This window comes from Streptomyces sp. NPDC091272 (genome assembly GCF_044757485.1).
Classification (GTDB): domain Bacteria; phylum Actinomycetota; class Actinomycetes; order Streptomycetales; family Streptomycetaceae; genus Streptomyces.
In genome coordinates, this window is sequence record NZ_JBIVVC010000003.1 from 704802 (window position 1) to 762344 (window position 57543).

Genomic DNA, 57543 nt, shown 5'->3' on the forward strand with positions numbered 1-57543 from the left:
GGGGGCCCCCCGCGCGGGCCGCCCCCCGCGCCGTGGTGTTGCTCAAAACAAAAAAAAACCCCCCCCCCCCCCACCCCCACCGGGGGGGGGGGGGGGGGGCCCCAAAAAACCCCCCCCCCCCCGCCCCGGCCCATGCCCCCCCTGCGCACGCCCCTCACCCGCCCAGCAGCCCCCGCACCGCCGCGCGGTCCACGTTCGTCAGGGCCCGCACCAGCTTCGGCGTGAGGAAGACGATCACCAGGCCGAGCAGCGAGACCGCGGCCAGCTGGAGGGGCGAGGTGATGTCGTACGTGTGGTGGACGCCGCCCGAGGTGAAGTCGTACACGCGGTACCCGGCCCAGCCGTCCACGTACCGCGGGAAGACCCAGTTGTAGGCGGGCAGCAGCGCCACCACCCAGCCCACGGCGAGGAACGTCACCGAGACGACGAAGCTGAACAACCGCCACGGCAACATCACCACCTGGAACAACAGTGCCTGCCAGGCGGCCGTGTCGGAGAGGCGGTGGGCCATCGAACCCCAGAACCCGCCGCGCTTCGGCGCGCCCAGCGGCCCGGGGCCCGTCACCCGCAGCCCGAGTCCGTGCCGTGCCCGCACCCGCTCGGCCGCGCCGAGGCCCCGCGCGCCCGCCAGCATCGCGGCGAACACCGGAAGGCCGAGCAAGGTGACGGCGAGGCCCGCGCCGGCTGCGAACATCGCCACGGCGAAGGCGAACCCGCCGACGGCCACCGGCAACGAGGTGATCGTGTACCCGATCTCCCGGTAGGTCGCTCCGGCGAAGGGCCCTCGTAGGAACCCGGTCCCGGGCGCGCCGGACGCACTCTCGCGGGCGGCCTCGACCTCGTCCTCGTAGCGGTACGGGCGTGGGGCGGTGGTGACGGCGGTCATGGCGGGCCTCGAATCATCGCGGTGGGGACGTCTCACGACGTTCCGTTGTCGACGTGTGGTGCTGGCACCACCCGACGGGGTTCTGACACCGGCAACGATTCCGGAAACGGCGGTCCGGGGGCATGGGGCGGCCCGCCCGATCGATGGTGGTGCCAGCCCCCCGGGCCGGACGCGGGACAACCCTCCACGAGGTGCGCGCAGGTACGGAATCCACCACGAAGTCCCGCGCGGCGGTGCAGGATCGGGGGTGTGGCGTGGTTGCGCCGCACCGGCTCAAGGGGAGGAGCGCAGGGTGCCGTTGGAGTTCGGACTGTGGCGGGTGGACGACAGACCGGTACGGGTCACCACGAGGCCGATGCAGGCGGAGTCGAGACTCGAAGACCTCATCGAGGCCGATCCGGAGATCCTGGGCAGGCCCCTGCTCCTGATCGGCCGGCAGGTGCAGACGGATCACGGCAAGTTCATCGACCTGCTCGGGATGGACGTCGAAGGGGGGTTGCACGTCCTGGAGCTGAAACGGGACCGCACGCCCCGGGAGGTCGTGGCGCAGCTCCTCGACTACGGCTCGTGGGTGCAGGACCTCAGCAACGAGCAGGTACGGGAGATCTACGGGGCGTATGCCCGAAGGCGCGGCCTGGCGGAGGAACTCGACGAGGCGTTCGCGCTGCGCTTCGGCGGCAGCCCGCCGGAGGCGTTGAACAGCGCGCACACCCTGACCGTCGTCGCGAGCGAGATCGACGCGGCCACGGAGCGGATCGTCACCTACCTGGCAGCCGGCTACCAGGTCCCCCTCAACGTGCTGTTCTTCCGCCACTTCGAGGACGAGGGGCGCTCCTACCTGGCCCGCACCTGGCTCATCGACGAGGCCGAGGTGGCGGCGACCCCCGCGGCCGCCAAGGCGCGCGGCAAACAGGAGCCCTGGAACGGCACGGACTGGTACGTCTCGTTCGGCGAGGAGCCCGCGGGCCGCAGCTGGGAGGACGCCCGTCGCCACGGCTTCGTGTCGGCCGGGGGCGGGGACTGGTTCTCCCGGACGCTGCGTGCTCTGCCAATAGGTGCGCGGGTGTTCACCCACATCCCCAAGGTGGGGTACGTAGGGGTGGGCACGGTGTCCGGTGAGCCGCAGCCCTTCGAGGACGCCACGCTCACCGTCGACGGCGAACGCCGCCGACTGGCCGACCTGCCTCTTGAGGGCAGCTACCGCCCCCACGCGGACACGGCCGACGCAGCGGCGGACACGGCCGGCGTCGAGGCGGACACGGCCGGCGCCGAAGCGGGCGAGGACCGCCGCGAATGGGTCGTGCCGGTCCACTGGGAACAAGCGGTCCCACGCCCGAGGGCCCTGTGGCGCACCGGCTTCTTCGCCAACCAGAACTCCGCCTGCAAACTCCGCGCCCGCTTCACGGTCGAAGAGGTCTCCCAGCACTTCGGCATCGACTGAGGCGGCGCGGAAGCCGGAGAACCCGCAGGGCCTCAGCCACGGACACCCCGGGAAACGGGCCGGAGCGCCCGAAGGACTCCGAGGAATCCCGCTGGGGCTGTTGGCCGGACAAAGCAGAAGGCCCGGACCGCCTGAGCGGTCCGAGCCTTCTAGCTGCGGAGGATACGAGATTCGAACTCGTGAGAGGTTGCCCCCAACACGCTTTCCAAATGTTCGTCCGGGGTGCGGGGGCGTACGGGAGCGTCCTGACCTGCGGTGGAGACGGTGACGGTGGGGGTTCCGAACGGTGCTGCACACAGGTGAACGCAACCAGAACTGCAATCACGGATCTGGGCAGCCGGTGCGGTCGACGGCGGCTTCCGTGCGGCGCCACGCGACGGCGTCAGACGTCCCGGATGATGACGCGGTCGCCGCAGAGCTGGGCCCAGTCGTCGCGGTCCGAGGTGATAACCAGGGCAGGGGATGGCGAGCGGAGGGCCATGGCGGCGACCAGAGCATCGATCGCGTACTTGTGGCCGTGCAGTCCGCCGGCGTCGCGCAGCAGGCTGACAGCAACGAGTGCGTCCTCCGGCGCCACAGGCTCCAGCCGCAGGCGGGAGAGGTACCACTGGAGGCGTGGCATGTCGGTCTTGCCGTGCACCGCCTCGACGACAGTCAGCGCCGAGACGCGGACCGGGATACCTGCTCGGCGGGTCGCTTCGATGCGTGCCGTCAGGGCGCGGTCGTGACGGAGGAGGAGGGAGAGCGCCTGGGAGTCCAACACGACCGAGCGGGCGGTCACTTCCCTCATGCTGCGTGCTGTCCCGCGTCGTCGGCGTGGCCGAAGAGTTCTCGGGCTGCGGCTTCGATCTCGGCCTCGGTCAGTGGGCCGTGTTCCGCCTCCTGGGCGGAGACGATTTCCGTCAGGCCGTCCATCTCCATCTGGTGCCGTACCGCGTCGGTGACGTAGGACGACAGGCCGCGCTTGCCCGTCCGCTCGCGGAGAGCCGAGAGCAGATCGGCCGGCAGGGAGACGGATACGTTCTCGGTGTGTCCCGCACGCTGGGTCGACATGCCGCCAATGTAGTACAGGAACTATTACAGCGCCCTGGTGTTCGGAGGAAGTTTGAGTGAGGCCGTACAACGATGAGGCGTACTCCCGATCTGAAGTGCCAGAAGGGTACTTTCCGGGTCATGTTCCGAGCCGCAGGAAAGGTGGACGGGAAGATGGCCTACGGGACATGGGGTGCCGGTGGGAAGCGGACGAATCCCTGTGGCTGACGGGAGCGGTGCCGAGGCGGCGAACCCGGCCGCTGACATTTGCCGTGCCGCCGCCGCTGCGTACAACGCCCCGCTGCTGGAATCCGGGAGCTTCTGCGTGATCCTGGCGACCGGGGACGGGTGTGACTTGATCGTTGCTTGCTCGCCCCATGAAGCGACCCTCTGGCTCGGCCAGCACAAATGGTCCGACTACGAGTGGCGATCCGGCGACGCGGGCGAGCTTGAAGACCTGGCCGAGACTCTGGCCGCGGTCCAGCGGGGCGAGGGCGAACTCCACTTCCGTGCGCATCAACGCCACCTTGTCTACCAGGGTGGCAGGGTAGGACACCAGATCATCGCCCTCGCGCCGTTCACCGACAAGACACTCACCCTCGCGCTCCCCGCCTGGTCGCGTGCCTCGGAGGACGGCTGCGAGGCGACAGCCGGCTACCCAGGCCCGTAGGTGTGGTCCTTCAGCGACTGTGAGTCGATCACGGCCGTCGTCGACTCGGTGTTCCAGCCCCGAAGCCCTTCCTGAACGTCGTGGTCTGCGCGGCCGGGGTCGCCCCCAAAGCCCACCGGCTGATTACCGCCGCGCAGCTGAAGGGCGGGGAAATCAGCGTGGTCGCCACGCCCCAGGGCGGCTTCCTGGACACCGACGCGATCGAGGCCCGTACCGGCTAACCGATGCGTGGACATTGCCCCGCGGTGGAACTGCGACCACGCAACGACGAAGGCCCCGGCCGGCGAACCGGTCGGGGCCTTCGTCTGCCCTGATGGGCGGGTGCGGAGGATACGAGATTCGAACTCGTGAGGGGTTGCCCCCAACACGCTTTCCAAGCGTGCGCCCTAGGCCACTAGGCGAATCCTCCGCCGCAAACAATACAAGACGTTGGGGAGTGCTTGCGACCGTCTTCCCGGGGCGGAGGTGATGCGGGGGGTTCGACGGATCCGCAGGTGGGGCCGGGTCGTTTTTCGGGGAGGGGATCGGCTAGGGTGGGCATCAGCCCCTCACGTGGCGCTATCTGACTGAACTCCCCCAGGGCCGGAAGGCAGCAAGGGTAGGTTGGCTCTGGCGGGTGCGTGGGGGGTCTTTGCGTTCCCGGGGGCAGGTGGGGGACGCGGGGGAGCGGGCCCAGGGGCGGGAGCCGGGGTGCGGGGCCCTCCGCGGATCGGGCGGGGCGGCGGTGGGTGGCTGTGCGAGATTCGCGACCGGTGCGGAGCCCGCCGCGGGATTGGTGCGGAGCCCGCCGCGGGATTGGGGCGGGGCCGGTTGTCGGTGGGTCCCGATAACCTCGTATGTGTGTCGTCCCTTGCGCTCTACCGCCGTTATCGCCCCGAGTCGTTCGCCGAGGTCATCGGGCAGGAGCATGTCACTGCCCCGCTGATGCAGGCCCTGCGGAACAACCGGGTCAACCACGCGTACCTGTTCAGCGGGCCGCGGGGTTGTGGAAAGACGACCAGCGCGCGGATTCTCGCGCGCTGTCTGAACTGTGAGCAGGGGCCGACGCCGACACCGTGCGGCGAGTGCCAGTCCTGCCAGGACCTGGCGAGGAACGGCCGCGGGTCGATCGACGTCATCGAGATCGACGCGGCTTCGCACGGTGGCGTCGACGACGCGCGTGACCTGCGGGAGAAGGCGTTCTTCGGGCCCGCCGGCAGCCGGTACAAGATCTACATCATCGACGAGGCGCACATGGTCACCTCGGCGGGCTTCAACGCCCTGCTGAAGGTGGTCGAGGAGCCGCCGGAGCACCTGAAGTTCATCTTCGCCACCACCGAGCCCGAGAAGGTCATCGGGACGATCCGCTCGCGTACGCACCACTACCCCTTCCGGCTGGTGCCGCCGGGGACGCTTCGCGACTACCTCGGTGAGGTGTGCGGCAAGGAGGAGGCCTCGGTCGAGGAAGGCGTACTGCCCCTGGTGGTGCGGGCGGGAGCCGGGTCCGTGCGTGACTCGATGTCCGTGATGGACCAGCTGCTCGCCGGAGCGGTCGACGACGGTGTGACGTATGCCATGGCGACTGCCCTCCTCGGGTACACGGACGGCTCGCTGCTCGACTCCGTGGTCGACGCCTTCGCCGCCGGTGACGGGGCGGCGGCCTTCGAGGTCGTCGACCGGGTCATCGAGGGCGGCAACGACCCGCGGCGATTCGTCGCGGACCTGCTGGAGCGGTTGCGGGACCTGGTGATCCTCGCGGCCGTGCCCGACGCCGGGGAGAAGGGCCTGATCGACGCCCCCGCCGACGTCGTGGAGCGGATGCAGGCGCAGGCCTCCGTCTTCGGCGCCGCCGAGTTGAGCCGGGCCGCCGACCTGGTCAATTCGGGGCTCACGGAAATGCGTGGGGCCACCTCGCCCCGGCTCCAGCTGGAGCTGATCTGTGCGCGGGTGCTGCTGCCCGCCGCGTTCGACGACGAGCGGTCCGTGCAGGCGAGGCTGGACCGGCTGGAACGCACCGGGGGTAGTGGAGGAGGCGGAGTCGGCGGGTTTGTCCCTGGCGGGGGCATGCAGGGGATGCCGCCCATGGGTTACGTTCCCGGGCCCGACGCGCACGGGGGTGGGATGCCGCAGGCTCCGGTCGCACCCGTTCCGGCCGCACCGGCCGCACCGGTCTCGCCGGCGGGTCCCGGCCATGCCGCTCCGGCCCCGGGGGCCCATGTTCCGGCCGGTACCGGTCCGGATACGCACGCGCCGGCCCCGGCGCATCACGCGCCCGCCGCGCAGGCTCCGGCAGCTCCCGCCCAGGGGGCTCCGGTGTCTCCCGAGTCCCAAGCGCCTCCCGCAGCCCCGCCCGGCGGAGCCCAGCCGCCCGCGGCCCCCGCGCGGCGGCCCGGTGGGTGGCCGACCGCCTCCGCCCCCGGCCAGGGGCGGCCCGAGCCCGCCCCCGTACAGGCGCAGTCACAGGCCCCGGCGGCCGCACCGGCAGGGCCCCCCGCCCAGGGGGCGCCCAGTGCCGCCGCCGCTCAGGGCGCCGCCCAGGTGCAGAACATGTGGCCCGGGATTCTGGAGGCCGTGAAGAACAAGCGCCGCTTCACCTGGATCCTGCTCAGTCAGAACGCCCAGGTCGTCGGCTTCGACGGGACCACCCTCCAGGTCGGCTTCATCAACGCCGGGGCCCGCGACAACTTCGCGAGCAGCGGCAGCGAGGACGTACTGAAGCAGGTTCTCGCCGAGTCCTTCCAGGTGCAGTGGCGGATCGAGTCCGTGCTCGACGCGGGCGGAGGAAACGGCGGCGGTGCGGGTGCGGGGATGCCGCCCGCCGGCCCTCCCGCGGGGTATGGCGGCTTCGGTGGTGGCGGTGGTGGCGGTGGTGGCTTCGGCGGTGGCGCGGGTGCTCCGGCCGCCCCGCGCCCGCCGCAGCCGGCGGCTTCGCAGAGTGGTGGGTTCGGCGGCGGATCAGGTGGCGGGGCCGGGGCCGCCGGTGGTTCCGTACCGCAGGCCGCGCCTCAGCACACTCCCCAGCACTCCCCCCAGCAACAACAGCCTTCCGCGCCGCGTCCGCAGGGGCAGTACCAGGCAGCCGCCGGCCCGTCCGCGTCGGCGCAGCAGCACGGCGCCGCCCCCGACCGCCCGCCGGTCTCCGTCGAGGACGACGTACCGGCGGACGACGATCCGGATCTGGTCGACTCGGCGCTCTCCGGCCACGACCTGATCGTGCGCGAGCTGGGTGCGACCGTGGTCGAGGAGTTCGTCAACGAGTGACGGGTACGAGGGGCGGGTGCCGGGGGGCGGGTACGAGAGGCAGGTGCGGGGCCGCCTGCTGTTCTCCACGCTTGGCCGGGTGGTCGTTCCCGTAGCGCCTTCTTGTAGTAAGGCACAAGGTCGATCCCGGCACCCCGTGGGCGGGAACTCCAACCCGGTGCGGCTCCGCCCCCCGGGCAGGCTCTAGGCTGCACCCGTGAAGGTCCTCGTCATCGGCGGCGGCGCCCGCGAACACGCCCTGTGCCGCTCTCTGTCCCTCGACCCCGGCGTCACCGCCCTCTACTGCGCCCCCGGCAACGCCGGAATCGCGGAAGTGGCGGAGCTGCACCCGGTCGATGCCCTCGACGGGGCCGCCGTGGCGCGCCTCGCCACCGACCTCGACGCCGGTCTCGTCGTCGTGGGGCCGGAGGCCCCGCTCGTCGCGGGTGTCGCCGACGCCGTGCGGAAGGCCGGGATCCCGGTCTTCGGCCCCTCGAAGGAAGCGGCCGAACTGGAAGGGTCCAAGGCGTTCGCCAAGGACGTCATGGCCGCGGCCGGGGTGCCCACCGCCCGCAGCTACGTGTGTACGACACCCGAGGAGATCGACTCGGCGCTGGCCGCCTTCGGCGCTCCGTACGTCGTGAAGGACGACGGCCTCGCGGCCGGCAAGGGCGTCGTGGTGACGGGGGACGTCGAGGAGGCTCGGGCGCACGCGCTGGCCTGCGACCGCGTCGTCATCGAGGAGTTCCTGGACGGCCCCGAGGTCTCGCTCTTCGCGATCACCGACGGGGTGACGGTCCTGCCGTTGCAGCCCGCGCAGGACTTCAAGCGCGCGCTGGACGGCGACGAGGGGCCCAACACCGGTGGCATGGGCGCCTATTCGCCGCTGCCGTGGGCCGACCCCAAGCTCGTCGACGAGGTCATGGAGTCCGTTCTCCAGCCGACCGTCGACGAACTCAGGCGCCGCGGCACCCCGTTCTCCGGGCTGCTGTACGCGGGCCTTGCGATCACGTCGCGCGGCGTGCGCGTCATCGAGTTCAACGCCCGCTTCGGCGACCCGGAGACCCAGGTCGTCCTGGCCCGTCTGCGCACCCCTCTCGCGGGCGTACTGCTCGGCGCCGCCAACGGCACCCTGGACGCCCAGCCGCCGCTGGCCTGGCGGGACGACGCGGCCGTCACCGTCGTCATCGCCTCGCACAACTACCCCGGAACGCCCCGCATGGGCGACCCCGTCGAAGGGCTCGCGGACGTGGTGGCGCAGGACGCCCCCGAGGCGTTCGTCCTCCACGCGGGCACCAGGCAGGACGGCGACGCCGTGCTGAGCGCGGGCGGGCGGGTGCTGTCGGTGACCGCGACGGGCGCCGACCTGACGCAGGCGCGCGAGCGTGCGTACCGCGCGGTGGGGCGGATCCGGCTCGCCGGCTCCCAGCACCGCACCGACATCGCGGCGAAGGCCGCGGCGGACGCGGCGGCGGGCGGGGCAGTGGACGGCGCGGCGGGCGGGGCAGCAGCCGGCGCGGCAGGCGGCTGATCGGACGGGGCCCAGGGCGCACCGACCGTCAGGCAGTCCTCCGGGAGAGCCGGAGCCCGACCCGGGCTCCGGCTCTCCCGTTTGCGGACGTCCCCGGGCTCCCAGCTCCCGGCCCTGGTTCTCGGCTCCCGGCTCCCGGTCCCGGTCCTCGGCTCCCGGCCCCCGAGCCCTCGTGCCCCGGCCCCCCCGTACCCCGGCCGGTGCCTCACCCACGCCCCTCACCCCCGTACAGGGCACCCACCCCCCCGCACCCTGGGGCGCGCGCTCCGGTGTCGTACGCCGATCCCGGCTTTGCGCGGGAAGCCAGCACCTTTACCCAAAGCCATTCCATCGAGTGACGGCTCCGCCATCCGCATGACTGGTGCCGATGCCCCAACTAGGGTGCCGCGAAGGCGTTCCGGCACTTGGCCCACCGACATTGCGATGTCAGTGGCGGGTGCCACAGTGGGGGAGTGAGCAACCCATTCGTCGGCGAGCAGGGCAGAGGGGGTGAATCCGGTCGTGTCCGGTGTGTCTGATTCCGGTGCCAGTTCCCATGGCCCCGATTCTCGGTCCGGTTCTTCAGGTTCCGGTGGCTCGGGTGCGTCGCGTGCCTCGGGTGTTCTGGGTACGGAGCAGGGTGCGCAGGCCGCGCGGGAGCGTGCGCTCGCCGTGCTGAGGGTGCGCGGCCGGGCGGTGTCCGTGGCCCTGCTGCCGGCGGCCGTCGCCGTCGTGCTCCTGGTCGGGGGCGCGACCGGACGGCTCGCGGGCGCCGGCTGGGACGCGGCCCGCTGGGCGGTGTGCGGACTCGCGCTCGTCGTGCTGGCGGCCGGTCTGCTGGTGGCGGCCGTCGTCACCCGGGCCAGGCCCGCGGTGACGCCCACGGTGGAGCTCTCCGAGGCCACCGCGCCCGACCTCTACCGTCTGGTCCGGGACCTGGCCGTGCGGCTCGACGTGCCCGCGCCGTCCGCGATAGCGCTGACCCCGGACTGCGACAGCTGGCTGGAGGACCGCTCGCACGCGGCCGTCCGCGCGGCAGCCGGCCCCAAGCACGAAAGCGCCACGCGCCAGGGAGCCAAGCGCGAAGGCCCCAAGCGCGAAGGCCCCCAGGGCCGGAGCCCGGACGCGGCCGTCCGCACGGCGGCCCGCCCCGGGCCGGAGCCCGACGGGTCCATACGCACCGGCCCCACCGTCCCGGCGACCGGCCCCGCCGTCCCGGCGACCGGCCCCGCCGTCCCGGCGACCGGCCCCACCGTCCCGGCGACCGGCCCCACCGCCCCGGCGACTCCCACCACTCCGGCAGTCGGGCCCACCGCCGCGCAGCCCGGACCCACCGCCCCCGTCCTGGTCATCGGCTCGCCCTTCCTGTGGTGGATGCGCGTGGCCGAGTTGCGTGCCGTCCTCGCCCCCGTCGTCGCCGGTACGGGCCCCTCCGCGCATCCCGACATAGCCGCCGCCCGCCGTTTCGTACGGGGCCTGGACGCGGCCGTCGCGGTCGCCGCCAAGCCGGGGCAGGGGCCCGCGGCGAGGATTCGCCGGATCGCGCTGGCGCCCCTCGGCCGGATCTCCCGGATCCTCCTGGCGGCCTGCCGCGAGCACATCACCCAGTTGGAGCGGGGCGTTGCCGCCGCCGCGTCCGAGCGCGCGCAGGCCGTGGACTACGGACTGCGGATCGTCGCCCAGGAGCAGGTCGGCCTCGCCTACGCGGGCTGGGACCGGCTGCTGACCCGGGTCGCGCTGCCGGCCTGGCGGATGGGGCGCTGGCCCTCCCGGCTGGACGCCGGCGTGGTGTCCGCCCTCACCGAGCTCTCCCGTCGCGATCGCCTCGCCGACGGGTTCGCCACCCGGCTCGGCGAGCGTCCCGCCTGTGACCTCCTGGAGGAGCCGGGCACGATCGACGAGGCCACCTCCCTGCTGGCCGCCCGGCTCTTCCACGGCGGCCCCGCGACCCCCGGCCCCGACTGGTCACCGGTCGACTGGCAGACCTATCCCGAAGAGGTCGTCGACCGGAAGTGGCGCACCGAGGCGGCCCGGCTGCACCGCGTCCTCGACACGCTCGGTGTCCGCCGCTCCGGCGGCGACCGTACGGGCCCCACCCTGGCCCGCGTCATGGACCACCTCGCCGCCGAGGCCGTGGCCCACACCGGTGCGCCGGGGCCGGACGACGGACGCAGCGACGAGGAGCGCACCGACGCCCTCGCCGCCGGTATCACCGCCGAGGCCGCCCGCGAGGAGGCCGCAACCCCGCCGCCCGCGCCGGTCCTGCTCGGCGACGGCCAGGAGTTCCTCGACGGCGGTTCCTGGGGCGGCGACCCGCTGCCGGTCTTTCCCATACAGCCGCCGCGCACCGGCCGTGACCTGCTCGCCGACCACGTCACCGCGATGGTCTGCTGCGCCGCGGTCGACACGGCGGGCGCGGCTCCCGGCCTGGACTGGCTGGACGGACCCGCCCTGCTCGTCGAGGGTGAGCGCCGCAGCGACCTCACGGGGCCGGTTCTCAGCCTCGTCGAGGACGGCGACCCCGCCCCGCTGCGCGGATGGCTGGCGGCGGTCGGCGTGCGGCCGGAAAAGCCCGTACGGCTGGTATGAGCCCCCGCGCCCGGAAGTACGCCGCCGCGCGGGTCCGTTCGCCGCGTTCGCCGCTCCGCGGGCCCGTACGCCCCCCGGTCCGGCGGCTGGCGCAGAACCGCCGCGAGGTCCCACGAACGGAGTACGAGGTTCCGTTTCACGCCAATTCGCGACGAACGGTGACGGAGTGCGTGCGTTATGTGATGTGCTGGGGTCCTGAAGCTGACAGCCGGTGCACCACTGTTGGTCCGGACGACCGCTGAGTCTCGGGCCGAGGGAGGGGAGTGACGTGGGGGTGGAGCAGATTCGCTGGGATTCGGGGGCGCTCGCGCACGCCGTCTCGGACCCCTTCGGCCAGGGCCCGCTGCCCTGGCTGCGCGGCGGCGACCAGTATCTCGACGCGGACGGCACGGTCGTCCCCTGGTACGCGGAGCTGGATCCGGCCACCGGCGCCAAGGTCCCGCCGCCCCGCCGCACCTCCGGGCCCCGCGTGGCCGACGACGTGAACTGCCAGATCAAGGGCTTCACCTCGTCCGGCTCCGTCTCACCCGGCGGCTCCGTCGACTTCCACGTCACGGTCAACCCGCCGCAGGAGTTCTCCGCGTACGTCTACCGGATCGGCCACTACAGCGGCGCCGGCGCCCTCAAGGTCGACACCAGTCCCCGGCTCTCCGGCATCGTCCAGCCCGCCCCGCTGACCGCCGACCGCACGGTCTCCTGCCACCACTGGTGGCAGTCCTGGCGTCTGCAGATCCCCGAGTACTGGAGCCTAGGCGCCTATGTCGCCGTGCTGACCAGCGCCGACGGGCACCGCACCCACGTCCCGTTCACGGTGCGCGACGACCGCCCTGCCGACTACCTGCTGCTCCTGCCCGACATCACCTGGCAGGCCTACAACCTCTACCCGGAGGACGGCCGCACCGGGGCCAGCCTCTACCACGCCTGGGACGAGGAGGGCCGGCTGCTCGGCGAGGAGGACGCCGCCACCACCGTCTCCTTCGACCGGCCGTTCGCGGGCCAGGGCCTGCCCCTGCACGTCGGGCACGCCTACGACTTCATCCGCTGGGCCGAGCGCTACGGCTACGACCTGGCCTACGCGGACGCCCGCGACCTGCACGCCGGCCGCATCGACACCTCCCGCTACCGCGGGCTGATCTTCCCCGGCCACGACGAGTACTGGTCGGTCCCCATGCGCAAGGCCGCCGAGCGCGCCCGGGACCAGGGCACCTCCCTGGTCTTCCTGTCGGCGAACACCATGTACTGGCAGGTCGACCTGGGCCCCGCCCCCTCCGGCGCCCCCGACCGCCTGCTGACCTGCCTCAAGCGCCGCGGCCACGGCAGGACCGCACTGTGGCGCGAGGCGGGCCGCCCCGAGCAGCAGCTGCTGGGGATCCAGTACGCGGGAAGGGTCCCCGAGCCGAGCCCTCTCGTCGTGCGCAACGCCGAGCACTGGCTGTGGGAGGGCACCGGGGCCGGCGAGGGCGACGAGATCGAGGGCCTGGTGGCGGGCGAGGCAGACCGGTACTTCCCGCGCACCGCGCTGCCCGAGCACCGGGGCCGCATCCTGCTCGCCCACTCCCCCTACCGGGACGGCGAGGGCGCCCTGCGCCACCAGGAGACCTCCCTCTACCGCGCCCCCGGCGGAGCCCTCGTCTTCGCCTCCGGCACCTTCGCCTGGTCACCGGCGCTGGATCGCCCGGGCCATGTCGACCCCCGCATCCAGAAGGCGACGGCGAACCTCCTGGACCGCATCGTCAAGGGCACCTGAGACCCCACCGGGGACGCTGCCGGGGCCCTCCCGCGCGCCCCCGCCCAGCACGCCCGCACCACCCCGTCCGCGCGCCCCGGCCACCCTGACCGGGGACTTCCCCCGTGCGTGCGGGAGAATTGACCGCGATAGGCCATAACCACGGGGAGGAACCGTGTCCGGATTCGTAGTAAAGCCCGAGCCCCAGCAGGTGCCGGGCCTGGTGCATCTGCACACCGGCAAGGTGCGCGACCTGTACCAGAACGAGGCGGGCGACCTCGTGATGGTCGCCAGCGACCGCACCAGCGCCTTCGACTGGGTGCTGCCCACCGACATTCCCGACAAGGGGCGGATCCTCACCCAGCTCTCACTGTGGTGGTTCGACCAGCTCGCCGACCTGATCCCCAACCACGTCCTGTCGACGGAACTGCCGGCCGGCGCCCCCGCCGACTGGGCGGGCCGCACCCTGGTGTGCAAGTCGCTGCGGATGGTCCCGGTCGAGTGCGTCGCCCGCGGTTATCTGACCGGCTCGGGCCTGGTCGAGTACCAGGACACCCGCACGGTCTGCGGGCTCGCCCTGCCCGAGGGCCTGGTGAACGGCTCCGAGCTGCCCGCGCCGATCTTCACGCCCGCCACCAAGGCCGCCGTCGGCGACCACGACGAGAACGTGAGCTACGAGGAAGTGGCCCGCGACGTCGGCGCGGAGACCGCGGCCCAGCTCCGCCAGTCCACCCTCGCGGTCTACGGCAGGGCCCGGGACATCGCGCGCGACCGGGGCATCATCCTCGCGGACACCAAGTTCGAGTTCGGGTACGAGTCGGTGGAGGGCGGTGAGGACCGCCTGGTCATCGCCGACGAGGTGCTCACCCCGGACTCCTCGCGCTTCTGGCCGGCCGACGACTGGGAGCCAGGCCGGGCGCAGCAGTCCTTCGACAAGCAGTTCATCCGGAACTGGCTGACGTCCGCGGCCTCCGGCTGGGACCCGAAGTCGGAGAACCCGCCGCCGGCGCTCCCGCAGGAGATCGTCGACGCCTCCCGGGCGAAGTACGTCGAGGCGTACGAGCGGCTGACCGGCCAGAGCTGGTCCTGACGGCCACGCAGAAGGCCCCGGTCGCGATGACCGGGGCCTTCTGTTTCCACTGGAGCGGACGACCAGGTTCGAACTGGCGACCTCAACCTTGGCAAGGTTGCGCTCTACCAACTGAGCTACGTCCGCAAGCGCCGTGGCGCGAGGCCAACTATACCCAACCTCGCTCCCGGGCGAGACGCACTGCCGCATGACGGTTCTCGGCCCCCAGCTTGGAGACCGCCGACGACAGGTAGTTCCGTACGGTTCCCTGGCTCAGTGCGGCCCGCTCGGCGATCTCCGCGACGGGTGCCCCGTGCGCCGCGAGCTCCAGCACCTCGGCCTCGCGCACGGTCAGCGGCGAGTCCCCGGCGGCGATCGCGTCGGCCGCCAACTCCGGGTCCACATAACGGTTTCCGGCCCGTACGGTACGGATGATCTCCGCGAGGCGCTGGGCGCTGACGGTCTTCGGCACGAAGCCGCGCACGCCCGCCGCGAGCGCCCGCTTCAGGTGCCCCGGCAGCCCGTGACTGGTCACGATCAAGGTCCGGCAGTCCGGCAGCGCGGTCCGCAGCGATGTGGCCACCGCCACACCGTCGAGCCCCGGCATCTGCAGATCGAGCACCGCCACGTCCGGCCGGTGCTGGAGCGCCATCGCGAGCGCCTCGGGCCCGGTGGCCGCCTCCGCGACCACTTCGAGGTCGTCCTCCAGCGCGAGCAGCGCGGCCAGCGCCCCCCTGATCAGGTGCTCGTCGTCGGCGAGCAGGACGCGCACGGCGGCGGAGGTGAGGGGCGGGTCGACAGTCATGCGGCGTCCGCCCCCGTCCGGGTGGATCCGGCCGGTTCGTTGGTCATGTTCTCAATTCCCTCGTGTGCGGGGCCTGTCGGCCCGCCCGGAGTGCTCAGTGGAACCTGTGCCGTCACGCGGAACGTGCCCCCGCCGCTCTCTCCCGCGCTCAGCGTGCCGCCCACCGCGGCCAGCCGCTCCCGCAGACCGGCCAGGCCCGACCCGGGCGGACCGGACGCACCGACGGCGCCCGCCGTGGGCGTGCCGTCGTTCTCGACGACGAGGACCGCGCGGTCCCCGTCCGAGGTCAGCCGCAGGGAGCAGCTCTTCGGATTGCCGTGCCGCAGGACGTTGGTGGTCGTCTCGCGGACCACCCAGCCGAGCGCGGACTGCACCCCGGGGGACAGATCCGTACCGAGCGCGTCGTCCACCCGGCAGCTGATCCCGGCGGCTGCCAGCACCCCGCGTGCGCCCTCGATCTCGCTGCGCAGGTCGGCCTGCCGGTAACCGCGTACGACCTCGCGCACCTCGCGCTGCGACTCCTGGGCGATCCGCTGCACCTCGGCCATCTGCTCGGCCGCCTCGGGCCTGCCGCGTCGGGCGAGCTGGACCGCGAGCTCGCTCTTGAGCGCGATGACGGCGAGGTTGCGGCCCATCACGTCGTGCAGGTCCCGGCCGAACCGCAGCCGCTCCTCGGCGACGGCGAGGCGGGCCTCGGTGTCCCGGGCCCGGTCGAGCTCCCAGATCGTCGCCATGTACCAGAGCGAGGAGCGGAAGGCGCCCAGTCCGTAGACGCCCGCCAGTCCGATCGAGAAGCCGGTGGCCACGGCGAGGGAGGTGTGGTGCGTGGTGGCCTCCACGACGACGCCCGTCACGATCGCCGCCGCCGCGGTCGCCGCGGTCAGCCGTCGGGGCGTCGACAGGGCGCACACGGAGATCGAGGACGGGCTGAGACCGAACATGAGGAGCAGGACCAGGCTCGAACCGTCGTCCCCGGCAGCCGCCAGACCGCCGGTCGCCTGGAGCGTCACGGTCAGGGCGGCGAAGGCGGCGCCGAGCACCACGGAGACGGTGGCGGTCCGCCAGGGGGCGGGCGCCCCGTCCAGGCGGTGGGCGATGCCGCGCCGGACGGCGTGCATCGAGAGCACGGTCTGCACCACGGCAAGAGCCGTCAGGCCCTGCGCCATCGCCACCGGCCCCGGCTCCCTGACCAGGTGGGTGGGGAAGGGGCTCAGCACGCCGAGACACATGAACCAGGGCAGTGCGTACACCGTGATCCGCATGTACAGGTCCATCTTGGCGGCCCGCCCGCGAACCTGCCAGAAAGCCTTCATGCCCGTATCTCCTCCTGGGAACCGGCTGCTGCCCGGAGCGCGTCGGCGCTCCGGGCAGTGCTGCCGGACACCGGCCCTAGCGCCGCGGCTCCCAGCGGAACCGCTTCTTGACCGTGAACACCGACAGTACGATCCAGGCGGCCGCGACGGCCACGGCTCCCAGCGCGCCGGGCCAGGTCAGGCTGCCGGTCCAGCCGCCCCGCAGCAGCTCCACCACCGGGGAGAGCGGCAGCAGTTCCAGGACCGAGGCGACGGGGTCCGGGAAGACCTCCAGCGGTACGACGACCCCGGAGCCCGCCATCGAGATCAGCATCACCGGTGTGATCGTGAGCTGCGAGCTCTCCACCGACTTGGTGAAGGCGGCAGTGGCGGCCGCGAGGACCGTGGCCACCGCGACCCCGAGCACCATGCCCACCGCGACGAACAGCACGTTGGCGGGCATCTCCACGTCCAGTACCAGCGCCCCCGCCACCATCAGCACCACGCACTGCACCAGCCCGGCCGCCAGCGCGGCGATCGAGGTGCCGGCCAGGATCTCCAGGTCACCCGGCTCGCCGGTGCGCAGCCGCTTGAGCACCAGCTCCTCGCGGCGGGTGACGAAGGTGCCGACCAGGGTGGTGTAGATCCCGAAGATCAGGACGAAGGCGACCGCCGCCGGAATCAGCATCGCGCCGATCGACAGGCCCATCTTCCCCAGGTCCATGCTCCTGGTGGCCGTGCTGGTGGAGAAGGTCAGGGCGATCGGCATCACCAGCAGCATGATCAGTCCGGCCTTCTGCCGGGCCAGCAGGGTGAGTTCGGCCCGTGCCAGCGCCCTCAGCCGGCCGGTGACCGTGCTGCGCGGCCCGGCGGCCGTGCCGGGCCCTGCGTGCGTCAGTGTGCCGCTCATCGCGCCGCCACCTCGTCCCTCGTCGTGTTCGTGGCGGCCGGCACCGCGGCCGCCGACTCCTTGGCCTCCCGTGCGATGTGCAGGAAGGCCTCCTCCAGCGAGGCGGACCGCACGTCGAGCCCGCGCAGCTCGACGCCCACGCCCTGGGCCCAGACCAGCAGCCCGGTGGCGGCCCGCTGCAGGGCGGGGGTCGTCAACTGGACGGTGCGGCCGGTCAGCCGGTGTTCGGTGACACCCAACTGGCCCAGCGGGGGCAGGTCCCCCAGGTGGTAACCGGCGGGCAGCTCGAAGCTGATCCGGGACGGATGCGCGGCCACCACCTCGTCCACCCGCCCCTCGGCGGCGATCCGGCCCTCGTGCATGATCGCCAGCCGGTCGGCCAGCTCCTCGGCCTCTTCGAGGTAGTGCGTGGTCAGCAGTACGGTCGTGCCCTGCTCGCGCAGCTCCCGCACCAACTCCCAGGTCTCCCGCCGCCCTTCGGCGTCGAGACCGGTGGTCGGCTCGTCCAGGAAGAGGACCTCCGGCCGGCCGAGCACCGCCATCGCGAGGTCGAGCCGCCGCCGTTCACCTCCGGACAGCTGGACGACCCGTACCGCGTGGCGCTTGCCGAGCCCCACCAGCTCCAGCGCCTCGCCGACCGGGCGCGCACCGCTCGTGCACCCCGACCACATCCGGGCCGTCTCCAGCACCGTCAACTGCGAGGGGAAACCGCCCTCCTGGAGCATGACGCCCACCCGGGGGCGCACCTTCGCCCGCTCGACGTGCGGGTCGTGGCCCAGCACCCGTACGGATCCGCCGGTCGGCGCGGCCAGTCCCTCCAGCAGTTCCAGCGTGGAGGTCTTGCCCGCCCCGTTGGTGCCCAGGAGCGCGAAGAGTTCGCCGCGCGCCACCGAGAAGGAGACGGAACGGACGGCTTCGAAGCCCCCGGTGTACGTCCGCCGGAGCCCCTCGACGTCGATCACAAGCTCTGCGTTGGTGGTCATGTCTTCAAGACTCCCGTCGGCCGGGGGCCGGCGGCAGTGCGCGCTGTCATCGCCCCCGATGACAAATGTCATCGGCCCACGGCACAGACGGAAGGCCCCGGCGCGACGACCGGGCACACGCGGAAGGCCCGGTGAGCGCGACCGGGCACACGCAGAAGGCCCCGGTCGCGATGACCGGGGCCTTCTGTTTCCACTGGAGCGGACGACCAGGTTCGAACTGGCGACCTCAACCTTGGCAAGGTTGCGCTCTACCAACTGAGCTACGTCCGCAAGGTACTGCTGGGGGGTACTTCTCGGTGGTGCGGCATCACCCTACCCGATCCGCCGGGGTGGCCGGTAATCGGTGGAGCGATGCAGAGCGGGTGACAGGAATTGCACACTGCGCCTTCCTCCTGGAAGGAGGATGTTCTACTACTGAACTACACCCGCACGCTGCTTGGGGCGGGCCTTGCGGCCTTGCCCTTCGGCGTGCTCCAGACTTTAGCCCAGGTACCTGGGTCTGATGCAAATCGGTTCCCGGCCGGTCGCGCGGAGACCCGCGGCGGAGCGGCCGGGAACCTGCCGCTCCGTCAGGAGGCCTCGGCGAACGCCTCGTAGACCTTCTTCGGGATCCGCCCCCTGGCCGGCACCTCCATCCGGTGCGACCGCGCCCAGGCGCGCACCGCGGCGGGGTCCGGGGCCACGGAGGTGTGCCGGTACGCCTTGCCCGACTTCGCGTGCTTTCGGCCCGCTGTCACGTACGGCTTCAGGGCCGTGCGCAGTTTCTTTGCATTGGCGGGATTGAGGTCGATCTCGTACGACTTCCCGTCGAGGCCGAAGGTCACCGTTTCCGCCGCTTCTCCTCCGTCGATGTCGTCGGAGAGCGTGACCACTACGCGTTGAGCCACGGATATCGGTCCTTCCTGGTGGGCGTGTACCGGCTTGAGTATCGATGTCACCGCGCTGACGTGCGGCGATGCCGCGATTCCGGCTGTTTTGAAGTCGCTCTGGAGCAATACTGCTTTCCCTTGTATTCCTTTGTACAGGGGGAGGCATTGCATTGTGAAGCCCAGTCAATTCCGTCAGCGTGTCCGAGGGCAATGCGGGGCCCCTCTTTTTTCCCTGATTTTTCCTCGCGTTGTCGGCGCCGATACCGGAACGTGATGGCCGGCCAGCATATCTACCCGCGTAGAATTTCTGGGCGGGTACGCTGGTGAAACCGCCTTAAGCACCACACCACACCGGGAGTGCCAGTGGCACGCGTCGTAGTCGACGTCATGCTCAAGCCCGAGATTCTCGACCCGCAGGGACAGGCGGTGCAGCGTGCACTGCCCCGTCTCGGCTTCAAGGGAATCGCGGACGTCCGCCAGGGGAAGCGTTTCGAGCTGGAGGTGGAGGGACCGGTCGACGCCGCCGCCCTCGCCCGCATCCACGAGATGGCCGAAACGTTCCTCGCCAACACCGTCATCGAGGACTTCACCGTGAAGGTGGAGGACGAGAAGTGACGGCTCGCATCGGAGTCGTCACCTTCCCCGGCACGCTCGACGACCAGGACGCGCTGCGCGCCGTCCGCCTCGCGGGCGCCGAGCCGGTGTCCCTGTGGCACCGCGACAAGGACCTCCACCAGGTCGACGCGGTCGTCCTCGCCGGAGGGTTCTCCTACGGCGACTACCTGCGGGCCGGCGCCATCTCGCGCTTCTCGCCGGTGATGGACACGCTCATCGAGCAGGCCAAGGACGGCCTGCCGGTCCTCGGCATCTGCAACGGCTTCCAGATCCTCACCGAGGCCCATCTGCTGCCCGGCGCGATGCTCCGCAACAACCACCTGCACTTCATCTGCCGCGAGCAGAAGCTGCGGGTGGAGAACGCGCGGACCGCCTGGTCGCTCGATTACGAGCAGGGCCAGGAGATCTCCGTACCGCTGAAGAACATGGACGGGCGGTACGTCGCCGACGAGCGCACGCTCGACGAGCTGGAGGCGGAGGGCCGGGTGGCGTTCCGCTACCTCGACGGCAACCCCAACGGCTCGCTCCGGGACATCGCCGGCATCACCAACGCGGCGGGCAACGTCGTCGGCCTGATGCCGCACCCCGAGCACGCCGTCGAGCCGCTGGTCGGCACGGGCCGTACCGACGGGCTCGGATTCTTCACCTCGATCCTGAAGAAGCTGGTCAACGCATGAGCCTTGACACGGTCAAGCACGCTGCCTCGACGCCCGACGTCGAGCAGCCCTGGAAGGAACTCGGCCTCAAGGAGGACGAGTACGCCCGGATCCGCGAGATCCTCGGCCGCCGTCCCACCGGCGCCGAGCTCGCCATGTACTCCGTGATGTGGTCCGAGCACTGCTCGTACAAGAGCAGCAAGGTCCACCTCAAGCAGTTCGGCGAGAAGGTCCCGGAGAACGACGCCATGCTCGTCGGCATCGGCGAGAACGCCGGTGTCGTCGACGTGGGCCAGGGTTACGCGGTCACCTTCAAGGTCGAGTCGCACAACCACCCCTCGTACATCGAGCCCTACCAGGGCGCGGCCACCGGCGTCGGCGGGATCGTCCGCGACATCCTCGCCATGGGCGCCCGCCCGGTCGCGGTCGTCGACCCGCTCAGGTTCGGTGCGGCCGACCACCCGGACACCAAGCGGGTGCTGCCGGGCGTGGTCGCCGGAATCGGCGGTTACGGAAACTGTCTCGGCCTGCCGAACATCGGCGGCGAGGTCGTCTTCGACGCCTGTTACCAGGGCAACCCGCTGGTCAACGCCGGTTGCATCGGCGTGATGAAGCACGAGGACATCCACCTCGCGAAGGCGTCGGGCACCGGCAACAAGGTCATCCTGTACGGCGCCCGCACCGGTGGCGACGGCATCGGCGGCGTCTCGGTCCTCGCGTCCGAGACCTTCGACGACACGAAGCCGACCAAGCGTCCCGCGGTCCAGGTCGGCGACCCCTTCCAGGAGAAGCTCCTCATCGAGTGCACCCTGGAGATCTTCGCGGAGAAGCTGGTCGACGGCATCCAGGACCTCGGCGGGGCCGGACTCTCCTGCGCCACGTCCGAGCTGGCCTCGGCCGGTTCCGGCGGTATGCGGGTCGAGCTGGACACCGTGCCGCTGCGTGACTCCTCCCTCTCGCCCGAGGAAATCCTCATGAGCGAGTCGCAGGAGAGGATGTGCGCGATCGTCGAGCCGCAGCACGTCGGCCGCTTCCTGGAGATCTGCGAGAAGTGGGACGTCATCGCCACCGTCATCGGTGAGGTGACCGAGGGCTCCCAGCTGGAGATCTTCTGGCACGGCGAGCAGATCGTGGACGTGCCGCCGCGCACCGTCGCCCACGAGGGCCCGGTGTACGAGCGCCCCTACGCCAGGCCCTCCTGGCAGGACGCCCTCCAGGCGGACGACGCCAACCGGCTGGCTCGTCCGGCCGACGGTGACGCGCTGCGCGAGCAGGTCCTCCAGCTGGTCGCCTCGCCCAACCAGGCCTCCAAGGCGTGGATCACGGAGCAGTACGACCGCTTCGTGCAGGGCAACACCGTGCTCGCCATGCCGGAGGACGCGGGCATGGTGCGCATCGACGCCGAGACCGGTCTCGGCGTGACCATGGCCACCGACGGCAACGGTCGCTACGCCAAGCTCGACCCGTACGCGGGCGCCCAGCTCGCGCTCGCCGAGTCGTACCGCAACGTGGCGACCACGGGCGCCAAGCCGCTCGCGATCTCCAACTGCCTCAACTTCGGCTCCCCCGAGGACCCGGACGTGATGTGGCAGTTCGCGGAGGCCACCCGCGGTCTCGCGGACGGCTGCCTGGCACTGGGAACCCCGGTCACCGGCGGCAACGTCTCGCTCTACAACCAGACCGGCGGGACCGCCATCCACCCGACGCCCGTCGTCGCGGTTCTCGGTGTCATCGACGACGTCTCGCGGCGTACGCCGATGGCGTTCGCCGAGGAGGGCCAGCTGCTCTACCTCCTCGGTGACACGCACGAGGAGTTCGGCGGCTCGGCGTGGTCGGAGGTGGTGCACGGCCACCTCGGCGGCCTGCCGCCCAAGGTCGACCTGGCGCGCGAGAAGCTGCTGGGCGAGATCCTGATCTCGGCCTCGCGCGACGGCATGGTCGACGCCGCCCACGACCTCTCCGACGGCGGTCTGATCCAGGCCGTGACCGAGTCCTGCCTGCGCGGCGGGAAGGGCGCACGGCTGGTGGTGCCGGACGGCACCGACCCGTTCGTCTTCCTCTTCTCGGAGTCGGCGGGCCGTGCGGCCGTGTCCGTCCCGCGCAGCGAGGAACTCCGCTTCAACGACATGTGCGGGGCGCGCGGTCTGCCCGTCGTCCGCATCGGTGTCGTGGACGGTGACGAGATCGAGGTCCAGGGCCAGTTCAGCATTCCGCTGAGCGAGCTGCGGACGGCTCACGAGGCGACGATTCCGGGCCTGCTGGCCTGAGCGGACCCTGGCGTCCCGCCCGTACGCGGTGGCCGCGGCCCCGTCCGGACATTTCCGGACGGGGCCGCGCGCGTGCGGGTCCGGGGCCGCGGCCCGCGACAAAGCGCGGGTGAACGGGATAATGCGCGGGTGAACGAGCAACTCCCCCTCCCCGTGCGGCTTCCCGCCTCACGCATACCCGAGGGCACGGCCCCCTGGCGGTCCGCCGACGCGCGGACCTGGCTGGCGGCCGTGCCCTCGGGCCGCTGGACCCGACCGGTGTGGCCCGCGCTGGTGCTGGTGGCAACGGTGCTGTGGGCCCTGCTGGCGGTGGCAACGCCACCCCGGCCGCACGGGATCCCCGAGCCCCCGCTCCTGCACGGGACCACCGCGGGGCCGGGTGGCTACGGGGCCGGCCACGGGGCTGGGGTGCGGGACACGGTCCGGCCGCACGGCTCCGGCGCGGAGGCGGGGGACACGGCCGAGGTGGGTGGTTCCGGCGCTGAGGTGCGGGGCACCGGCGGGACCGCGCGACTCACCGTCTCCACGACGTACTCGACGACTTCAGGTCCCGCGGACGGCTTCGGCCGCTTCGATCCGTGGTGGCTGCCCACCGCGCTCCTGGGGCTCCTCCTGCTGGAGCTGTACTGGATACGGCGCCGTCCCGCGCTCGCCCTCGCCGTACTCACTCCGCTGACGGTCGCGGGCCTGGGCCACGACGACGTGCTTGGCGTCGCGGTACTGCCCGCGCGGATCGCCGTGCTGGTGGCGGCCGTGCTGGTCGCGTTCCACCTGGCCCACCGGCTGGCCCTGGGCGTACGGCAGCGGGCGCGGGCGGTGGACGCGGCCGGGCCGGCGCGGCACCCGCTGCCTCCGGCGCGGAGCGGCCGACCCCGCGGGCCGCTCCTCTCCCTGCTCGCCGGCGTGCTCCTGCTCGGCATGGCCGCCGCGGTCTGCGGACAGGCGGAGCACGAGGAGAGCCAGTGGATCCTCCTGACCGCCGGGACGCTCGGCACGGCGCTCCTGGTCAGCGCCGCCGGCACCGGCCTCCAGGTGTGGCGCCGGCGCCGCCCGCAGCCGGCCCTGCGGGTCCTGGTCAGGGAGGGCGAGGACGGCAGGACCTGGGTGTACGCGGCCGACGACGGGACCGGCTCCGAGCCGCTGCTCGGTTTCAGGTCCTGGGGGGCCTACGAGGGGGAGCCCACCACGGCCCCCACGAGCACGGGCCCCGCGGGCACGGGCCCCACGACGGCCGGTCCCACGAGCACGGACCCCGCGGGCACGGGCCCCACGACGGCCGGTCCCGCGAGCACGGACCCCGCGACCGCGGGGTCCCGGCCGCTGCGGGAGGCCGTTCTGTACGGGGTTCCCGCTCCTGGCGCGGTGGTCGCGTACATCGGCGCGGTCGACGGTGCCGACGGCCGGGTCACCGTGGAACACAGCACCACCCCGGCCGTCCTCGCCCCCCGCCACCTCCCCGCGCTCCCGCACACCTCCTCCGCCACCCGCCCCGACCGCCACCGCGGCACCGAGAACGGAACTCCCGTGTCCACCGAGACGCCCTCGCCCTCCAGCCCCCTCACCACCGTCCGCAGCTGGTCGGCGGGTCCCGTCGCGCGCCTCGCCGCACTGCTGCTGTTCCTCGTCGAGTCGGGCGCCCTCTGGGCCTTCCTGGAGGGCGACCGGGGCTGGCGGGTCTGGTTCACGCTGGTCCTGCTGCCCTTCACGCTCTCGTACATCGCCACCGGTCTCAACTGGCGGGTGACCGCCGACCGTTCGGGACTGTGGATCGCGGGAGCCTGGCGGGTGCGGCAGCTGCGCTGGACCGAGCTGGAGAAGGTCGGGTGCGACGAGGACTCGCTCACCTTCCGGGGGCCGCGGGGTGTCCGCGTGCTCGTACGCCCCACGGGCTGGGCCCCGCTGGACCGGCGCACCGCCAGGGGACACGTGGCGGGCCATGCCGCCCGCGAGATCCGCGCGATGCTCGCCGCCCCGGAGCTGCGGCCCACCGACGACAGCACCCCGGGTGACCAGGGGATGCCACTGGGCCCGGTGTTCGTGCTGATCGCGCTGCTGGGCATGGTGGCAGCCCTGGCGCTGTAGCGGAGCACCGTGGCCGGCGGCGCGGCCGGTCCACACCCCGGGAGGTGTCGGAGCGGCCCGGTCCGCGCCCCCGGCGATGTCGTACCCCGGGGCTAGTCTCGTTCCATGTCACCTGCGACCGGAAGCCCCGCCAGGAAGAAGCGCCCCCGGGTGTACGACCCGGTGCGGACGCGCGCCGCCGTTCTCGCGCAGTTCGGGCATGTGCGGGAGATCGTCGGCGGGCTGCGCGAGGAGCAGTTGGACCGGCCCGCCGCCCTGGGGGAGTGGACGGTGCGGGAGCTGGCCGCGCACATGTCGATGGCGGTGGGGTCGCTCGTGCGGGCGTTGCGGGAGCCCGCGCCGGGACGGGCGGAGGTGAGCCTGGCGCAGTGGCCGTTCGCGACCGGGACGCACGCCGGGCAGATCGCGGACGATTCCAGCAGGCTTGCCGCGTCCGCGCCGGTCGCGGAGCTGTACGCGCGGGTGGCCGACGAGGTCGCGCAGGTGCTGCCGGGGGCCGAGGACGACCGGATCGTGGCGACCCGGGTCGGTGCGATGCGGTTCGGGGACTTCCTCGTCACCCGCACCGTGGAGCTCGTCGTGCACAGCGACGACCTGGCGCGGGCGACCGGGCTCGTCGTCCCGTTCGACCGGCAGGCCCTCGCCGCCTGTACGCGGCTGCTCGCGGACGCCCTCGCCGTGAAGGCGCCCGGAGCCTCCACGGAGGTACGGATCCCGCCGTACGCGGTCGTGCAGTGCGTCGAGGGCCCCCGGCACACCCGAGGCACCCCGCCGAACGTCGTGGAGACCGACCCGCTGACCTGGATCCGGCTTGCCACAGGACGTACACAATGGGCGGACGCCATCGAAGAAGCCCAGGTCAGGGCCAGTGGAGAGCGTGCCGATCTGGTGGGCGTGCTGCCGATCATGGGGTGAGAGGGGGGCGTCGGCAGGAGTAAGTGGAACCGGTAGTCCCACCTGTTCCGTCACACCGGCATGCAGACGAAGCCGAAGCACAAGACGCTGAAGACGCTGGGTGTGCCTCTCACCGCGGCAGCGCTGCTCGCCGTGTCCGCGTGCGGTACGGAGACCACGGGCGCGGGTGCGGGCGGTGACAGAAAGGGTGACGGGGGCGCCGTGCAGACGGACCTGCCGCTGACCGGGGTGCGGTGGACGGTGGAGAGCTCGACCGTGGGCGGGAAGAAGGCCGCGGCGCCCAAGGACACCTTCGTCGAGATCGACGACAAGGGCGCGGTCAAGGGCAACTACGGCTGCAACTCCTTCTCCGGCCGGGCGACGGTCAACGGCAGCGCGGTGGAGCTGGACAAACTGCTGTCCACCCAGATGGCCTGCGACGCCCAGGACTTCGAGCTCTCGCTGCGCAAGGCGTTCAAGGAACGGCTGAAGGCGGAGCTCGACGACAGCCGGCTCACGCTGACCACCGCGAAGGGCGACACGGTCGCGCTCACCTCGAAGCCGGTGGAGCCGGACGCTCCGCTCGCCGGGACCCGGTGGGCCGTGGACTCCTTCACCGTCCGCAAGACCATGAAGCCCGGCGAGGACGGCAGCGCGCGGTCCGTGCCGAAGGACGTGGCGGGAAAGGCCTACCTGACCTTCGGCAAGGACGGTTCGGTACAGGGCCGCACCGGCTGCAACTCCCTGAACGGCAAGGCGAAGCAGAGCCCGGGGGCGCTGGAGTTCGGGCGCATCGCCACCACCCGCATGATGTGCGCGGGAGAGGCCGGTGCGGTGGAGAAGCAGATGCTGAAGGTGCTGGAGGGCAAGGTGACCTACACGGTCGACGGCCGCTCCCTGTCCCTCACCGGCAGCGCGGGCACGGGCCTTGAGGCAAAGGCGGCAGGCTAGGGCGGGAACTGCCGACGCCGCTCACCGGGCGCCAGTCGGCTGCGCGGTGGCGCAGCTCGGCACCGGCGCGCCGGTGAGGGTCCCGTGTGCCGGTGCCGGCTGCTACGCCGCGCACCGGGCCCGTCAGCTCCGCCGCCACTCAACTCCGTCAGCTCCGCCACCGCGCAACGGGGCGTCCGTCAGCCCGCGCGGCGGCGCAGCTGGACCGTCAGCCCCTGCGACGAGGCGCCGGGCCCGTGAGCTCCGCCGCCACGCAGCAGGGCGTCCGTCAGCCCGCGCGGCGGCGCAGCTGGACTGTCAGCCCCTGCGGCGAGGGGCCGGGCCCGTGAGCTCCGCCGCCACGCAGCAGGGCGTCCGTCAGCCCGCGCGGCGGCGCAGCCTCACCCGTCAGCCCCTGCGGCGGCGCAGCTTGAGCAGGGCCAGTGCGCCGAGCGCGAGGAACGCGGCGCCGCCGACGGCCAGCGGGAGCGTGGAGGAGTCGCCACCGGTCGTGGCGAGGCGGTCGCCCGACTGCTGGGCGGACCCGGCTCCGGAGCCGGCAGGCCCGGCGTCGTCGGACGCCGTGCCTGCGGTCGGCGTCGAACCGTCCTGCGCGGAGCGGCCCGCGTCCGCCGACGCCCCGGCGTCCTGCACGGCCGGCGGCGTCCCGCCCGTCTGCGGCGCGGTGCCGGTCCCGGTCCCGGTGCCGGTGTCCGTGCCAGTACCGGTGTCGGCACCAATGACCTCCGCCGGCGCCGGAACCCCGTCGAGGCTGACCGCCACCTTCGCCGAGCCGGTGCCCGTCGAGATCACCTTCACGCTCACCTTCCGCGCGGTGTCCCTGAGTTCGGCGCCGGGCTTCAGCGCGTCCGCGTCCGGCGCCTCGCCCGCCCCCGGCGTGGGGTCGATGAACGCCGACTTCGTGTAGTCGTCCCCGGTGACCTTGTACGCGTGGACGCCCCGTACCCCCTTGTCCAGCGAGCCGGACCGCGTCCGGAACTCGACCACCAGCCTGTCCTCGCCCAGCGGGATGCTCAGCGCCCGCACCCCGCCGCCCTTCCCGGCCAGCGGGCGCAGCGTGTACGTGCCCGACCTGTCGACCCGCGCGAGCTCCCCGGCCGTCAGCCAGTCGTTGTGGATCAGCTCGGGGGCGGTCAGCCCGGCCGCCGAACCCCCGCCGCCCATCACGGACTTGTGGCTCGTGGACTCCTGCGCGTCCTCCTTGCAACCCGCCCCCAGGTCCCCCTCGGGGCAGCGCAGCCGCATGTGGTGGTGGTACCCCAGGTTGTGCCCGAACTCATGGATCAGCGCGTCGATCGAGAAGTGCTCGGCCGGCATCCACGTCTTGGGCCCGCCCACCGAGCCGAGCCCGCCGAAGCCGCAGTCCGCCTTGGCGTTGGGGAAGACGATCGAGACATGGTCGAACGAGTCCTCGGCGATCCCGTCCGCGGCCAGCGCCCGGTACGTCTGCTCCGCCATCTTGGCGGTGTCGCAGCCCGCCGCCGACATCGGCAGCGTGAAGGGCCCGAGGACCTTCTCTCCCGCGTCGCGCGGCCCGAAGGTCGTCCTCCCCCTGGTTATCTCGTTGTAGTACGAGGTCAGGGACCCGGAAGTGCCGTAATAGGTGCTCTCCAGCTGTGACTTGAGCTTCGCGGTGTCAGCGAGCGTGCTGTCCTGGAAGTTGACCATCACGACCTGCACGGTGCGCTCGGCATCGGGAGTGGCCCCCTCGGCGCCTCCAACTCCGCCCGCCGCGTGGGCCGGTGCGGCCACCGCCGCCAGGACGACCCCGCAGGCGAGCGCGGAGAGCCGAACCGAAGAACGTGTCGTACGGGAAAGGGAACGGGAGCTGGAACGGGAAAGGGAATGGGAGCGGGAGCTGGAACGGGAAAGGGAATGGGAGCGGGAGCGGGTGCTCATGGGGAGGGGGGATCCTTCGCGGCAGGGAGTGGGGGGACCGCGCCACACGCTAGACGGCGCGACGCCCCCAACACCCCACTCCCAGAACGCTTTAGGGCCTGCTTAAGCCCCCTTTAAGAGCCGTACGCCCTCACGCCCCCGCCGGGTACGGCAGCAGCCCCGCGTCCGTCTTCTCCCACGCCCCCCGCAGTGCCGCGAGACGGCCGGGCTCGGCCGCCGCCAGGTCCGCCTGTTCCCGTGCGTCCGCCGTCAGCCGGAAGAGCTGGTCCCGGCCCGCCTTGCCCCGGTAGTACTTCCACTCCCCGCGGCGCAGCGCCCGCTCGCCCCGTACCCGCCAGAACAGGTCACGCTCCGGCAGCCTCTCGCCGCGCAGCAGGTACCCGGCGAGCGAGGTGCCGTCCAGCGGGTACGCCCGGTCCGGCCTGGCCCCCGCCAGTTCCAGGAGCGTCGCCGTCCAGTCGGGGGTGAACACCGGGACGTGGCTGACCTGCCGGGCGTCGATCCTGGCCGGCCAGCGCAGCAGCGTCGGCACCCGGATGCCGCCCTCCTGGAGCGAGCTCTTGTTGCCGGACAGCGGCCAGTTGTAGGAGAAGCGCTCGCCACCGTTGTCGCTGGCGAAGAAGACGAGGGTGTCCTCCTCCTGCCCCGACCTCTTCAGCGCCTTCAGCACTTCGCCGACCGAGCGGTCCAGGTCCTCGACCATCTCCGTGTACTTCTCGACCGAGCCGCCGTCCTGGTGCCACAGCGCGCGCGGGTCACCCGCCTTGATCCGCCGTACGACCTCGGCGCTCGCCTCCTTGTCGCCCTCGGCGATCCACGGCCAGTGCGGGGTGGTGAAGTTCAGGTTGAGCAGCCAGGGCCGCTCCTCGTGGTCGCGCCGGACGAACTCGCTCGCCCGCTCGGTGAGGATCCGGGTGTAGTACCGCAGGTCCTTGTACTCGGCGTCCCCCTCGTAGAGGTCGTACTCGCCGCCGCCGCCGAGCTTCGAGTAGTACTCCAGCGCGCCGCCGAAGTTCCCGAAGAACTCGTCCCAGCCGGACCGGGTGGGGCTGTAGTCGGGCAGGAACCCGCAGTGCCACTTGCCGATCAACGCGGTGGAGTACCCGGCGCCGCCGAGCAGGGAGGCGAGCGTGGGATGGGTGGGTTCGAGCCCGACACCCTTGTCGGCTATCGGCTCGGCGAGCCCGCCCTTCGTACGGCCGGGGAAACGGCCGGTGTAGAGGCTGAAGCGGGTGGGGGAGCAGGTCGCGGAACCGGAGTACGCGTCCGTGAAGCGCACGCCCTGGGCGGCAAGCCGGTCCAGGTGGGGCGTACGGATGTGGGGCGAGCCGTAGGAGGACAGGTCGGCCCAGCCCAGGTCGTCGCCCAGGATGAACAGGATGTTGGGCCGCTTCGAGTGCTTGCCGCGGGCGGAGCGGAACGGGCGCTCCTCGGGGGCGCGTGCCTCGGCGGGCGCGGAGGTGAGGCCGACACCGGCACCGGCCGCGGTCGCGGCGGCGACGGCTCCGGCGAAGGTACGGCGGGACAGGGGGGAACGCGAAGTCACGGCTTCTCCAGGCAAGGCGGGACAAGGCGGCCGGAACCTCCCCACCCATGGATGAAGAGGGCAGGGGAGGGCACGGCGAGGCCGAGGGAAGAGGTGCGGCGGAGTGACTACGCGCAGCGACAGATGGCGCTGGCGACACGGACCAGGTCGACGTGCCGACGCGCAACGAGCGGGACCGAGAGGTCGCCGGAGGGCTGCATGGGCCGGAACTCTGGCCGAGGGCCCGCACGACTGTCAACGATCGTCCCGGATGGTGGACGCGGCGGTGGACGCGGGAGCCCGCGGCGGGCGGCATCCGTTGGCGGACGCGGCACTGGACGGGGGAGCCCGCGGCGGGGGCATCCGTTGGCGGATGCGGCGCTGGACGGGGGAGCCCGCGGTGGGAGCATCCGTTGGTGGACGGAACCGGGGCGCCTGCGGCAAGCGCTGCCGCGGCGGGGGCATCCGTTGATGGCCGCGGCGCCAGACGGGGAAGCCCGCGGCGGAAGCATCCGTTGGTCAACGGGACCGGGGCGCCTGCGGCAAGCGCTGCTCGCGGCGGGCGGCATCCGTGGGCGGACGCGGCGCCAGACGGGGAAACCCGCGGTGGAAGCATCCGTTGGGCGACGGGACCGGGGCGCCTGCGGCAAGCGCTGCCCGCGGCGGCCCGTGCACGGGACGGGGCGGGGGCGCCTGCGGCGAGCGCTGCCGCGCCGCCCCGCCCACACGGGACGGGATCAGGGCGCATGCGGCGAGCGCTGCCGCGCCACCCCGCCCACACGGGACGGGACCAGGGCGCCTGCGGCGAGCACTGCCGCGCCGGCCCCCCGCGCGCGGGCGAGCACTGCCGCGCCAGCCCCCGCGCACGGGCGAGCACAGCCGCGCCGGTCCGTGCCGCACGGGCGAGCCCTGCCGCGCCGGTCCGTGCCGCACGCGCCGGGGGCGCCTGCGGCGAGCGCGTCCGTGACCGCCCACCCACCCCACGCGTCCCCCGCGTCACCCGTTCGTACGAACACACACAGGACCCTCGGATCACCGTCTCCGGCGACCTCGCCGCAGGTGCCGTCCGGCGTTGATCGTCAGGGCCTCACAGAGCTCTGACCTGGGCATCTGCAGGACCGTTTCACCCCGGGCCAGGGCCTGTTCGTATCCCCAATTCGGACCAGTGGTCGATCTCGCCTACACTCGGTGGCGTGCCTCGTGGTGATGGACGACTCAACCACGACCTGCTCCCCGGTGAGAAAGGCCCCCAGGACGCTTGCGGCGTCTTCGGTGTCTGGGCTCCCGGCGAAGAGGTCGCCAAGCTCACCTATTTCGGACTGTATGCACTGCAACACCGTGGACAAGAGTCCGCGGGAATCGCGGTAAGCAACGGGTCCCAGATCCTCGTCTTCAAGGACATGGGCCTGGTCTCGCAAGTCTTCGACGAAACCTCCCTCTCTTCCCTCCAGGGTCATATCGCGGTCGGCCACGCGCGCTACTCCACCACCGGAGCCTCGGTGTGGGAGAACGCGCAGCCGACGTTCCGTGCCACCGCGCACGGCTCGATCGCCCTCGGCCACAACGGAAACCTGGTCAACACGGCGCAGCTCGCCGAGCTGGTCGCCGATCTCCCCAAGGAGAACGGCCGCGCCACCCAGGTGGCGGCCACCAACGACACCGACCTGGTCACGGCCCTCCTCGCGGGCCAGACCGACGACGACGGCAAGCCCCTGACCATTGAGGAGGCCGCCGCAAAGGTGCTCCCTAAGGTGATGGGCGCCTTCTCCCTCGTCTTCATGGACGAGGGCACCCTGTACGCGGCGCGCGACCCGCAGGGCATCCGCCCGCTGGTCCTCGGCCGGCTGGAGCGCGGCTGGGTGGTGGCCTCCGAGTCCGCCGCCCTCGACATCTGCGGTGCGGCCTACGTCCGCGAGGTCGAGCCCGGCGAGATGCTCGCGATCGACGAGAACGGGCTCCGTACCTCTCGATTCGCAGAAGCGAAGCCCAAGGGCTGTGTCTTCGAGTACGTCTATCTCGCGCGCCCCGACACCGACATCGCGGGCCGCAACGTCTATCTCAGCCGGGTGGAGATGGGCCGAAAGCTGGCCAAGGAAGCTCCTGCCGAGGCCGATCTCGTCATAGCGACGCCCGAGTCCGGCACCCCCGCCGCGATCGGGTACGCCGAGGCCAGCGGAATTCCGTACGGCTCGGGCCTCGTCAAGAACGCCTACGTCGGCCGGACCTTCATCCAGCCGTCCCAGACGATCCGCCAGCTCGGCATCCGTCTGAAGCTCAACCCGCTCAAGGAAGTCATCAAGGGCAAGCGCCTGGTGGTCGTGGACGACTCGATCGTCCGCGGAAACACCCAGCGCGCACTGGTCAAGATGCTCCGCGAGGCGGGTGCGGCGGAGATCCACATCAGGATCTCCTCGCCCCCCGTGAAGTGGCCCTGCTTCTTCGGCATCGACTTCGCGACCCGCGCGGAGCTGATCGCCAACGGGATGACCATCGAAGAGATCGGCACTTCGCTGGGGGCCGACTCGCTCGCCTACATCTCCATCGACGGCATGATCGAGTCGACCACGATCGACAAGCCGAACCTCTGCCGCGCCTGCTTCGACGGCGTGTACCCCATGGAACTCCCCGACCCGGAGCTCCTCGGCAAGCAGCTCCTGGAGACCGAGCTCGCGGCAGGGCCGGCGAACACCGCTGCCGCCGAAGCGCTCCGGCGGCCGTAGCGAGCCCGCGGGAACCTGCCGGCCCCCTCTGTTCCCAAGCGACACGAAAGTTCTCACCTCCCCATGTCTGAGAAGTCTGAGACCACCGGTGCCAGCTACGCGTCAGCGGGCGTCGACATCGAAGCCGGCGACCGCGCCGTAGAGCTGATGAAGGAGTGGGTGAAGAAGACGAAGCGCCCCGAGGTCCTCGGTGGCCTCGGCGGTTTCGCCGGTCTCTTCGACGCCTCCGCCCTGAAGCGGTACGAGCGTCCGCTGCTGGCGTCCGCGACCGACGGCGTCGGTACGAAGGTCGACCTCGCCCGCCGCATGGGCGTGTACGACACGATCGGGCACGACCTCGTCGGCATGGTCGTCGACGACCTCGTCGTCTGCGGCGCCGAACCGCTGTTCATGACCGACTACATCTGTGTCGGCAAGGTGCACCCCGAGCGTGTCGCGGCCATCGTGAAGGGCATCGCCGAAGGCTGTGTCCTGGCGGGCTGCGCGCTGGTCGGCGGCGAGACGGCCGAGCACCCGGGCCTGCTCGGCCCCGACGACTTCGACGTGGCGGGCGCCGGCACCGGAGTGGTGGAGTACGACCGGCTGCTCGGCGCCGACCGGATCAGGGAGGGCGACGCGGTGATCGCGATGGCCTCCTCCGGTCTTCACTCGAACGGGTACTCACTCGTCCGGCACGTCGTCTTCGACCGCGCCGGCTGGGCCCTGGACCGGGAGGTGGCCGAGTTCGGCCGCACGCTCGGCGAGGAGCTGCTGGAGCCGACCAAGATCTACTCGCTGGACTGTCTGGCCCTCACCCGTACCGCCGAGGTCCACGCGTTCAGCCACATCACCGGCGGCGGCCTGGCCAACAACCTGGCCCGGGTGGTCCCCGACCACCTGCACGCCACCGTGGACCGCTCGACCTGGGCCCCCGGCGCCGTGTTCGACGTCGTCGGCCGGGTCGGCCAGGTCGAGCGCCTCGAACTGGAGAAGACCCTCAACATGGGCGTCGGCATGATCGCCGTCGTCCCCCAGGAGTCGGTCGACGTGGCCCTGGCCACGCTGGCGGACCGGGATGTCGACTCCTGGGTGGCCGGCGAGATCGTCGCGCGCGGCGAGCACCGCGAGGGCGCCGCGCTGAGCGGTGACTACGCGAAGTAGGGCGGGTCGGGACGCACAGAACCCGGTCCGGGGCGAAAGCCTCGGACCGGGTCCTGTGGAACTGCTCAAACCTTATGAATATTTTCGAGGTGTACGCACGCCAGAGCGGTGACGGCCGGTGAAAAAGCGGCCAGAACTGGAACGTCAAGCGCCGCGGCGCTGCGACGAAGGGCCGGACTCATCGTCCTCGTCCTCGTCGTTGTACTGCGACGCGTACTGTGCGTACGGGTCGTCTTCCTCGTCATCGTCCTCGAACGGCTCGCCATTCGGCGGCTGTTGCGAAGTCGAAGCGCCCAGCTCATTGGCCAGACGCGACAGGTCGGTCCCGCCGCTGCTGTACTTCAGCTGGCGGGCGACCTTCGTCTGCTTGGCCTTTGCCCGGCCGCGCCCCATGGCTCGACCCCCTCGGTGACGGGGCTCGACGGCCCCAGAGTCTTGACACGCGTTCATGGTTGGGAACGGGCTCTCCGTGGAGAGACCGGTCCGCAGGACTTCAACGGTACCTGCTTCTTTGGCCATACGGTACGCCGCCCGCAGGAGACGCCGCGCACCTCGACCGGCGAGACGTCCCGTCCCCGCTGGTCAACCGCGATTTTAGCCCCTTCCGCAACGGCGACCCGCCGAGGGGGGTGAGCCATGTCTCCCCTGGCGGGCCGGTCGGGCGGGTCAGCGCCGTGCGCGTGCCTCGGCCATCCGCCGCTCGGCGATCCGGTCGGCCGCGGCGGCCGGCGGAACCCCGTCCTCCTTTGCACGAGTGAAGATCTCAAGTGTGGTGTCGAAGATCTTCGCGGCCTGCCTCCTGCACCGGTCGAAGTCGAAGCCCTGCAGCTCGTCGGCGACCTGGATGACACCGCCCGCGTTCACCACGTAGTCCGGCGCGTAGAGGATCCCGCGGTCGGCGAGGTCCTTCTCGACGCCGGGGTGGGCGAGCTGGTTGTTGGCCGCCCCGCACACCACGGCCGCGGTCAGCACCGGCACGCTGGTGTCGTTCAGGGCGCCGCCCAGCGCGCAGGGGGCGTAGATGTCCAGGCCGGGCACCCGGATCAGCGCCTCGGTGTCGGCGGCGACCGTGACGGCGGGGTGGCGGTCCGTGACGCGGCGCACCGAGTCCTCCCGTACGTCCGTGACGACGACCTCCGCGCCGTCGGAGAGCAGGTGCTCCACCAGGTGGTGCCCGACCTTGCCGACACCGGCCACACCGACCCTGCGGCCGCGCAGTGTCGGGTCGCCCCAGAGGTGCTGCGCGGAGGCGCGCATCCCCTGGAAGACACCGAACGCGGTGAGCACCGAGGAGTCGCCCGCGCCGCCGTTCTCGGGGGAGCGGCCCGTCGTCCACCGGCACTCGCGGGCCACGACGTCCATGTCCGCCACGTACGTACCGACGTCGCAGGCGGTCACGTACCGGCCGCCGAGCGAGGCCACGAAGCGGCCGTAGGCGAGGAGCAGCTCCTCCGTCTTGATCTGCTCGGGGTCGCCGATGATCACGGCCTTGCCGCCGCCGTGGTCGAGGCCGGCCATGGCGTTCTTGTAGCTCATTCCGCGCGAGAGGTTGAGGGCGTCCTCCAGGGCGGCCTCCTCGCTCTCGTACGGGAAGAAGCGGGTGCCGCCGAGGCCGGGCCCGAGGTCGGTGTTGTGCAGGGCGATGACGGCCTTGAGGCCGGAGGCGCGGTCCTGGCAGAGCACGACCTGCTCGTGCCCTCCCCGCTCCGAGCGGAACAGGGTGTGCAGGACGCCGTCGGAAGATGCGGTCACTGTGGTGACTCCCAAGTACGAGACGGGGAAGCCCTCTTGCGGGTGGAGAGGGCCGATGGGCATGAGAGTAGGGCCTGGGTGGCCCCCGTGAGGGGCCGGAGGCCGGGATCACCCCCTTCCGGGGTACCCCCCGTGGGACGATTTGGTTCCGGTCGAGGTTGAGGAGCTGGCGTGCCACTGGCGTCATCGGTGATCGTCCCGTACGTGTCGGCCCTGCGGGTGTACGAACCGCTGGCGGCCTTCCCCGAACCGGAAAGGACCCACTGGGCGCGCTACGCCCGCCGCGGGACGCTCCCGGGCCCGCAGGACGAACTCAGGTGCTCGCTCGCCGATTTGCTGCCCACCCCGCCCGTCGCGGTGCCGGTGCACGAGAGCGGTGACGCCTACGTGGCCGAGCTCGACGAGGTCGTGGTGGTGTGCCCGTGGCGGACCAGGCTGCGCGGCTGGCTGGCCCTGGAGGAGCTGGCCGCGCAGTATCCGCAGTCGCTGCTGGACGCCGTGCTGCCGCCCCTCCTGCGACGGCAGGCGCACGCCGACCACCAGCGCTGGCGGGAGCGGAACCCGGACGCCAGGCCGTGGATCAGAACCTCGGTCTGGCACGTGCCGGTGCGGTGGTTCGTGCTGTTCGGGGACGAGGAGCGCGAGTACGTGAAGGCCTCGGGGGACGAGGCGGCGGTGCTGCGGTACCGGACGCCGATGGTGCAGGCCAGGCGCCGGGTCGCCCGCGGCCTGCGCACGCTGCGCGAACAGGTCGGGGAGGGGGAGGAGGGCCCGCTGGTGACCGGCCTGGTGGACGTGGGGCGCTGGCTGGAGGAGTTCCACCCCCGCTCGCTCGTCGAACTGGACTACGGCGGGCTCGCGTACGTACTGGACGAGACGCATCTGGCCGGGGACAGGTCGGCGGCGGACGTGGCCGAGGGCATCGCCGCGCTGCGGGCCGGCGACGGGGAACGGGCGGCCAGGGCGTACGAAAGGCTGGCGGAGCGCTGGCGGGTGGTCCGGGACCGGCAGTTCGCCAATTGAGCCGGATGTCGGACTCCGCACACGATTTGAGCGAAATCTGAGCAGGAACTGAACCGGAGCGTGATGTGGTGCGTGTGACAGGTGGGGAACAGGTGCTCGGGACCTACGTCCTGATCCGGGCTTTTGCGGCAAGCGTGACGGACAGCACTTAATCGCCCCTTGCGCTCATCCCCCGCCCTCGTGTCAAAATAGGACAAGGAGTCCGGGGAGGGCTCCTTCCGTCCAACTAGGGGCGGAATGCTCGGTATTGCACGCTATGGGGGGTCTGATGACTCCTGATCGCTCTGTGACTGATCGTCACTGTGACGTGACTGTCCGCTATGGCATGGTCCATCGGCTTCCGTCGCTGATGAACACCTCAGAGGGCAATTCCGTCGGTTTGGCCCACACGGCTGGACGGATGGTGTAGTTGTAGTGCCGAGGACAAGCCGTTCGTCCTATAACCGACTCGGCCCGCGTCCGCCATTTCGGGCAACGCGGGTCAAGGTGCAGAATTTAGAGGAAAGAACCGTGAAGGTTCGGTTCTCCCGAGGAGGCCGCTCATGACCGCTCGCACCCCTGACGCCGAGCCGCTGCTGACCCCGGCTGAGGTCGCCACGATGTTCCGCGTGGACCCGAAGACGGTGACCCGCTGGGCCAAGGCAGGCAAGCTCACGTCCATCCGCACGCTGGGTGGGCACAGGCGTTACCGCGAGGCCGAGGTCCGCGCACTGCTTGCGGGCATTCCGCAGCAGCGCAGCGAGGCCTGACGCTTCGTATTACCTCGCATTACCGCTTCACCGCTTTACCCGCAGTAACGGCTACACCCCGCAGTGCAGGGCATTGCCTACCGGATCCCCCAATTCGGTGCGTGCCCGCCGTTGGCTTCACCCATAGCTCCACTCGACAGGCCCCCGCCCCAACGGGAGCCGAGTCGTTCGATCGCGCCGGACTCCGCCGAGTCCGGCGCGATCTTTTTTGTGTCCGGGGCGGTCCGGTGGAGCCCGGCACGGCTCTGACCTGGGGTGCTGAGGGGGAGGGCCCAGGGTGCCGTGGAGCGCCGGCGCGGGTCGGTGCAATTGCACATATTAAATTGGCCCGTTGTAGGGAGGGTGTAAAAAAGCCCGTCCCGCATACTGGTCCGGTGACACCCGTCACAGCTCATGACTCTTGCCAAGTACGAGCTTGCCACCCGGGGGAGGGGCGGCGCGCGAGGCAATGGTCACGGATCAGGGGGACTTTCGTCCCGAGCCGGTGGGGGTCCGGCAGCGGCGTCGGTGCGGCCCTCGGCGCGCCGGACCTCGGTCCTGCCCCGCGGGTCCTCCAGGAGCCTCTGCGGGGGCCCTTGCGGGGTCCTCTCGGGCTGCAGGGCGAGCAGCAGGAGCCGGTGGCAGATCGGGCAGTGCCTGGTGCGGTGCCGGTAGCCCGTCGCGGCCGCCAGGTGGGCACGCAGCAGTGCCCGCGTCTCGTGTTTCGCCACGGCTGCCGCCACGCGTCACCTCCGGAGTGCGGACCCCTGCTCCTTGGGTTACCGGCGGCAGTTGACGTCGTCAAGACGGAACGCGGAACCGCAGTAAACGCAGAGAACGCAGAGAACGCAGAGAACGCAGAGAACGCAGAGAACGCAGAGAACGCAGAGAACGCAGAGAACGCAGAGAACGCAGAGAACGCAGAAAACACCGAGGCCCGCATCCGTGGGATGCGGGCCTCGATTTGCTGCGGTCCTGACGGGATTTGAACCCGCGGCCTCCACCTTGACAGGGTGGCGAGCACTCCAAACTGCTCCACAGGACCTTGCTTCGCAGCTCCACGCCGGCGTTCTGCGTGCCGCGTGTTGCTGCGAGACAGACTGTACAGCAGGTCAGAGGGTGCAGTCGAACTCGAAGGGGAGGGGCGCCCGGCTACGGGGCGGCAGCGTCGATCGCCTTCACGATCCGCTTGTCGGAGACCGGGTAGGCCGTGCCCAGCGCGTGTGCGAAGTAGCTGACCCGCAGCTCCTCGATCATCCAGCGGATGTCCCGCACCTCCTGCGGCACGGGCCTGCCCTGCGGCAACTGCTCCAGCAGCCAGGCGTACTCGTCCTGCATCTCGTGGACCTTCTCCATGCGCGCGGTGTCGCGCTGGGCGCCGGTCGGCATCTGCTGGAGGCGCCGGTCGGCGGCGACCAGGTAGCGCATCAGGTCGCCCAGCCTGCGCAGCCCGGTCCTCGTGACGAAGCCCGCCGGCATCAGCACGTCGAGCTGCTTGCGCACGTCCGTGAGGTTGGGCAGCAGTACCGGGCTCTTCGTCGACTTCAGCCGGCGCTCGCAGGCCTGCCAGGCGGCCAGCACCTGCTGGACCTGGCCCACGGTCCTCACCGTCGCGTCCACCAGGTCGGCGCGCACCTTGTCGTACAGCTTGCGGAACGACTCCTCGTCCCAGGCCGGGCCGCCGTGGTCGGCGATCAGCTTGTCGGTGGCGGCCGTCGCGCAGTCCTCGAAGAGCGCCTGGACGGAGCCGTGCGGATTGCTGGAGAGGGCCAGCTTCTGCTGGTTGGTGAGCTTGTCCGAGGCGAACTTCGCCGGATTGACCGGGATGTTGAGCAGGATCAGGCGGCGGGTGCCGGCCCACATGGCCTGCCGCTGCTCGGCCTCGGTGTCGAAGAGCCGTACGGAGACGGACGTGCCCGCGTCGACCAGCGCCGGATACGCCTTCACCGGCTGCCCGGCGCGCTTGGTCTCGAAGACCTTGGTCAGCGCGCCGATGGTCCAGTCGGTGAGGCCGGTGCGCTCGATGGTCTCGCCGCCGGAGCGCTCGGCGGTCGCCGCCGCGGCCTTGGAGAGCGCCTGGCGCGCCTTGGGGCGCAGCCGCAGCCGCAGCGCCTCCAGGTCCTTGTCCTCGGCGAGCTTCTTGCGCCGCTCGTCGACGATCCGGAACGTGATGCGCAGGTGCTCCGGGATGCGCGAGAGGTCGAAGTCGGCGGGGGAGACGGGCACCCCGACCATCTTCTGGAGCTCGCGTGCGAGCGTGAAGTGGATCGGCTCCTGCAACGGAACCGCGCGGTCCAGGAAGCGGGACGCGTAGTTCGGCGCCGGAACGTAATGCCGGCGGACCGGCTTCGGCAGCGAGCGGATCAGCTCCGTCACCACCTCCTCGCGCAGCCCGGGGATCTGCCAGTCGAAGCCCTCGTCGGTGACCTGGTTGAGCACCTGGAGCGGGATGTGCACGGTCACGCCGTCCGCGTCCGCGCCCGGCTCGAACTGGTACGTCACCCGGAACTTCAGCTGTCCCTGCCGCCAGGAGTCCGGATAGTCGTCCTTGGTCACCCCCGCGGCCTTCTCGTTGATGAGCATCTCGCGCTCGAAGTCGAGGAGTTCGGGCTCCTCGCGCTTCTTGTGCTTCCACCACGAGTCGAAGTGGGCGCCGGAGACGACGTGTTCGGGGATCCGCCGGTCGTAGAAGTCGAAGAGCGTCTCGTCGTCGACCAGGATGTCGCGGCGGCGGGCCCGGTGCTCCAGCTCCTCGACCTCGGTGAGGAGCTTGCGGTTGTCCGCGAAGAACTTGTGGTGCGTGCGCCAGTCGCCCTCGACGAGTGCGTTACGGATGAAGAGGTCGCGGGAGACCTCGGCGTCGATCCGCCCGTAGTTGACCTTGCGCTGGGCGACGATCGGTACGCCGTACAGCGTGACCCGCTCGTACGCCATCACCGCCGCCTGGTCCTTCTCCCAGTGCGGCTCGCTGTACGTGCGCTTGACCAGGTGCTGGGCGAGCGGCTCGATCCACTCCGGCTCGACCTTGGCGTTGACGCGCGCCCACAGCCGGGAGGTCTCGACGAGCTCGGCGGACATGATGAAGCGCGGCTGCTTCTTGAACAGGGCGGAGCCGGGGAAGATCGCGAACTTGGCGTTCCGTGCGCCCAGGTACTCGTTCTTGTCGGTGTCCTTGAGCCCGATGTGGGAGAGCAGGCCCGCGAGGAGGGAGGTGTGCACGGCCGTCTCCGGCGCGTCCTCGTCGTTGAGGTGGATCCCCAGCTGCTTCGCCACGGAGCGCAGCTGGGCGTAGATGTCCTGCCACTCCCTGATCCGCAGGAAGTTCAGGTACTCCTGCTTGCACATCCGGCGGAAGGACGAGGAGCCCCGCTCCTTCTGCTGCTCGCGGATGTAGCGCCACATGTTCAGGAACGACAGGAAGTCGGACGTCTCGTCCTTGAACCTGGCGTGGTTCTGGTCCGCCTGCTGCTGCTTCTCGACCGGGCGTTCGCGCGGGTCCTGGATGGAGAGCGCGGAAGCGATCACCATCACTTCCCGTACGCAACCGTTCTTGTCGGCCTCAAGGACCATCCGGGCCAGCCGCGGGTCGACGGGCAGCTGGGACAGCTTGCGGCCCTGCTCGGTCAGCCGCTTCTTGGGGTCCTTCTCGTTCGGGTCGAGCGCGCCGAGCTCCTGGAGGAGCTGCACGCCGTCCCGGATGTTGCGGTGGTCCGGCGGGTCGATGAACGGGAACTTCTCGATCTCGCCGAGACCGGCCGCGGTCATCTGGAGGATGACGGACGCGAGGTTGGTGCGCAGGATCTCCGCGTCCGTGAACTCCGGGCGGGTGAGGAAGTCGTCCTCGGAGTACAGCCGGATGCAGATGCCGTCCGAAGTGCGACCGCAACGGCCCTTGCGCTGGTTCGCGCTGGCCTGGCTGATCCGCTCGATCGGCAACCGCTGGACCTTCGTGCGGTGGCTGTAGCGGGAGATGCGGGCGGTGCCCGGGTCGATCACGTACTTGATGCCGGGCACGGTCAGCGAGGTCTCGGCGACGTTCGTGGCCAGGACGACGCGGCGGCCGGTGTGCCGCTGGAAGACACGGTTCTGCTCGGCGTGCGAGAGGCGTGCGTAGAGGGGGAGCACCTCGGTGAGCCTGAGGTTCCGCTTGTTCAGTGCGTCCGCGGTGTCGCGGATCTCCCGCTCGCCGGAGAGGAAGACCAGGATGTCCCCGGGGCCCTCGCCCTGGAGCTCGTCGACGGCGTCGGCGATCGCGGTGATCTGGTCCCGGTCGGAGTCGTCGCCCTCCTCTTCGAGGAGTGGGCGGTAACGGACCTCCACCGGGTACGTCCGGCCGCTGACCTCGACGATGGGGGCCTCGCCGAAGTGCCGGGAGAAGCGCTCGGGGTCGATGGTCGCCGAGGTGATGACGACCTTCAGGTCCGGGCGCCTGGGCAGCAGCTGGGCGAGGTAGCCGAGCAGGAAGTCGATGTTCAGACTTCGCTCGTGGGCCTCGTCGATGATGATCGTGTCGTACGCACGCAGTTCGCGGTCGGTCTGGATCTCGGCCAGCAGGATGCCGTCCGTCATGAGCTTGACGAAGGTGGCGTCCTGGTTCACCTGGTCGGTGAAGCGGACCTTCCAGCCGACGGCCTCGCCCAGCGGGGTGTTCAGCTCGTCCGCGATGCGGTCGGCCACGGTGCGGGCGGCGATCCGGCGTGGCTGGGTGTGTCCGATCATCCCCTTCACCCCGCGCCCCAGCTCCATGCAGATCTTGGGGATCTGGGTCGTCTTGCCGGAGCCGGTCTCGCCCGCGACGATCACGACCTGGTGGTCGCGTATCGCCTCGGCGATCTCGTCCTTCTTCTGGCTGACCGGAAGGTTCTCGGGGTACGTGATCGCGGGCACGCGGGAGGCGCGCCCGGCCACCTTGGCAGCGGACTTCTCCGCCTCCACGGCGATCTCGTCCAGAACGGCCTGCCGGGCCTCCGGCTTACGGATACGACGGGCGCCTTCGAGGCGGCGGCCGAGGCGGTGGGCGTCACGGAGCGAGCTCTGGGCGAGGGTGGCCTGGAGATCGGCGAGGGAAGTAGACATACCTGGTCCAGGATCTCACCCACGCCCAACTCCTGGCGAACGGGTTTCCGCGGGGCGGGGCGGGGTGGGGGGGGGTAGGGGTAGGCGGGGGCTGTGGGGTTGTGCGGGTGCGTCGTGGCTGGTCGCGCAGTTCCCCGCGCCCCTAACTGCCGGCCCCCAGCCGCCTTGGGCAGCGGGGCCGCCCCCCGGGGGCGGGACGGGTGGGCAAGGGGGCGGCCCCTTGCGTGGGCGCGCCCCTCTCGCGTGGGGCACACCCTCGGCGCGGCGCCGTTCCGCGATCCTCGGGTTCGTCCCCGTACCCTCGTGGCGGGCAGAGTGGTGCCCGGTCCCGCCGTCCAGCCGATCAGACCAGACCAGAGAGGCCCGCCCGTGTCGTCCGTCGTCGCATCCGCGCACTGGACCCGCTGGGCAGCCGTGGTCGCCGTCGTCCTCGGCGTGCTCTGCGGCCCCGCCGCGTTCACGGCGGGCGCGACCGCCGGCGCAGGCGCGACCGCAGCCGCGACCGCAGGGACGAGCGCAGAGTCGCACAGCGTCGAAGGCGCGACCATGAACGCCGCCGCGACCCCCCACACCGCCGACACCCCCACCCCCGGCTGCCGCCCCTCCCACCCCTCCGACGGCGCCGGTCAGCCCGCCGTCCCCGCCCGGCACGGCGCCCCGTACGAGCTGGTGCCCGCCCTCTTCGACAGCCGTGGCGCCGTCGGCGGCTGGGGCCTCGACCGGGCGCTCGCGTGCCCCACCGGTCGTGCCCCGCCCCCGGCAGGACCGCCGACCCCCGTCGACCTCTCCGTACTCCTGCGCGTCTAGGAAGCGCGGCCACCACGCCCGCTTCCCGTACCCCCGCACCCCGTACCGCCAGGAGCACAGCACCCCCATGCCCAGCCCCAAGAACTCCCCCCGCCGGACATCCAAGGCCCGCGGCGTCCTCATCGGCGCCTCGATCGCCACGGCGGCGGCCCTTCTCGGCCTCGCCTCCTACTCCGCCACCAAGCCCGAGGACCGCAACACCGTCACCCCCACCCTCGACACCTCCAGCCCCACCGCCCCCGCCGCCGGCGCCCAGAACGGCGTACATCCCGAGCTGGCGAAGCTCGCCCGCCGTACCGAGGGCGATCCCCTCGCGCAGGGGAGGGCGGACGCGCCCGTCGTCCTCGTCGAGTACGCCGACTTCAAGTGCGGCTACTGCGGAAAGTTCGCCCGCGACACCGAGCCCGAGCTGGTGAAGAAGTACGTCGACAACGGCACCCTGCGTATCGAGTGGCGCAACTTCCCGATCTTCGGCGACGAGTCCGAGGCCGTCGCCCGCACCTCCTGGGCCGCCGGGCAGCAGGGCGTCTTCTGGCCCTTCCACCAAGCCGCGTACGCCAAGGACGCCAAGGCGAAGGGGTACGGGAAGGACCGGCTGACGGAGATCGCGCGGGAGGCGGGGGTGAAGGACCTGGCCAGGTTCGCGGCCGACTCCGACAGCGCCGGGGCCCGCGCCGCCGTCAGGAAGGACCAGGAGGAGGCGTACGGACTCGGCGCCACCTCCACCCCGTCCTTCCTGGTCAACGGGGAGCCGATCGCCGGCGCCCAGCCGGACGAGGTCTTCGAGCAGGCCGTCGAGAGGGCGGCGAGGGCCGCCGCCGCAGCCAAGAGCGGCGCCGCGCAGGGCAACCGGCCGACGCAGGGCGCGCCGGGCAACGGGGAGGCGCAGGGCGCGCCGGGGAACGGGGAGGCGCAGGGCGCGCCGGGGAACCGGGAGACGCAGGACGCGCCGGGGAACCGGGAGGCGCAGAAGTGACCCCCGACATCGGCTACTTCGCCGCTTTCCTCGGTGGTCTCCTCGCCCTGATCAGCCCGTGCAGCGCCCTCCTGCTGCCCGCCTTCTTCGCCTACTCGATCGACTCGGCCTCCCGCCTCGTCGCCCGCACCTGCCTCTTCTACGCGGGCCTGGCCACGACCCTCGTGCCGTTGGGGGCCGCGGGTTCGTACGCCGGGCGCTTCTTCTACGGCAACCGCGACCTGCTGGTCACCTGCGCCGGCTGGTTGATCATCACGCTCGGTGTCGCCCAGATCCTGGGCATGGGCTTCGCGTCGAAGAAGATGGCGGAACTCTCCGGCCGCATCCGCCCCACCACCGCCCTCTCCGTGTACGCGCTCGGCGCGGTCTACGGCCTCGCGGGCTTCTGCGCGGGGCCCATCCTGGGCAGCGTCCTCACCGTCGCGGCCGTCAGCGGCAGTCCGGCCTACGGCGGCCTGCTCCTGGCCGTCTACGCCCTGGGCATGGCGGTCCCGCTGTTCCTGCTCGCCCTCCTCTGGGAGCGCTTCGACCTGGGCAGGCGCAAGTGGCTCCGTGGCCGCACGCTCACCGTCGGCCGCTTCGAACTCCACACCACCTCCCTCCTCTCCGGTCTCTTCTTCATCGTGCTGGGCGTCCTGTTCCTCCTCTTTGACGGTGCGACGGCCCTGCCGGGCATCCTCGACGTCGACGACTCCTTCGCCGTCGAGCGCTGGGCCGGCGGCCTCGGCGAAGCGGTCCCCGACTGGGCGCTGCTGGTGGCCGTGCCGGCGGTGGTGGGCGCGGTCCTCGGGGTACGGGCGCTGCGCGGCAGGGGCGACGACCCCGACAATGGGCGTGACCTGAACGGCCTACCCGAGGAACGACTTCCGCGATGACGACACCTCCGCCCCCGCAACCGCCCCAGGACCCGAACGGCGGCTACGGCTACCCGTCGTCCGGCGGCCCGTACGGCTACCCGCAGGACGGCACGCCGGGACAGCAGTCCCCGTACGGCTACCCGGGTCAGCCGGGTCAGCCGGGTCTCCCGGGCTACCCCGGTTACGCCGCCCAGCCCGGTCAGCCCGGTCAGCAGAACCCGTACGGCGTCCCCGGTCCCGGTGGTCCGTACGACCAGGGGCTCGGGATGCCCCCGCGGCCGTTCTCCACCAGCAGCGCGATGTGGGCGCACCTTGGCACGCTGCTCGCGCTCACCGTCGGCGCGTTCGTGACCTGCGGCCTCTCGGCGCTCGCGGCCTGGGTGGTGGGACTGTCCATCCGCTCCGGCGCGCGCGACCCCTTCACCCGGCAGCACGCGACGGCCGCCCTGAACATGGCGCTCACCTCGCTGATCATCAGCGTGGCGATCACGGTGCTGTCGTTCGTCCCGATCGTCGGTCTCGTGCTGGTGGTCGCGGGGATCGGCTGGGGCATCGCGGTGATCGTCTTCATGATCCTGGCGACGGTCGCGGCCAACAAGGGCCTGCCGTACCGCTATCCGTCGTTCCTGGCGTTCCCGATGGTCAGCGCCTGACCGCGGGTCCCAGGATTTTTGCGGGCGTCAGGACCCAGGAGATAGTCTTGTGCGAATGGCAAAATCACGTGGAGAGCGGCCGTCGGCGGCTCGGCAGGTCAACTCGCGCAACGCGCGCTTCCAGCAGTGGCAGGCCCTGCTCGGCAACCGCAACAAGCGCACGCGCGCCGGTGAGTTCCTGGTTCTCGGGGTCCGGCCGATCTCCCTCGCGGTGGAGAACGGCTGGCCCATCCGCACGCTCCTCTACGACGGACAGCGCGAGCTGTCGAAGTGGGCGCGCGAGCTCCTGCGCACGGTGCGCACGGAGCAGCTCGCGATGGCTCCCGGGCTGCTGATGGAGCTGGGCGAGAAGAGCGAGACCCCGCCCGAGGTCATCGCCGTGGTGGAGATGCCCGCCGACGACCTCGACCGGATCCCGGTCCGGGAGGACTTCCTGGGCGTCATGTTCGACCGGCCGACCAGCCCGGGAAACATCGGCTCCATCATCCGCTCGGCGGACGCCCTGGGTGCCCACGGGTTGATCGTGGCGGGCCACGCCGCCGACGTCTACGACCCGAAGTCGGTCCGGTCGAGCACCGGTTCCATGTTCTCCCTGCCCGCCGTGCGGGTGCCGTCACCGAGCGAGGTGATGGAGTGGGTGGAGGCGCGCCGGGCCGCGGGGACACCGATCGTCCTGGTCGGTACGGACGAGCACGGTGACTGCGACGTGTTCGACTTCGACCTCACCCAGCCGACGCTGCTGCTGATCGGCAACGAGACGAACGGGCTCAGCAACGCCTGGCGTGCGCTGTGCGACCACACGGTCAGCATTCCGATGACCGGCTCCGCGAGTTCCCTGAACGCGGCGAACGCCGCGACCGCGGTCCTCTACGAAGCCGTCCGGCAGCGGGTCAGCGGAAGAACCGCAACAACTCCCTGAGCAGCCGGGGGTAGTTGTAGTGGGCGCGCGCCCGTTCCTGGATCAGTCCTACGGCCTTCGCGTGGCGCTCGAAGTCGCCTGTCAGCCGGCCGAGCGTCGCGGCGGGGTCCGCGCCCAGTGTCAGGGCTCCGACGTCGTCCCCGTACACCAGGGACATGAACTCCGTCTCGGGCGGCAGCACGGGCAGCGAACCCGACGCGAGCGTTTCGAGCATGCGGGCCGTGAGCAACCCGGTGTCGGCCACGAGCGGGCTGACCAGCACCGGGGTGATCACGGCCCGCCCCATCTCCGGGACGACGTGTCCGAACGGCACCGGCGGCTGGACCTCGACCCCGGCCAGCCGTTCGGGCTCGGCGGAGGTGATGTCCTCGAACCCGGGGCAGGTGCTCCCGTCCCACCACCGTCCGCAGACCCGCATCCGCCGCAACCGGGCCGCCCTGGCGGCCTCCACGATCTCGACGAACGGCTTCCAGCGCCCCCAGTTGCTGCCGATGTACTGCAGCTCGTAGTCCCGCTCGAAGCCGAGCTCCAGAGGGTGCCGTACGAGCTGGGGCATGCCGAAACACGGGAAGAACTCCGCCCCGTCCGGCAGGGGGCCGGTCAGCTTGGGCTGTAGCACGAGGTCACTGAGCGTGGCGTAGAGCCGCCGCCAGTCCTCGGTCGAGTGGGTGCCGACGGAGCTGTCGTCGGCGGTGGCGACGCCGCCCCAGTGGCCGTCGAAATCGATTATCAGGCGCCTCCCCCTGGGAAACGAACAGGCCAGGTCGACCTGCTCGTCCGACAGGAACTGCCGGGCCTCGAACATGAGCACAAGATGTGTTCCCCACCGGATGTCCTGCTCCACCGGAAGGTGCAGCGGGATCTGCTCGTCCATCCGCGAGAGCGGGCCGCTGATCCGGACCTCGCAGTCCGCCTCGGCCGCCGCCTGCACATAGGCGGCGACGGTCTGGCTGAACCCCGCCTGCCAATGGAAATTTCCGGCTATGAGAACTCGGGCTCCTGCCATACCGCCTCCGAAGAACGCAACTGGGGGCACTGCCGATGCGATTCTAGAGAAGAGGAACTGGGGAAAACTCCAGCCAAAACGCACTGCTCAGGCGTCAGAGTTCAGGTGCCGGAGGTCTGGCGTCGGAGGTCAGGTGTCGGAGGTCAGACGTCGGAGTCCAGCACGTCGCCGGCCCGGACCAGCACGGCCGACCGGGTCCCGACCTTCAGCCGCTCCAGGGTGGGTACCGGAGCGACCGGGATCTTGCGGCTGCGGTCGGTGAGGGCGATGACCGCGTGCGCGGGCAGCACCGACGCGAGCGAACGCAGCATGCCCGTCACCGGCTGCCCCGGCACCGACCCTTCCCAGTGCGTCCGCTCGCCGTACGGCAGGTCGGTCAGTACGACATCGGGTGCGGACCCGGCGACGGCGGCGGCCAGCGAGCGCGGATCGAAGACGTCCGCGGTGTGCACGGCGGCCGGCAGTCCGCCGCCGCCCGCCGACAGCCGGTCCCGCAGCCTGCGGGCGGCGGCCGCCGCCTCCAGGTACGCGGGCTTGGCGAAGCGCTCGCTCTGCTCGCGGCGCTCCTGCTCGCGCGCGGTCAGCCCGTGCGGGGAGAGCAGCGCGAGGTTCTTGGCCGCGAGTTCCAGCGGGGCGGGATCCACGTCGGAGGCGATCACCTGCCGCAGCGAACGACGGTGCAGGAGACCCAGCACCGTCAGGAGGTATCCGCTGCCGCAGCACGGGTCCCACAGGGTGACCGGGCCGTCGCCGGGGAGCCTGGCGCGGGCCCGCAGGAAGATCTCCGTCGCCAGCCGGACGGGAAAGGCCGGGTAGCCCGGTGCGGAGTGGAGCACGACACCGCAGGCGAGATCGGAACTGTCGACCCGCTCGACGGCGTGGCGGTACGAACTCACCTGTCCACTCCCCAAAGACTCGGAACCGCCTTCGTCGCAGCCCTGACGCGATCATAGTGCCGCGTCCCCCGCGCGGCCCGCCGCTGCCGCCGGACCGGTCTCACGGGCCGGAAGTCTGAGGTTTTCCCGAACGTGTCCCCACTTACGATCTCTGCGACCGGACGCCGTGGTGGCGAAGCCGCGAAGAAGGGTGGGCCATGTTCCCGCAGTTCTCAGACGGAACACGTCTGCTGGTGACGGGAGGGGCGGGCTTCATCGGCTCGCACGTCGTCGACGTCTTCCTGGACGCAGGGGCCGAGGTCACGGTGCTGGACAACATGACCACCGGCGACCCGGCACGGCTGGACGGGCGTGTGGCCGTCCACCGCGTCGACGTGACCGATTCCGCCGCGCTCGACGAGGCCGTGCGGTCGGTCCGCCCCGAGGTCATCTGCCATCTTGCGGCCCAGATCGACGTCCGGGTCTCGGTGGCCGACCCCGCAGCGGACGCACGGGTCAACGTACTGGGCACGATCAACGTCCTGGAGGCGGCGCGCGCCGTCGGCGCGCGGGTCGTGTTCGCCTCCACCGGCGGGGCGCTCTACGGGGAAGGGGTCCCGGTCCCCACGCCCGAGGACACGCTGCCCGCGCCGGGAGCCCCCTACGGCACGGCCAAGTACTGCGCGGAGCAGTACATCGGACTGTTCAACCGGCTGCACGCGACCGAGCACATCGTGCTGCGACTGGGCAACGTGTACGGGCCGAGGCAGAGCCCGGCCGGTGAGGCGGGCGTCATCGCCATCTACTGCGGGCTGGCCCGCGACGGCGAGGTGCCCACGGTGTTCGGCGACGGTTCGCAGACCCGCGACTACGTGTACGTCGGGGACGTCGCAGCGGCGTTCGTCGCCGCGGTACGCCACCGTGCTCCCGGCGTGTGGAACATCGGCACGGGCCGGGGGAGCACGGTGCTGGAGGTCCTCGACCACCTCGCCGCCGTCGCCGGACGCGACCTGAGCCCGCGCTTCGCGCCCCGCAGGCCGGGCGAGATCCAGCACAGCACCCTGGACGTCTCGCGCGCCGCCGCCGACCTGGGCTGGACCGCTTCCGTCCCGCTGGAGAAGGGCGCCGCCGCCACCTACGCCTGGGTCCTGGCCGGCTCGCCCGTCCGGTAGCGGGCCAGGACCGCCGGGCGGGCGGCGGGGGGCCGCGGACTCACTTGCGCAGGCGCAGCAGGAGTCCGTGGCCGACGCCGGCCGCGGTGGCCGCCCCGTACAGGCAGAACAGCAGCGGGGTGCAGCGGGACTCCGGTGCGGTGCGGTGCCGGGTCAGCTCCTTGCGGAGTCCCACGACGCTCTGGTGGCGCCGTGCCTCCGAGCGCCCCTGCCAGTAGGCCCGGCGCAGGAGGTAGCGCAGGGTGAGCCGGCCGGGGTCGACGTCGTGGACGACCGCGTGGTCGGGCAGCAGGCACTCCCGGGCGCCCGCCTCCTTCATCAGCGAGATGAAGGAGGTGTCCTCGCCGGACTGCAGGTTGCCGCCGGTGCGGCTCAGGTCGAGGTCGAAGGTCAGGCCCCGGCGGTGCGCGAAGTCGGAGTCGACGCCCATGCAGGCGCCCCAGATCTTGATGTCGCCGCGGTCGCGGTGCCAGCCGACGAGGTGGAACTGCCCCGAGGAGAGGAACCAGGGCAGCGGCAGGAGTTCCCGTGGTGGCCGCAGCCGCGTGCCCACCACGTGTGCCCCGGCACGGAAGGCGGTGCGGACGGCGGCCACGGCTCCTGCGTCGAGCCGCACGTCGTCGTCCACGAACAGCACGTGCCGCCCGGGGTGTTCGCGCAGCACCGTGTTGCGGGACGCGGACAGCCCGCGGGTGGAGCCCAGGACGCGCATGGTGCCCCCGGCCTCGTTCACCTGGGCGGCCACCTTCTCGGCCTCGGGAGTCACCGGCCGGTCCAGCAGTACCACGTACTCGTCGCCGTTCAACTGGCCGAGGTTGTGCCGCAGATGCCGGCGGACGTTCTCCAGACGGAAGGCACAGACCGCCACCACCATTGGACGTCGCCCGGGGGTGCTCAGGTCCGCGGTATCTCTCTTGTCCAAAGTCACTCCAGTACGGCTGCGTTCCATTGGTGAGGGAACTCGCGAGTGCCATTCTCCAGTCATCCTAGGAACTGCTTTCTAAGGAATATGCTAAAGAATCCGGGGCCCCGACCGCATTGACTGCTGTTAGTGTCGATGCGTCGGTCAACCAGAACAACTGGACAGGTGAAGGATGTTGGGATCAGGGCGCTTAATTCGCGCGGACGACCCGGTGCTCACCTATCGCGGTGCGGTCTCCCTCCAGGAGACCGACGGTGGAATTGCACCTTGGCGAGTTCCGTTCGCGGAGCGAAACGTGTTCTTTCCCGAGGGCGGCGTCGGGCGTGCCGCGATGCCGTCGGGGGTGCGGGTCACCTTCCGTACCGACGCCGACGCGTTCGCCTTCCGCTACGCGGCCCGCCCCGCCCCGGAGATGGCGGGTCCGCCCGAGGTGGCGCAGGTCGACGTGCGCGTGGACGGCAAGCCGGTCGCGAGCCTTCCCGTGCTGACCGACCGGGAGATCCACACCTGCCGGGTCGAGTCACTGCCGGGCGGCGGCGACCGTCTCGTGGAGCTGTGGCTGCCCTGCCTGAACCAGTTCATCCTGCACGGGGTGGAGCTGCCGGCCGGCTGCACGGCGGGTCCCGACACCCTGACCGCGCCTCGCTGGGTCCACTACGGGGCCTCCGAGTCGCAGGGCCGCGGGGCGCTGTCACCCAGCCGGAACTGGACCGCGGCGGTCGCCACCGAACTCGGCCTGGACCTGACGTCGTTGGCGATCGGGGCCGGTTGCTACCTGCAGCCGCTCTTCGCGACCCTGATCCGCGACCTGCCCGCCGACCTCATCACGTGCATGGTCGGCATGAACATCTACGGCGCGCGGGCCCTGAACGACTTCACCTACCGGCCGAACCTGGTCGGCATGGTCCGGATCATCCGGGAGCGACACCCCTCGACCCCGCTGGTCATGGCGTCCCACCACCACTCGCCGTGGCACGACCCGTTGGAAGGAGACGGTTACCTGTCCCTGACGGAGGTACGCAGGCAGACCTGCGAGGCGGTCGACCTGCTGCGCGCGCACGGCGACGAGAACGTCCACTACGTCCACGGCCCGAGCCTCGCCGGGCCCGACACGGCACACCTGTACATCGAACCGCCGCGCACCGATCCGCTGCACTTCAACCAGGAGGGGCACGACCTGCTGGCGGCGGCCTTCCGGCACAAGCTCGTGGAGCTGGTGCCGGACCTGGCGAGGGGCTGAACCGCCGCCGGAGGGACGGACGGTGTGGCCGTCCCCGCGGCACGGAGGTCCTAGGAACCCTCGTCCGTGTCGGGTCTGCGGGCCGGTTGTCCCGGGGCCGGATCGTCGGAGTCCGCCGGCAGCCCGTGCGCGAAGGCGACCAGCCCGGCCTGCAGCCGGGACTCAAGGCGGAGCTTCGCGAGTATCTGCGCCATATGAGCCTTGACCGTGCGCTCGGTGACCCCGAGCAGCGCGGCGATGTCCCGGTTGGAACAGCCGTGACTCAGCAGGGCGAAGACCTGTAGCTCACGCTCGGACAGCAGATGTACGTGAGCCAGCCCGTCCAGCCAGGGGAACTGGGCTCCGTGGTCGATTCCATCGTCACCAGGTTCGCTGGTGTCGCCGAAAGATGGCAAGGCTTGCCCCCGTATGAGCGTGTTCTACCTCACATGCCCTACGAGGCCATCCTGCGCACCGTCACCCAAACACGAGGTGACCTGGTGAGGCGATATCACCTATGCGAAGAATACTTCAAGGGCGATGCTCGCCTTTGATCATTCTATCGCATCACTGGCTCCTGACCAGTCTTTCTTCCGGCTGCCTGAGACCGCGCGCAGGACCCGCCTTCGCGCCGCGCGAGCGGCCGGCGTGTCGGCGGGTCCTGGTCACTCAAAAAGCCGAGCGGAACGTTACGCGCAACAGCAAATCCCGTTCCGGCCGGGTTACGCGTCGTGGTTTTTGCGTCGTATCGAGATCAGCTGTGTGGGAACGGCATCAGCTGATGCGTTCCTGGAGAACTTTGGGTGGCCAGACCTCGGGCCGCAGGATTCCCAGTGTGTAGGCCCTGGCGACGAGAGCGGTGCGATTGGACACCCGGAAGCGTTCCATCATCTTGCTGACGTGGTACTCGACGCCCTGACGGCTGAGATAGAGCTTGTTTGCGATGCAAGTGGTGCGGTCACCTGCAGCGATATGCTCCATGATCTTGGCGTCCAGGTCGGATAATGACGTGGGGGCGGTTCTCACCTAAAACTCCCTGGAGGAAGAGTGTGGGGGTTGAGAGAGCCGGAGTGTGGAGTCCGGATGCCAGCTGCTGAACCTTTGTACCCAACACTCCTTCGTGAGGAGTAGTGGACCTTTGTTCAGGTGGTAATCGCGGTTCCTGGATATGGGTTTGTACGGGTAATTGGGGTGGTTTTGGGCGACTTGTACCCCCGATGAAACCACTTAGCACCCCGCACCCTTCCTATTCCGGCATGCCGGGTGTTCAGGTCGAGTGGTACGCAGTCGACCCCTGGAATCGGTGAATGGTTACGCAGCGCCACGAAGGAAGCTCTCGGTGACCGGGGAAGGGCCTGAATCGGGGCTCCGACCCAGGACTAGCAATTTCCTCATACCTGCCCGACCTATCCTCGACCTCTGCGAATCTGTGGCGCGGAACGAGCGGAGACGGCATGAAAATTGATGTGCTCCAGCCCACCTGCAATCTCGATACGGTGCGGGACGGACGCGGCGGTATTTTTACCTGGGTCCCCCCGGAACCCATCCTGGAATTCAACATGCTGCACCTGTATCCGGGAAAGGTGCGCGGGCTGCATTATCATCCGCACTTTGTCGAGTACCTGCTCTTCGTCGAGGGGTCGGGTGTGCTCGTCACCAAGGACGACGCGGAGGATCCCGACTGCAAAGAGGAATTCATCCATGTCTCGCGCGGGGTCTGCACCAGGACGCCGGCGGGGGTCATGCACGCCGTGCACGCCATCACCTCCCTGACGTTCATCGCCATGCTCACCAAACCCTGGGACACCTGTGACCCCCCGCTGGTCCAGGTCGAACCACTGCCGCACACGCTGGAGCGCCGGTGAGGGTCGCGGTGCTCGGCGCCACAGGGTTCGTCGGCGCGGCCGTCACCCGGGCGCTGGGGACGGCGGCCGTTCCCGTGACCCGGGCCAACTACGAGGAGGCCCGCCACGGCGGCCCCTACGACGTCCTGGTCAACGCGGCCTGTCCGTCCGGGCGTTACCGGGCCCGGCAGCACCCCGAGGAGGACCGCCGCGAGACGGTCGACAAGACCCGGACGCTCCTGCGCGACTGGAAGTGGGACCGCTTCGTCCAGATCAGCACCCTCTCGGCACGCACCCAGCTGGACACCCCCTACGGCATGCACCGGGCCGAGGCCGAGGAGCTGTGCGCGTCCCACCTGGTGGTGCGGCTGGGCCCCATGTACGGCGAGAGCAACACCAAGGGCGTCCTCATGGACTTCCTCCACGAGCGACCCGTCTACGCGCACGGCGATTCGCGCCAGAGCTTCGCCCCGGTGGAGTGGTGCGGCGCCTGGGTGGCCTCCCACCTCGACGCGGCGGGCCTGTGTGAGGTCGGCGGGCGGGGGACGGTCGGCCTGCGGGAGGTCAGGGACGCGGTCGGTTCGCGCTCCGTCTTCGCGAACGACCGCAACGACGACCAGTTCCCGCTGGTCAGTGAACCCGACTGGCCGGACGCCGCGGACGTCATTCCCTGGCTCAGGGCCCGCGGCCGAGCATTGACTGGAGAATCATGACCGCGACCGGTCACATGACCGTTGTCGACCGCTGCCGGATCTGCGACAACACCGAGCTGCTGCCCGTGCTCGACCTCGGACCGCAGGCGCTCACCGGTGTGTTCCCGCGCTCGCGCGACGAGGACGTACCGCGCGTACCGCTGGAGCTGGTGCGCTGCTCGCCCGGCGGCTGCGAGCTGGTCCAGCTGCGGCACACCGCCGACTTCGGCCTCATGTACGGCGAGGGCTACGGCTACCGGTCCAGCCTCAACCGCTCCATGGCGGACCACCTGCGCGGGAAGGTCGCGGCCCTGCGGGGCCTGGTGGACCTGGGCCCCGGCGACCTGGCCGTGGACATCGGCAGCAACGACGGCACCCTGCTGGCGGCCTACCCCACGGACGGGCCCGCCCTGGTGGGCGTGGACCCCGCCGCCCCCGTCTTCGCCGGCACCTATCCGCCGGGCGCCGAGCTGATCCCCGACTTCTTCGCCTGCGACCTGCTCGGCGGGCGCCGCGCGAAGGTCGTCACCTCGATCGCGATGTTCTACGACCTGCCGCGCCCGATGGAGTTCATGCGGGAGGTGGCCCGCCTCCTGACGGACGACGGCATCTGGGTCACCGAGCAGAGCTACCTGCCCGCGATGCTGCACTCCGGCGCCTACGACGTGGTCTGCCACGAGCACCTGGACTACTACGGGCTCCGCCAGATCGAGTGGATGGCCGAGCGGACCGGGCTGAAGGTGGTGCAGGCCGAGCTGACGCCGGTCTACGGCGGCAGCCTCTCGGTGGTGCTCGCCCGCCGCGGCTCCCCCCGGCAGGCGGACGAGGCGGCCCTGGCCCGCATCAGGGCCGGCGAGCACGACCTGCCCTTCAAGGAGTTCGCCCGGCGGACCGAGGAGTCCCGCGACCGGCTCCTGGAGTTCCTCACCGCCTCGCGCGACAAGGGACTTCGCACGCTCGGCTACGGAGCCTCGACCAAGGGCAACGTCCTGCTCCAGTACTGCGGACTGGACGAGACCTTCCTGCCCTGCATCGCCGAGGTGAACCAGGACAAGTTCGGCTGCTGCACACCCGGCACGGGCATCCCGATCGTCTCCGAGGAGGAGGCGAGGGCGATGGACCCCGACCAGTTCCTGGTCCTCCCGTGGGTCTACCGGGACACGATGGTCGCCAGGGAACGCGACTTCCTGGCCTCCGGGGGACACCTGGTCTTCCCGCTGCCCACCCTGGAAGTGGTGTGAGGCGGGTGCCGGGACTGAAGGAACGGGCCGGCGCGCGAGTGCTGTCGCTGGGGCTGCTGTCGGTCCTGCCGCTGCTGGCGGCGGCCCTGCTGCTGTGGCACGGCGCCACGGGCGGGGACGACACGCGGCGGCCGGGGCCCGGGAGCGCCGCGCCGGACGCGGCGCACGTCGAGGGCTGGCAGCTGCTGCTCGCCCTCGCCGTGGTGGTGGCCACCGCGCGGGCCGTCGGAGCCCTGGTCAGCCGGCACCTGGGCCAGCCCCGGGTGGTGGGCGAGATGATCTCCGGGATCGTCCTGGGCCCGTCGGTGCTCGGTCTGCTCGCCCCCGGGGTCTACGACGCGGTGTTCCCCACCGCCCTGCACTCCTACCTCGACCTGTTCGCGCAGGTCGGGCTGGCGCTGTTCATGTTCCTGATCGGCATGGAGTTCGGCGAGACCCGCCACGAACGGGCGGGCAGCACGGGCGCGGTCATCGGGCTCGTCGGCGTCTGCGTGTCGTTCGCCCTCGGCTGCGTGCTCGGCTACGCGCTGTACTCCGGCTACGCCCCGGAGGGCATCGGCTTCCTGCCGTTCACCCTCTTCCTCGGCATCGCCATGAGCGTGACCGCCTTCCCCGTACTGGCCCGGCTGCTGATGGAGCGCGGCATGCTCCAGTCCCGGGCGGGCACGTACGCCATCGTGGGGGCCGCCACCGCCGACCTGGCCTGCTGGCTGCTGCTCGCGGTCGTCGTCGCGCTGCTGCGCAGCGACTCGCCCCTGGGAGTGCTGCGCACCCTCGGGCTCACCGTGCTGTTCTTCGGTGTCATGGTGGTGTTCGTCCGCCCCGCCCTGAAGCACTTGCTGGAGCGGACCCGCTTCCCCGACGGCGGGGTGCTGGCGCTGATCGTTCCCTGTGCGCTGCTGTCGGGGGTCGCCACCGAACTGATCGGCATCCACCTCATCTTCGGGGCCTTCCTCTTCGGCGCCGTCTGCCCCAGGTCGGCGCCGGCCCTGGTGAGCGCGGGCGGCAGGCTCCAGGAGCTCGTCACCGCGGTGCTGCTGCCGCCCTTCTTCGCCTCGGTGGGGCTGAAGACCGATCTGCTGCAACTGGGCGAGGGCGGCGGGGCGTTGTGGATCTGGGCGGGCGTCGCCCTGCTGGTCGCCGTCCTCGGGAAGCTGGTGGGCAGCGCGGTGGCGGCCTCGCTGATGTCGGTGGAGCGGGTCGACGCCCTGCGCATCGGCACCCTCATGAACTGCCGCGGACTGACCGAGCTGGTGATCCTGTCCATCGGGCTCGAACTCGGGGTGCTGTCACCCGCGTTGTTCACCATGCTGGTCGTGGTCACCATGTGCGCCACCTGCCTGACCGCGCCGCTGCTCGACCTGCTCGACCGCGCCGAGGCGCGTCACGCGCCCGCCCGTGCGAAGGCGCCGTCCACCGTCGGCTGACCTGGCGCGCGGCGCATTCCTACCACGGAATTGCGGAATGGGTCTAGGCAATTCCCTCAAGAATGTCCACGGCTCACCGAATAGAATTTCCCCGGAATGCGGAATTGTGCGCGCCGGGTCAAGTACGCCTGAAAAACAGGGAGGTGGGTCGTGGAAACAACCGACCTGTACATCGGTGCTCTCGGCGTTTTCGTACCGCCCTTGGTCAGCGTCGAGAGGGCCGTGGAGCGAGGTCTTTACCCGGCCACGGAGGCCGAGGCGCACGAACTCGGCGGGACCGCGGTGGCCGGCGATGTCCCCCCGCCGGAAATGGCCTTGCGGGCGGCGCAGCAGGCGGTCAAGAGGTGGGGCGGATCGCCGACCGAATTCGATCTGCTGCTGTACGCGAGCACCTGGCACCAGGGGCCGGACGGCTGGCCGCCCCAGGCGTACGTGCAACGGCACCTGACGGGCGGCGACATGCTCGCCCTGGAGATCAGGCAGGGCTGCAACGGCGTGTTCAGCGCGCTGGAGCTCGCCACCGCCTACCTCCGGGCCGATCCCGCCCGTACGAGCGCGCTGATCGTCGCGGCCGACAACTACGGGACACCGCTGATGGACCGGT

At 71.2% G+C, this 57543-nt stretch carries 49 protein-coding genes, 5 tRNA genes, 1 other RNA gene and 1 pseudogene (1 of these 56 cut by a window edge); 31 read left to right on the top strand and 25 right to left on the bottom strand.

The window, feature by feature from the left end; genetic code table 11:
• Positions 1-154: 154 nt before the first annotated feature.
• On the bottom strand, positions 155-886 hold the full coding sequence (locus tag ACIQM4_RS12485; protein ID WP_401589782.1) for a sensor domain-containing protein: 732 nt from the start codon (positions 884-886) through the stop codon (positions 155-157).
• A 292-nt stretch (positions 887-1178) separates the two neighbouring features.
• Between ACIQM4_RS12485 and ACIQM4_RS12490 the strand changes: the two genes are divergently transcribed.
• Positions 1179-2327: an endonuclease NucS domain-containing protein gene (locus ACIQM4_RS12490; protein WP_401589785.1), complete on the top strand. Its 1149-nt coding sequence runs from the start codon at positions 1179-1181 to the stop codon at positions 2325-2327.
• A gap of 382 nt (positions 2328-2709) precedes the next feature.
• On the opposite strand, the gene ACIQM4_RS12495 is transcribed toward ACIQM4_RS12490, so the two are convergent.
• Both ACIQM4_RS12495 and ACIQM4_RS12500 read right to left on the bottom strand, forming a co-directional pair.
• The gene (locus ACIQM4_RS12495; RefSeq protein WP_401589788.1) at positions 2710-3117 is read right to left on the bottom strand and encodes a PIN domain-containing protein; all 408 of its coding nucleotides are present in this window, start codon (positions 3115-3117) and stop codon (positions 2710-2712) included.
• Entirely contained in the window at positions 3114-3380 is a 267-nt protein-coding gene (locus tag ACIQM4_RS12500) for a hypothetical protein (RefSeq protein ID WP_401589791.1), read from the bottom strand. Before ACIQM4_RS12500 ends, ACIQM4_RS12495 begins: the two co-directional genes overlap by 4 nt.
• Before the next feature lie 334 nt (positions 3381-3714).
• Between ACIQM4_RS12500 and ACIQM4_RS12505 the strand changes: the two genes are divergently transcribed.
• Complete coding sequence (locus ACIQM4_RS12505) at positions 3715-4029, top strand: hypothetical protein (protein ID WP_401589793.1); 315 nt, start codon at positions 3715-3717, stop codon at positions 4027-4029.
• 71 nt (positions 4030-4100) lie between these two features.
• Positions 4101-4247: pseudogene (locus ACIQM4_RS12510) on the top strand (flavoprotein); the annotation flags it as partial.
• A gap of 106 nt (positions 4248-4353) precedes the next feature.
• On the opposite strand, the gene ACIQM4_RS12515 reads toward ACIQM4_RS12510, so the two are convergent.
• Positions 4354-4438, bottom strand: a tRNA-Ser gene (locus ACIQM4_RS12515).
• 133 nt (positions 4439-4571) lie between these two features.
• Here ACIQM4_RS12515 and ffs point away from each other — a divergent pair.
• The 6 genes from ffs (at position 4572) to ACIQM4_RS12545 (ending at position 14163) form a co-directional block, all read left to right on the top strand.
• Positions 4572-4662: signal recognition particle sRNA small type (ffs, locus tag ACIQM4_RS12520), an RNA gene on the top strand.
• A 207-nt stretch (positions 4663-4869) separates the two neighbouring features.
• Positions 4870-7269 carry a DNA polymerase III subunit gamma and tau gene (locus tag ACIQM4_RS12525; protein ID WP_401589795.1) on the top strand — a complete coding sequence of 800 codons (2400 nt, stop codon included), beginning with the start codon at positions 4870-4872 and terminating at the stop codon, positions 7267-7269.
• Positions 7270-7465: 196 nt separating this feature from the next.
• The gene (purD, locus tag ACIQM4_RS12530) at positions 7466-8779 is read left to right on the top strand and encodes a phosphoribosylamine--glycine ligase (RefSeq protein ID WP_401589798.1); all 1314 of its coding nucleotides are present in this window, start codon (positions 7466-7468) and stop codon (positions 8777-8779) included.
• A gap of 777 nt (positions 8780-9556) precedes the next feature.
• Positions 9557-11347 (top strand): hypothetical protein, encoded by a 1791-nt coding sequence (locus ACIQM4_RS12535; RefSeq protein ID WP_401590167.1) that lies wholly within the window; start codon positions 9557-9559, stop codon positions 11345-11347.
• 268 nt (positions 11348-11615) lie between these two features.
• Positions 11616-13094 (top strand): N,N-dimethylformamidase beta subunit family domain-containing protein, encoded by a 1479-nt coding sequence (locus ACIQM4_RS12540; RefSeq protein WP_401589801.1) that lies wholly within the window; start codon positions 11616-11618, stop codon positions 13092-13094.
• A 154-nt stretch (positions 13095-13248) separates the two neighbouring features.
• Positions 13249-14163 (top strand): phosphoribosylaminoimidazolesuccinocarboxamide synthase, encoded by a 915-nt coding sequence (locus ACIQM4_RS12545; protein ID WP_401589803.1) that lies wholly within the window; start codon positions 13249-13251, stop codon positions 14161-14163.
• Between the two features lie 50 nt (positions 14164-14213).
• Here the strand turns inward: ACIQM4_RS12545 and ACIQM4_RS12550 are convergent.
• The 8 genes from ACIQM4_RS12550 to ACIQM4_RS12585 all read right to left on the bottom strand — a co-directional run bounded on the left by ACIQM4_RS12550 (position 14214) and on the right by ACIQM4_RS12585 (position 19019).
• A tRNA-Gly gene (locus tag ACIQM4_RS12550) sits at positions 14214-14289 on the bottom strand.
• A 22-nt stretch (positions 14290-14311) separates the two neighbouring features.
• Positions 14312-14947 carry a response regulator gene (locus ACIQM4_RS12555; RefSeq protein ID WP_401589806.1) on the bottom strand — a complete coding sequence of 212 codons (636 nt, stop codon included), beginning with the start codon at positions 14945-14947 and terminating at the stop codon, positions 14312-14314.
• The gene (locus ACIQM4_RS12560; protein ID WP_401589809.1) at positions 14944-16260 is read right to left on the bottom strand and encodes a sensor histidine kinase; all 1317 of its coding nucleotides are present in this window, start codon (positions 16258-16260) and stop codon (positions 14944-14946) included. The genes ACIQM4_RS12555 and ACIQM4_RS12560 overlap by 4 nt, the downstream gene beginning before the upstream one ends.
• A 76-nt stretch (positions 16261-16336) precedes the next feature.
• Positions 16337-17149 carry an ABC transporter permease gene (locus ACIQM4_RS12565; RefSeq protein WP_401589812.1) on the bottom strand — a complete coding sequence of 271 codons (813 nt, stop codon included), beginning with the start codon at positions 17147-17149 and terminating at the stop codon, positions 16337-16339.
• Positions 17146-18132: an ABC transporter ATP-binding protein gene (locus ACIQM4_RS12570; protein WP_401589815.1), complete on the bottom strand. Its 987-nt coding sequence runs from the start codon at positions 18130-18132 to the stop codon at positions 17146-17148. Before ACIQM4_RS12570 ends, ACIQM4_RS12565 begins: the two co-directional genes overlap by 4 nt.
• Before the next feature lie 194 nt (positions 18133-18326).
• A tRNA-Gly gene (locus tag ACIQM4_RS12575) sits at positions 18327-18402 on the bottom strand.
• Positions 18403-18489: 87 nt separating this feature from the next.
• A tRNA-Gly gene (locus tag ACIQM4_RS12580) sits at positions 18490-18561 on the bottom strand.
• Between the two features lie 140 nt (positions 18562-18701).
• Positions 18702-19019 carry an Lsr2 family protein gene (locus ACIQM4_RS12585; RefSeq protein WP_401589818.1) on the bottom strand — a complete coding sequence of 106 codons (318 nt, stop codon included), beginning with the start codon at positions 19017-19019 and terminating at the stop codon, positions 18702-18704.
• A 345-nt stretch (positions 19020-19364) separates the two neighbouring features.
• Between ACIQM4_RS12585 and purS the strand changes: the two genes are divergently transcribed.
• The 6 genes from purS (at position 19365) to ACIQM4_RS12615 (ending at position 26466) form a co-directional block, all read left to right on the top strand.
• Complete coding sequence (purS, locus tag ACIQM4_RS12590) at positions 19365-19616, top strand: phosphoribosylformylglycinamidine synthase subunit PurS (protein ID WP_401589821.1); 252 nt, start codon at positions 19365-19367, stop codon at positions 19614-19616.
• A complete protein-coding gene (gene purQ, locus ACIQM4_RS12595) occupies positions 19613-20293 on the top strand; it encodes a phosphoribosylformylglycinamidine synthase subunit PurQ (protein ID WP_401589823.1) in 681 nt (226 codons plus the stop codon). The genes purS and purQ overlap by 4 nt, the downstream gene beginning before the upstream one ends.
• Positions 20290-22539 carry a phosphoribosylformylglycinamidine synthase subunit PurL gene (gene purL / locus ACIQM4_RS12600; protein WP_401589826.1) on the top strand — a complete coding sequence of 750 codons (2250 nt, stop codon included), beginning with the start codon at positions 20290-20292 and terminating at the stop codon, positions 22537-22539. Before purQ ends, purL begins: the two co-directional genes overlap by 4 nt.
• A 129-nt stretch (positions 22540-22668) precedes the next feature.
• Positions 22669-24621 (top strand): hypothetical protein, encoded by a 1953-nt coding sequence (locus ACIQM4_RS12605; RefSeq protein WP_401589828.1) that lies wholly within the window; start codon positions 22669-22671, stop codon positions 24619-24621.
• A 105-nt stretch (positions 24622-24726) separates the two neighbouring features.
• Entirely contained in the window at positions 24727-25536 is an 810-nt protein-coding gene (locus ACIQM4_RS12610; RefSeq protein ID WP_401589832.1) for a sterol carrier family protein, read from the top strand.
• A gap of 60 nt (positions 25537-25596) precedes the next feature.
• Positions 25597-26466 (top strand): META domain-containing protein, encoded by an 870-nt coding sequence (locus ACIQM4_RS12615; protein WP_401589835.1) that lies wholly within the window; start codon positions 25597-25599, stop codon positions 26464-26466.
• 387 nt (positions 26467-26853) lie between these two features.
• On the opposite strand, the gene ACIQM4_RS12620 is transcribed toward ACIQM4_RS12615, so the two are convergent.
• The 3 genes from ACIQM4_RS12620 to ACIQM4_RS12630 all read right to left on the bottom strand — a co-directional run bounded on the left by ACIQM4_RS12620 (position 26854) and on the right by ACIQM4_RS12630 (position 30459).
• Positions 26854-28218 carry an LPXTG cell wall anchor domain-containing protein gene (locus ACIQM4_RS12620; RefSeq protein WP_401589838.1) on the bottom strand — a complete coding sequence of 455 codons (1365 nt, stop codon included), beginning with the start codon at positions 28216-28218 and terminating at the stop codon, positions 26854-26856.
• A gap of 277 nt (positions 28219-28495) precedes the next feature.
• Positions 28496-29911 (bottom strand): sulfatase, encoded by a 1416-nt coding sequence (locus tag ACIQM4_RS12625; protein ID WP_401589841.1) that lies wholly within the window; start codon positions 29909-29911, stop codon positions 28496-28498.
• 107 nt (positions 29912-30018) lie between these two features.
• Complete coding sequence (locus ACIQM4_RS12630; protein WP_401589844.1) at positions 30019-30459, bottom strand: putative leader peptide; 441 nt, start codon at positions 30457-30459, stop codon at positions 30019-30021.
• 624 nt (positions 30460-31083) lie between these two features.
• Between ACIQM4_RS12630 and purF the strand changes: the two genes are divergently transcribed.
• Entirely contained in the window at positions 31084-32610 is a 1527-nt protein-coding gene (gene purF, locus ACIQM4_RS12635) for an amidophosphoribosyltransferase (protein WP_401589847.1), read from the top strand.
• 63 nt (positions 32611-32673) lie between these two features.
• Positions 32674-33750 (top strand): phosphoribosylformylglycinamidine cyclo-ligase, encoded by a 1077-nt coding sequence (purM, locus tag ACIQM4_RS12640; protein ID WP_401589850.1) that lies wholly within the window; start codon positions 32674-32676, stop codon positions 33748-33750.
• A 144-nt stretch (positions 33751-33894) separates the two neighbouring features.
• Here the strand turns inward: purM and ACIQM4_RS12645 are convergent, their stop codons facing one another.
• Both ACIQM4_RS12645 and ACIQM4_RS12650 read right to left on the bottom strand, forming a co-directional pair.
• Complete coding sequence (locus tag ACIQM4_RS12645; protein WP_384343443.1) at positions 33895-34143, bottom strand: DUF3073 domain-containing protein; 249 nt, start codon at positions 34141-34143, stop codon at positions 33895-33897.
• 273 nt (positions 34144-34416) lie between these two features.
• Positions 34417-35502, bottom strand: a complete 1086-nt coding sequence (locus ACIQM4_RS12650) for a Leu/Phe/Val dehydrogenase (protein ID WP_401589853.1) — start codon at positions 35500-35502, stop codon at positions 34417-34419.
• A gap of 171 nt (positions 35503-35673) precedes the next feature.
• Between ACIQM4_RS12650 and ACIQM4_RS12655 the strand changes: the two genes are divergently transcribed.
• Entirely contained in the window at positions 35674-36525 is an 852-nt protein-coding gene (locus tag ACIQM4_RS12655; RefSeq protein ID WP_401589856.1) for a hypothetical protein, read from the top strand.
• A gap of 542 nt (positions 36526-37067) precedes the next feature.
• Positions 37068-37274 (top strand): developmental transcriptional regulator BldC, encoded by a 207-nt coding sequence (gene bldC, locus ACIQM4_RS12660; protein ID WP_003949541.1) that lies wholly within the window; start codon positions 37068-37070, stop codon positions 37272-37274.
• A gap of 452 nt (positions 37275-37726) precedes the next feature.
• On the opposite strand, the gene ACIQM4_RS12665 is transcribed toward bldC, so the two are convergent.
• The 3 genes from ACIQM4_RS12665 to hrpA all read right to left on the bottom strand — a co-directional run bounded on the left by ACIQM4_RS12665 (position 37727) and on the right by hrpA (position 42329).
• Positions 37727-37996 (bottom strand): DUF6274 family protein, encoded by a 270-nt coding sequence (locus ACIQM4_RS12665; RefSeq protein ID WP_401589859.1) that lies wholly within the window; start codon positions 37994-37996, stop codon positions 37727-37729.
• Between the two features lie 227 nt (positions 37997-38223).
• Positions 38224-38298: transfer RNA gene (locus tag ACIQM4_RS12670), tRNA-Asp, on the bottom strand.
• A gap of 107 nt (positions 38299-38405) precedes the next feature.
• Entirely contained in the window at positions 38406-42329 is a 3924-nt protein-coding gene (gene hrpA, locus ACIQM4_RS12675; protein WP_401589862.1) for an ATP-dependent RNA helicase HrpA, read from the bottom strand.
• Positions 42330-42698: 369 nt separating this feature from the next.
• On the opposite strand from hrpA, the gene ACIQM4_RS12680 reads away from it, so the two are divergent.
• The 5 genes from ACIQM4_RS12680 to ACIQM4_RS12700 all read left to right on the top strand — a co-directional run bounded on the left by ACIQM4_RS12680 (position 42699) and on the right by ACIQM4_RS12700 (position 46541).
• Positions 42699-43136 (top strand): hypothetical protein, encoded by a 438-nt coding sequence (locus tag ACIQM4_RS12680; protein ID WP_401589865.1) that lies wholly within the window; start codon positions 42699-42701, stop codon positions 43134-43136.
• 67 nt (positions 43137-43203) lie between these two features.
• Positions 43204-44112, top strand: coding sequence for a DsbA family protein (locus tag ACIQM4_RS12685; RefSeq protein ID WP_401589868.1), 909 nt, complete (start codon positions 43204-43206; stop codon positions 44110-44112).
• Positions 44109-44987, top strand: a complete 879-nt coding sequence (locus ACIQM4_RS12690) for a cytochrome c biogenesis CcdA family protein (RefSeq protein WP_401589871.1) — start codon at positions 44109-44111, stop codon at positions 44985-44987. Before ACIQM4_RS12685 ends, ACIQM4_RS12690 begins: the two co-directional genes overlap by 4 nt.
• Positions 44984-45622: a DUF4870 domain-containing protein gene (locus ACIQM4_RS12695; RefSeq protein ID WP_401589874.1), complete on the top strand. Its 639-nt coding sequence runs from the start codon at positions 44984-44986 to the stop codon at positions 45620-45622. The genes ACIQM4_RS12690 and ACIQM4_RS12695 overlap by 4 nt, the downstream gene beginning before the upstream one ends.
• A 55-nt stretch (positions 45623-45677) precedes the next feature.
• Positions 45678-46541: an RNA methyltransferase gene (locus ACIQM4_RS12700; RefSeq protein ID WP_401589876.1), complete on the top strand. Its 864-nt coding sequence runs from the start codon at positions 45678-45680 to the stop codon at positions 46539-46541.
• On the opposite strand, the gene ACIQM4_RS12705 is transcribed toward ACIQM4_RS12700, so the two are convergent.
• Positions 46513-47547 (bottom strand): hypothetical protein, encoded by a 1035-nt coding sequence (locus tag ACIQM4_RS12705; protein WP_401589879.1) that lies wholly within the window; start codon positions 47545-47547, stop codon positions 46513-46515. The genes ACIQM4_RS12700 and ACIQM4_RS12705 overlap by 29 nt on opposite strands.
• 143 nt (positions 47548-47690) lie before the next feature.
• The gene (locus ACIQM4_RS12710) at positions 47691-48443 is read right to left on the bottom strand and encodes an rRNA methyltransferase (RefSeq protein WP_401589882.1); all 753 of its coding nucleotides are present in this window, start codon (positions 48441-48443) and stop codon (positions 47691-47693) included.
• 197 nt (positions 48444-48640) lie between these two features.
• Between ACIQM4_RS12710 and ACIQM4_RS12715 the strand changes: the two genes are divergently transcribed.
• Positions 48641-49594 carry an NAD-dependent epimerase/dehydratase family protein gene (locus tag ACIQM4_RS12715; RefSeq protein WP_401589885.1) on the top strand — a complete coding sequence of 318 codons (954 nt, stop codon included), beginning with the start codon at positions 48641-48643 and terminating at the stop codon, positions 49592-49594.
• A gap of 40 nt (positions 49595-49634) precedes the next feature.
• Here the strand turns inward: ACIQM4_RS12715 and ACIQM4_RS12720 are convergent, their stop codons facing one another.
• The gene (locus tag ACIQM4_RS12720) at positions 49635-50516 is read right to left on the bottom strand and encodes a glycosyltransferase (RefSeq protein ID WP_401589888.1); all 882 of its coding nucleotides are present in this window, start codon (positions 50514-50516) and stop codon (positions 49635-49637) included.
• A gap of 172 nt (positions 50517-50688) precedes the next feature.
• On the opposite strand from ACIQM4_RS12720, the gene ACIQM4_RS12725 reads away from it, so the two are divergent.
• Positions 50689-51756, top strand: coding sequence for a GDSL-type esterase/lipase family protein (locus ACIQM4_RS12725; RefSeq protein WP_401589891.1), 1068 nt, complete (start codon positions 50689-50691; stop codon positions 51754-51756).
• 50 nt (positions 51757-51806) lie between these two features.
• Here the strand turns inward: ACIQM4_RS12725 and ACIQM4_RS12730 are convergent, their stop codons facing one another.
• Positions 51807-52151, bottom strand: coding sequence for a response regulator transcription factor (locus ACIQM4_RS12730; protein WP_401589894.1), 345 nt, complete (start codon positions 52149-52151; stop codon positions 51807-51809).
• 358 nt (positions 52152-52509) lie between these two features.
• Positions 52510-52761 (bottom strand): LuxR C-terminal-related transcriptional regulator, encoded by a 252-nt coding sequence (locus tag ACIQM4_RS12735; protein ID WP_401589897.1) that lies wholly within the window; start codon positions 52759-52761, stop codon positions 52510-52512.
• A 428-nt stretch (positions 52762-53189) separates the two neighbouring features.
• Here ACIQM4_RS12735 and ACIQM4_RS12740 point away from each other — a divergent pair, with 428 nt between their 5' ends.
• From ACIQM4_RS12740 to ACIQM4_RS12760, 5 genes are all read left to right on the top strand, one after another.
• Positions 53190-53600, top strand: a complete 411-nt coding sequence (locus ACIQM4_RS12740) for a cupin domain-containing protein (protein WP_401589900.1) — start codon at positions 53190-53192, stop codon at positions 53598-53600.
• Positions 53597-54292: an NAD(P)-dependent oxidoreductase gene (locus ACIQM4_RS12745; protein WP_401589903.1), complete on the top strand. Its 696-nt coding sequence runs from the start codon at positions 53597-53599 to the stop codon at positions 54290-54292. Before ACIQM4_RS12740 ends, ACIQM4_RS12745 begins: the two co-directional genes overlap by 4 nt.
• The gene (locus tag ACIQM4_RS12750; RefSeq protein ID WP_401589906.1) at positions 54289-55512 is read left to right on the top strand and encodes a class I SAM-dependent methyltransferase; all 1224 of its coding nucleotides are present in this window, start codon (positions 54289-54291) and stop codon (positions 55510-55512) included. Before ACIQM4_RS12745 ends, ACIQM4_RS12750 begins: the two co-directional genes overlap by 4 nt.
• A 5-nt stretch (positions 55513-55517) precedes the next feature.
• A complete protein-coding gene (locus ACIQM4_RS12755) occupies positions 55518-56939 on the top strand; it encodes a cation:proton antiporter (protein WP_401589909.1) in 1422 nt (473 codons plus the stop codon).
• 150 nt (positions 56940-57089) lie between these two features.
• On the top strand, positions 57090-57543 hold the 5' portion of the coding sequence (locus ACIQM4_RS12760) for a ketoacyl-ACP synthase III family protein (protein ID WP_401589912.1). Its footprint extends 581 nt past the window's final position; the window shows 454 of its 1035 coding nt (coding positions 1-454); it begins with the start codon at positions 57090-57092; its stop codon lies beyond the right edge, outside the window.

Bases quoted from the DNA above. Each gene is read 5' to 3' on its own strand.
- ACIQM4_RS12615 (WP_401589835.1), top strand. From the start codon at position 25,597: ATGCAGACGAAGCCGAAGCACAAGACGCTGAAGACGCTGGGTGTGCCT.
- ACIQM4_RS12610 (WP_401589832.1), top strand. From the start codon at position 24,727: ATGTCACCTGCGACCGGAAGCCCCGCCAGGAAGAAGCGCCCCCGGGTG.
- ACIQM4_RS12740 (WP_401589900.1), top strand. From the start codon at position 53,190: ATGAAAATTGATGTGCTCCAGCCCACCTGCAATCTCGATACGGTGCGG.
- hrpA (WP_401589862.1), bottom strand. From the start codon at position 42,329: ATGTCTACTTCCCTCGCCGATCTCCAGGCCACCCTCGCCCAGAGCTCG.
- ACIQM4_RS12750 (WP_401589906.1), top strand. From the start codon at position 54,289: ATGACCGCGACCGGTCACATGACCGTTGTCGACCGCTGCCGGATCTGC.
- ACIQM4_RS12705 (WP_401589879.1), bottom strand. From the start codon at position 47,547: ATGGCAGGAGCCCGAGTTCTCATAGCCGGAAATTTCCATTGGCAGGCG.
- ACIQM4_RS12725 (WP_401589891.1), top strand. From the start codon at position 50,689: ATGTTGGGATCAGGGCGCTTAATTCGCGCGGACGACCCGGTGCTCACC.
- ACIQM4_RS12560 (WP_401589809.1), bottom strand. From the start codon at position 16,260: ATGAAGGCTTTCTGGCAGGTTCGCGGGCGGGCCGCCAAGATGGACCTG.
- bldC (WP_003949541.1), top strand. From the start codon at position 37,068: ATGACCGCTCGCACCCCTGACGCCGAGCCGCTGCTGACCCCGGCTGAG.
- ACIQM4_RS12700 (WP_401589876.1), top strand. From the start codon at position 45,678: ATGGCAAAATCACGTGGAGAGCGGCCGTCGGCGGCTCGGCAGGTCAAC.
- ACIQM4_RS12715 (WP_401589885.1), top strand. From the start codon at position 48,641: ATGTTCCCGCAGTTCTCAGACGGAACACGTCTGCTGGTGACGGGAGGG.
- purM (WP_401589850.1), top strand. From the start codon at position 32,674: ATGTCTGAGAAGTCTGAGACCACCGGTGCCAGCTACGCGTCAGCGGGC.
- ACIQM4_RS12630 (WP_401589844.1), bottom strand. From the start codon at position 30,459: ATGCCGCCCGCCGCGAGCAGCGCTTGCCGCAGGCGCCCCGGTCCCGTT.
- ACIQM4_RS12565 (WP_401589812.1), bottom strand. From the start codon at position 17,149: ATGAGCGGCACACTGACGCACGCAGGGCCCGGCACGGCCGCCGGGCCG.
- ACIQM4_RS12485 (WP_401589782.1), bottom strand. From the start codon at position 886: ATGACCGCCGTCACCACCGCCCCACGCCCGTACCGCTACGAGGACGAG.
- ACIQM4_RS12555 (WP_401589806.1), bottom strand. From the start codon at position 14,947: ATGACTGTCGACCCGCCCCTCACCTCCGCCGCCGTGCGCGTCCTGCTC.
- ACIQM4_RS12500 (WP_401589791.1), bottom strand. From the start codon at position 3,380: ATGTCGACCCAGCGTGCGGGACACACCGAGAACGTATCCGTCTCCCTG.
- purL (WP_401589826.1), top strand. From the start codon at position 20,290: ATGAGCCTTGACACGGTCAAGCACGCTGCCTCGACGCCCGACGTCGAG.
- ACIQM4_RS12495 (WP_401589788.1), bottom strand. From the start codon at position 3,117: ATGAGGGAAGTGACCGCCCGCTCGGTCGTGTTGGACTCCCAGGCGCTC.
- ACIQM4_RS12570 (WP_401589815.1), bottom strand. From the start codon at position 18,132: ATGACCACCAACGCAGAGCTTGTGATCGACGTCGAGGGGCTCCGGCGG.
- ACIQM4_RS12685 (WP_401589868.1), top strand. From the start codon at position 43,204: ATGCCCAGCCCCAAGAACTCCCCCCGCCGGACATCCAAGGCCCGCGGC.
- ACIQM4_RS12695 (WP_401589874.1), top strand. From the start codon at position 44,984: ATGACGACACCTCCGCCCCCGCAACCGCCCCAGGACCCGAACGGCGGC.
- ACIQM4_RS12645 (WP_384343443.1), bottom strand. From the start codon at position 34,143: ATGGGGCGCGGCCGGGCAAAGGCCAAGCAGACGAAGGTCGCCCGCCAG.